General features: G+C 35.3%; 62 protein-coding genes (1 of these 62 running past the window's edge). 33 read left to right on the forward strand and 29 right to left on the reverse strand.

Annotated elements, in window-relative coordinates; translation table 11 throughout:
* Together C237_RS13200 and C237_RS0108405 are read left to right on the forward strand one after the other, a co-directional pair.
* A partial coding sequence (locus tag C237_RS13200) for a fibrobacter succinogenes major paralogous domain-containing protein (RefSeq protein WP_018676052.1) occupies positions 1 to 1088 on the forward strand: 1088 nt, incomplete at its 5' end.
* 710 nt (positions 1089 to 1798) lie between these two features.
* Positions 1799 to 2308 (forward strand): hypothetical protein, encoded by a 510-nt coding sequence (locus tag C237_RS0108405; RefSeq protein ID WP_018676053.1) that lies wholly within the window; start codon positions 1799 to 1801, stop codon positions 2306 to 2308.
* Between the two features lie 384 nt (positions 2309 to 2692).
* Here C237_RS0108405 and speB read toward each other — a convergent pair whose 3' ends face one another.
* The 7 genes from speB to gyrA all read right to left on the reverse strand — a co-directional run bounded on the left by speB (position 2693) and on the right by gyrA (position 10405).
* Positions 2693 to 3550: an agmatinase gene (gene speB / locus C237_RS0108410; RefSeq protein ID WP_018676054.1), complete on the reverse strand. Its 858-nt coding sequence runs from the start codon at positions 3548 to 3550 to the stop codon at positions 2693 to 2695.
* A 23-nt stretch (positions 3551 to 3573) separates the two neighbouring features.
* Positions 3574 to 4965: a type III PLP-dependent enzyme domain-containing protein gene (locus C237_RS0108415; RefSeq protein ID WP_018676055.1), complete on the reverse strand. Its 1392-nt coding sequence runs from the start codon at positions 4963 to 4965 to the stop codon at positions 3574 to 3576.
* Positions 4966 to 5093: 128 nt separating this feature from the next.
* Positions 5094 to 5567 carry a hypothetical protein gene (locus C237_RS0108420; RefSeq protein WP_018676056.1) on the reverse strand — a complete coding sequence of 158 codons (474 nt, stop codon included), beginning with the start codon at positions 5565 to 5567 and terminating at the stop codon, positions 5094 to 5096.
* A gap of 3 nt (positions 5568 to 5570) precedes the next feature.
* The gene (locus C237_RS0108425; protein ID WP_018676057.1) at positions 5571 to 5879 is read right to left on the reverse strand and encodes a phage holin family protein; all 309 of its coding nucleotides are present in this window, start codon (positions 5877 to 5879) and stop codon (positions 5571 to 5573) included.
* A gap of 84 nt (positions 5880 to 5963) precedes the next feature.
* Entirely contained in the window at positions 5964 to 6311 is a 348-nt protein-coding gene (locus C237_RS0108430) for a YtxH domain-containing protein (RefSeq protein ID WP_018676058.1), read from the reverse strand.
* A gap of 78 nt (positions 6312 to 6389) precedes the next feature.
* Positions 6390 to 7775, reverse strand: a complete 1386-nt coding sequence (locus C237_RS0108435) for a tetratricopeptide repeat protein (RefSeq protein WP_018676059.1) — start codon at positions 7773 to 7775, stop codon at positions 6390 to 6392.
* Positions 7776 to 7795: 20 nt separating this feature from the next.
* The gene (gene gyrA / locus C237_RS0108440) at positions 7796 to 10405 is read right to left on the reverse strand and encodes a DNA gyrase subunit A (RefSeq protein ID WP_018676060.1); all 2610 of its coding nucleotides are present in this window, start codon (positions 10403 to 10405) and stop codon (positions 7796 to 7798) included.
* A gap of 393 nt (positions 10406 to 10798) precedes the next feature.
* Between gyrA and C237_RS14580 the strand changes: the two genes are divergently transcribed.
* On the forward strand, positions 10799 to 10960 hold the full coding sequence (locus C237_RS14580; protein WP_018676061.1) for a hypothetical protein: 162 nt from the start codon (positions 10799 to 10801) through the stop codon (positions 10958 to 10960).
* A gap of 48 nt (positions 10961 to 11008) precedes the next feature.
* Here C237_RS14580 and eptA read toward each other — a convergent pair whose 3' ends face one another.
* The 12 genes from eptA to C237_RS0108505 form a co-directional block, all read right to left on the reverse strand.
* Positions 11009 to 12547: a phosphoethanolamine--lipid A transferase EptA gene (eptA, locus tag C237_RS0108450; protein ID WP_018676062.1), complete on the reverse strand. Its 1539-nt coding sequence runs from the start codon at positions 12545 to 12547 to the stop codon at positions 11009 to 11011.
* Positions 12516 to 13343: a phosphatase PAP2 family protein gene (locus C237_RS0108455; RefSeq protein ID WP_026315593.1), complete on the reverse strand. Its 828-nt coding sequence runs from the start codon at positions 13341 to 13343 to the stop codon at positions 12516 to 12518. Before C237_RS0108455 ends, eptA begins: the two co-directional genes overlap by 32 nt.
* A 29-nt stretch (positions 13344 to 13372) precedes the next feature.
* On the reverse strand, positions 13373 to 14305 hold the full coding sequence (locus C237_RS0108460; RefSeq protein WP_018676064.1) for a pseudouridine synthase: 933 nt from the start codon (positions 14303 to 14305) through the stop codon (positions 13373 to 13375).
* A 77-nt stretch (positions 14306 to 14382) separates the two neighbouring features.
* Positions 14383 to 15327, reverse strand: a complete 945-nt coding sequence (gene rsgA, locus C237_RS0108465) for a ribosome small subunit-dependent GTPase A (RefSeq protein WP_018676065.1) — start codon at positions 15325 to 15327, stop codon at positions 14383 to 14385.
* Entirely contained in the window at positions 15320 to 16480 is a 1161-nt protein-coding gene (locus tag C237_RS0108470) for a methylmalonyl-CoA mutase family protein (RefSeq protein ID WP_018676066.1), read from the reverse strand. The genes rsgA and C237_RS0108470 overlap by 8 nt, the downstream gene beginning before the upstream one ends.
* 9 nt (positions 16481 to 16489) lie before the next feature.
* Positions 16490 to 16834 (reverse strand): FtsB family cell division protein, encoded by a 345-nt coding sequence (locus C237_RS0108475; RefSeq protein ID WP_018676067.1) that lies wholly within the window; start codon positions 16832 to 16834, stop codon positions 16490 to 16492.
* Positions 16835 to 16856: 22 nt separating this feature from the next.
* The gene (gene udk, locus C237_RS0108480; RefSeq protein ID WP_018676068.1) at positions 16857 to 17477 is read right to left on the reverse strand and encodes a uridine kinase; all 621 of its coding nucleotides are present in this window, start codon (positions 17475 to 17477) and stop codon (positions 16857 to 16859) included.
* Between the two features lie 101 nt (positions 17478 to 17578).
* A complete protein-coding gene (locus C237_RS0108485; RefSeq protein WP_018676069.1) occupies positions 17579 to 18526 on the reverse strand; it encodes an electron transfer flavoprotein subunit alpha/FixB family protein in 948 nt (315 codons plus the stop codon).
* 48 nt (positions 18527 to 18574) lie between these two features.
* The gene (locus C237_RS0108490) at positions 18575 to 19321 is read right to left on the reverse strand and encodes an electron transfer flavoprotein subunit beta/FixA family protein (RefSeq protein ID WP_018676070.1); all 747 of its coding nucleotides are present in this window, start codon (positions 19319 to 19321) and stop codon (positions 18575 to 18577) included.
* A 96-nt stretch (positions 19322 to 19417) separates the two neighbouring features.
* Complete coding sequence (locus C237_RS0108495) at positions 19418 to 20119, reverse strand: SDR family oxidoreductase (protein ID WP_018676071.1); 702 nt, start codon at positions 20117 to 20119, stop codon at positions 19418 to 19420.
* Between the two features lie 6 nt (positions 20120 to 20125).
* Positions 20126 to 20542, reverse strand: a complete 417-nt coding sequence (locus C237_RS0108500; protein WP_018676072.1) for a hypothetical protein — start codon at positions 20540 to 20542, stop codon at positions 20126 to 20128.
* Positions 20543 to 20567: 25 nt separating this feature from the next.
* A complete protein-coding gene (locus C237_RS0108505) occupies positions 20568 to 21839 on the reverse strand; it encodes a replication-associated recombination protein A (RefSeq protein ID WP_018676073.1) in 1272 nt (423 codons plus the stop codon).
* A gap of 76 nt (positions 21840 to 21915) precedes the next feature.
* Here C237_RS0108505 and yidD point away from each other — a divergent pair, with 76 nt between their 5' ends.
* From yidD to C237_RS0108520, 3 genes are all read left to right on the forward strand, one after another.
* Complete coding sequence (yidD, locus tag C237_RS0108510) at positions 21916 to 22170, forward strand: membrane protein insertion efficiency factor YidD (protein WP_018676074.1); 255 nt, start codon at positions 21916 to 21918, stop codon at positions 22168 to 22170.
* Between the two features lie 6 nt (positions 22171 to 22176).
* Complete coding sequence (gene lgt, locus C237_RS0108515; protein ID WP_026315594.1) at positions 22177 to 23043, forward strand: prolipoprotein diacylglyceryl transferase; 867 nt, start codon at positions 22177 to 22179, stop codon at positions 23041 to 23043.
* Between the two features lie 108 nt (positions 23044 to 23151).
* Positions 23152 to 24357 carry an RsmB/NOP family class I SAM-dependent RNA methyltransferase gene (locus C237_RS0108520; RefSeq protein WP_018676076.1) on the forward strand — a complete coding sequence of 402 codons (1206 nt, stop codon included), beginning with the start codon at positions 23152 to 23154 and terminating at the stop codon, positions 24355 to 24357.
* Positions 24358 to 24396: 39 nt separating this feature from the next.
* On the opposite strand, the gene C237_RS0108525 is transcribed toward C237_RS0108520, so the two are convergent.
* Positions 24397 to 25899: an APC family permease gene (locus tag C237_RS0108525; RefSeq protein WP_018676077.1), complete on the reverse strand. Its 1503-nt coding sequence runs from the start codon at positions 25897 to 25899 to the stop codon at positions 24397 to 24399.
* 207 nt (positions 25900 to 26106) lie between these two features.
* Here C237_RS0108525 and pnuC point away from each other — a divergent pair, with 207 nt between their 5' ends.
* Positions 26107 to 26775, forward strand: coding sequence for a nicotinamide riboside transporter PnuC (gene pnuC / locus C237_RS0108530; protein ID WP_018676078.1), 669 nt, complete (start codon positions 26107 to 26109; stop codon positions 26773 to 26775).
* A 194-nt stretch (positions 26776 to 26969) separates the two neighbouring features.
* Positions 26970 to 27536, forward strand: coding sequence for a hypothetical protein (locus tag C237_RS0108535; RefSeq protein WP_018676079.1), 567 nt, complete (start codon positions 26970 to 26972; stop codon positions 27534 to 27536).
* Positions 27537 to 27707: 171 nt separating this feature from the next.
* Here the strand turns inward: C237_RS0108535 and rclC are convergent, their stop codons facing one another.
* Both rclC and C237_RS0108545 read right to left on the reverse strand, forming a co-directional pair.
* Entirely contained in the window at positions 27708 to 28316 is a 609-nt protein-coding gene (gene rclC, locus C237_RS0108540; protein WP_018676080.1) for a reactive chlorine resistance membrane protein RclC, read from the reverse strand.
* A gap of 84 nt (positions 28317 to 28400) precedes the next feature.
* A complete protein-coding gene (locus tag C237_RS0108545; RefSeq protein ID WP_018676081.1) occupies positions 28401 to 29207 on the reverse strand; it encodes an AraC family transcriptional regulator in 807 nt (268 codons plus the stop codon).
* Positions 29208 to 29487: 280 nt separating this feature from the next.
* Between C237_RS0108545 and C237_RS0108550 the strand changes: the two genes are divergently transcribed.
* From C237_RS0108550 to prmC, 3 genes are read left to right on the forward strand one after another with little or no spacing between them, the layout of a single operon-like run.
* Positions 29488 to 30099 (forward strand): L-threonylcarbamoyladenylate synthase, encoded by a 612-nt coding sequence (locus tag C237_RS0108550; RefSeq protein ID WP_018676082.1) that lies wholly within the window; start codon positions 29488 to 29490, stop codon positions 30097 to 30099.
* Between the two features lie 16 nt (positions 30100 to 30115).
* The gene (yaaA, locus tag C237_RS0108555) at positions 30116 to 30877 is read left to right on the forward strand and encodes a peroxide stress protein YaaA (RefSeq protein ID WP_018676083.1); all 762 of its coding nucleotides are present in this window, start codon (positions 30116 to 30118) and stop codon (positions 30875 to 30877) included.
* Positions 30878 to 31720: a peptide chain release factor N(5)-glutamine methyltransferase gene (gene prmC, locus C237_RS0108560; RefSeq protein ID WP_018676084.1), complete on the forward strand. Its 843-nt coding sequence runs from the start codon at positions 30878 to 30880 to the stop codon at positions 31718 to 31720.
* Positions 31721 to 31723: 3 nt separating this feature from the next.
* Here prmC and recO read toward each other — a convergent pair whose 3' ends face one another.
* From recO to C237_RS0108595, 7 genes are all read right to left on the reverse strand, one after another.
* The gene (recO, locus tag C237_RS0108565) at positions 31724 to 32401 is read right to left on the reverse strand and encodes a DNA repair protein RecO (protein ID WP_018676085.1); all 678 of its coding nucleotides are present in this window, start codon (positions 32399 to 32401) and stop codon (positions 31724 to 31726) included.
* A complete protein-coding gene (gene porZ / locus C237_RS0108570; RefSeq protein ID WP_018676086.1) occupies positions 32401 to 34650 on the reverse strand; it encodes a type IX secretion system anionic LPS delivery protein PorZ in 2250 nt (749 codons plus the stop codon). The genes recO and porZ overlap by 1 nt, the downstream gene beginning before the upstream one ends.
* A 21-nt stretch (positions 34651 to 34671) precedes the next feature.
* On the reverse strand, positions 34672 to 35619 hold the full coding sequence (locus C237_RS0108575; protein WP_018676087.1) for a bifunctional metallophosphatase/5'-nucleotidase: 948 nt from the start codon (positions 35617 to 35619) through the stop codon (positions 34672 to 34674).
* A 6-nt stretch (positions 35620 to 35625) separates the two neighbouring features.
* Positions 35626 to 36375: a 5'-nucleotidase C-terminal domain-containing protein gene (locus C237_RS0108580; protein ID WP_018676088.1), complete on the reverse strand. Its 750-nt coding sequence runs from the start codon at positions 36373 to 36375 to the stop codon at positions 35626 to 35628.
* 15 nt (positions 36376 to 36390) lie between these two features.
* A complete protein-coding gene (metG, locus tag C237_RS0108585; RefSeq protein WP_018676089.1) occupies positions 36391 to 38424 on the reverse strand; it encodes a methionine--tRNA ligase in 2034 nt (677 codons plus the stop codon).
* 279 nt (positions 38425 to 38703) lie between these two features.
* Complete coding sequence (locus C237_RS0108590; RefSeq protein WP_018676090.1) at positions 38704 to 40899, reverse strand: hypothetical protein; 2196 nt, start codon at positions 40897 to 40899, stop codon at positions 38704 to 38706.
* Positions 40900 to 41304: 405 nt separating this feature from the next.
* On the reverse strand, positions 41305 to 41616 hold the full coding sequence (locus tag C237_RS0108595) for a helix-turn-helix domain-containing protein (protein ID WP_018676091.1): 312 nt from the start codon (positions 41614 to 41616) through the stop codon (positions 41305 to 41307).
* Between the two features lie 102 nt (positions 41617 to 41718).
* Between C237_RS0108595 and C237_RS0108600 the strand changes: the two genes are divergently transcribed.
* The 22 genes from C237_RS0108600 to C237_RS0108705 form a co-directional block, all read left to right on the forward strand.
* Positions 41719 to 41952 carry a hypothetical protein gene (locus C237_RS0108600; RefSeq protein ID WP_018676092.1) on the forward strand — a complete coding sequence of 78 codons (234 nt, stop codon included), beginning with the start codon at positions 41719 to 41721 and terminating at the stop codon, positions 41950 to 41952.
* Between the two features lie 6 nt (positions 41953 to 41958).
* Positions 41959 to 42525 (forward strand): LuxR C-terminal-related transcriptional regulator, encoded by a 567-nt coding sequence (locus C237_RS0108605; RefSeq protein WP_018676093.1) that lies wholly within the window; start codon positions 41959 to 41961, stop codon positions 42523 to 42525.
* A gap of 60 nt (positions 42526 to 42585) precedes the next feature.
* Entirely contained in the window at positions 42586 to 42924 is a 339-nt protein-coding gene (locus C237_RS0108610; protein ID WP_018676094.1) for a hypothetical protein, read from the forward strand.
* Positions 42917 to 43096, forward strand: a complete 180-nt coding sequence (locus C237_RS14735; RefSeq protein ID WP_018676095.1) for a hypothetical protein — start codon at positions 42917 to 42919, stop codon at positions 43094 to 43096. The genes C237_RS0108610 and C237_RS14735 overlap by 8 nt, the downstream gene beginning before the upstream one ends.
* Entirely contained in the window at positions 43093 to 43227 is a 135-nt protein-coding gene (locus C237_RS15100) for a hypothetical protein (protein ID WP_018676096.1), read from the forward strand. The genes C237_RS14735 and C237_RS15100 overlap by 4 nt, the downstream gene beginning before the upstream one ends.
* A gap of 24 nt (positions 43228 to 43251) precedes the next feature.
* Complete coding sequence (gene dnaG, locus C237_RS0108625) at positions 43252 to 46449, forward strand: DNA primase (protein WP_018676097.1); 3198 nt, start codon at positions 43252 to 43254, stop codon at positions 46447 to 46449.
* A 281-nt stretch (positions 46450 to 46730) separates the two neighbouring features.
* Positions 46731 to 47108 carry a hypothetical protein gene (locus C237_RS0108630; RefSeq protein ID WP_018676098.1) on the forward strand — a complete coding sequence of 126 codons (378 nt, stop codon included), beginning with the start codon at positions 46731 to 46733 and terminating at the stop codon, positions 47106 to 47108.
* Between the two features lie 4 nt (positions 47109 to 47112).
* A complete protein-coding gene (locus C237_RS0108635) occupies positions 47113 to 47460 on the forward strand; it encodes a DUF2528 family protein (RefSeq protein WP_018676099.1) in 348 nt (115 codons plus the stop codon).
* A 4-nt stretch (positions 47461 to 47464) separates the two neighbouring features.
* A complete protein-coding gene (locus C237_RS0108640; RefSeq protein WP_018676100.1) occupies positions 47465 to 47722 on the forward strand; it encodes a hypothetical protein in 258 nt (85 codons plus the stop codon).
* Positions 47723 to 47727: 5 nt separating this feature from the next.
* The gene (locus C237_RS14585) at positions 47728 to 47835 is read left to right on the forward strand and encodes a DUF3850 domain-containing protein (RefSeq protein WP_156809739.1); all 108 of its coding nucleotides are present in this window, start codon (positions 47728 to 47730) and stop codon (positions 47833 to 47835) included.
* Between the two features lie 49 nt (positions 47836 to 47884).
* A complete protein-coding gene (locus C237_RS0108650) occupies positions 47885 to 48274 on the forward strand; it encodes a hypothetical protein (protein WP_018676101.1) in 390 nt (129 codons plus the stop codon).
* Positions 48271 to 48819 carry a hypothetical protein gene (locus C237_RS0108655; protein WP_018676102.1) on the forward strand — a complete coding sequence of 183 codons (549 nt, stop codon included), beginning with the start codon at positions 48271 to 48273 and terminating at the stop codon, positions 48817 to 48819. The genes C237_RS0108650 and C237_RS0108655 overlap by 4 nt, the downstream gene beginning before the upstream one ends.
* 54 nt (positions 48820 to 48873) lie before the next feature.
* Complete coding sequence (locus C237_RS13980; protein WP_018676103.1) at positions 48874 to 51252, forward strand: hypothetical protein; 2379 nt, start codon at positions 48874 to 48876, stop codon at positions 51250 to 51252.
* Positions 51253 to 51264: 12 nt separating this feature from the next.
* A complete protein-coding gene (locus tag C237_RS0108665) occupies positions 51265 to 51708 on the forward strand; it encodes a hypothetical protein (protein WP_018676104.1) in 444 nt (147 codons plus the stop codon).
* Positions 51709 to 51719: 11 nt separating this feature from the next.
* On the forward strand, positions 51720 to 52157 hold the full coding sequence (locus C237_RS0108670) for a DUF1353 domain-containing protein (protein ID WP_026315595.1): 438 nt from the start codon (positions 51720 to 51722) through the stop codon (positions 52155 to 52157).
* 1 nt (position 52158) lies between these two features.
* A complete protein-coding gene (locus C237_RS0108675) occupies positions 52159 to 52653 on the forward strand; it encodes a phage holin family protein (RefSeq protein WP_018676106.1) in 495 nt (164 codons plus the stop codon).
* Complete coding sequence (locus C237_RS0108680) at positions 52625 to 53143, forward strand: hypothetical protein (RefSeq protein WP_018676107.1); 519 nt, start codon at positions 52625 to 52627, stop codon at positions 53141 to 53143. Before C237_RS0108675 ends, C237_RS0108680 begins: the two co-directional genes overlap by 29 nt.
* Positions 53131 to 53625 carry a M15 family metallopeptidase gene (locus C237_RS13215; protein ID WP_018676108.1) on the forward strand — a complete coding sequence of 165 codons (495 nt, stop codon included), beginning with the start codon at positions 53131 to 53133 and terminating at the stop codon, positions 53623 to 53625. Before C237_RS0108680 ends, C237_RS13215 begins: the two co-directional genes overlap by 13 nt.
* Positions 53626 to 53725: 100 nt before the next feature.
* A complete protein-coding gene (locus C237_RS0108690; RefSeq protein WP_018676109.1) occupies positions 53726 to 54544 on the forward strand; it encodes a S49 family peptidase in 819 nt (272 codons plus the stop codon).
* Positions 54545 to 54551: 7 nt separating this feature from the next.
* On the forward strand, positions 54552 to 56627 hold the full coding sequence (locus C237_RS0108695) for a coiled-coil domain-containing protein (RefSeq protein ID WP_018676110.1): 2076 nt from the start codon (positions 54552 to 54554) through the stop codon (positions 56625 to 56627).
* Positions 56628 to 56689: 62 nt separating this feature from the next.
* Positions 56690 to 57496 carry a hypothetical protein gene (locus C237_RS0108700; protein WP_018676111.1) on the forward strand — a complete coding sequence of 269 codons (807 nt, stop codon included), beginning with the start codon at positions 56690 to 56692 and terminating at the stop codon, positions 57494 to 57496.
* A gap of 83 nt (positions 57497 to 57579) precedes the next feature.
* Positions 57580 to 57671, forward strand: the 5' portion of a protein-coding gene (locus C237_RS0108705) for a hypothetical protein (RefSeq protein WP_018676112.1). It continues 742 nt past the right edge of the window; the window shows 92 of its 834 coding nt (coding positions 1–92); its start codon is at positions 57580 to 57582; its stop codon lies off the right edge, out of view.

Genomic DNA, 57671 nt, shown 5'->3' on the forward strand with positions numbered 1-57671 from the left:
AAGGTAAGATCAATAATACCTCCAATAAACTCATTGTAAAAATTCCTTACACCAATGGTAGTGGTTCTTATACCAAGGTAACCTCTCAAGCAGTAACCACCGCTGCAGGGCAGGGTGATGATACCAATACTCTTACGCTAAATATTCCTCAGGGTAATTTTGGGGTGAATGGTTATTTAGATGCGACCATTACCGTAGGCGGTTCGGATAATGAATATCTTGTAAAAATGTTACCACCGGGGCAAGAGTACGAAATTGCGACCATTCCATACACACTCAATGGGCAACCGTATCAAGTGGTCTTAAAAGGTATAGGTGGGGTTCCAGATCGTTGTTTTGGTAAGACCACATTTGATTGTGTAGGCTATGGCGCGAAAGTAAAAGAGCATGAGTTTATCTACATCCCTATCAAAGGACCTGATGGAAGAACATGGTTAAATAATAATTTGGGGGCAGAATATGCCAGAGTAGGTTCTCGATATTTTAATCCAGTTCAGCAAGCCACCAGCAAAACGGACTGGAAAGCATATGGTTCACTTTTCCAGTGGCAGCGTAATCCAGATGGACATGAACTCATCAATTGGTCTAACGCAACTAGTGGTACGCCGAAATATAATAGCCCTACATCAACTTTATCCAGCTCTTGGACAAATCCAAATACTAACCAGTTTATAAATAGTACTTCTTCGTCTAACTATAGTTGGGTAAACAATACCGTTAACCAAAATAGTGAAAAGACTTTATGGCAAACGGGTGGTGCTACCAACCCGTGTCCGTCTGGTTATCATGTTCCTACGCATACGGAGCAGATGGCGTTGCATGATGCTATTACAGGTAGGTCTAATGGTACAAATTCCTCAAATAGCTCTGCAATGTGGAACGAGACTGGTCTTCGTCTGCCTGCTAGTGGTGACCGTAACAGCAGCTATGGGACGCTCTACTTTCACAGCAGCTACGGCAACTTCTGGAGCAGTGAGCAGGGCAATAGCAACTACTCGTGGAACCTGTGGTTCAACAGCAGCAATAGCGACGCGGGCGACAACGACAGTCGTGCAGTCGGCTTTAGCGTCCGCTGCCTCAAGGATTAAGCGTGCGTTCACATCTGTTTTCCGCCAGCCCGCTTAAGCTTGTAAGTAAAAAACAGGTGGGTAAGGCTAAGTATGGCGGTAACCCTATAGGGTAACATAATGTAACCCTATGGGTTCGCTAAAAAAGGTACAAACTAACCACCATACCCCCAAAAGCCTGCAAAGGCTTATCTATAAAGACTTTGTAGGCTTTTATAATTAATAAAATAATCTAACTAATATTTTAAAAATAGTAAAAAAACTAAGACATTATGCCTAAAATCTTCCGCAAACCCGCTCCCTATATGGTGTTGCAAGATAGTAACCCTATAAGCAATAAGCCTAACCCCTTTGGCTTACCATGACAAATTCGACCTCTAAGTCTGTGGCGTAAAGAAGTTTGAAACGAAAGGCGTTAAAAAAGTTTTACTGTTTGAGCGAGGTACGAGCGAGTTCTAAAACTTTTAGCCTTTAGTGAAAAACTTTAGCCTAAAGACTTACAGTCTTGATTTTTGGTTCTTTTTATCAAGAAAAAGAACAATAAATAATCATGGTATGGAGTAATTTATAATAAAGCAATATAAAAATAGGCTTAAAGGCACGAGCGTCGTGCTCACACCAGTAAAGGGGCTTCTACCAAGTGTTAATATAACAATACATAAATATAATATACGGTATAAGCCGAAAGCCCTCTGCCTACGGCTTACAGCTAACTAAAAACATATAAAATTATGGCATTAGACAATTTAATCAGTATCCGCTTTACGGATCAAGAATTGCAAACACTAAACACTGCAATTCAGCAAATCAATCAAGTATTGCAGGGCAAGGTCATCAACCTAAGCCCAGAAGAACGCCAACAATACGGTAGCATTGCCGACCGCAACAAAGTCTTAGTAGACAAGTGCAAACACTATATGGAGCAAGACACCGAAACCTTGCCCCGTACCATAGACAAAACCGAGTTTGACGCGGACTACCACGCCAGGCAGCAATTAGATATCCCGCTAAAAGCATTGTCTCGTATTGTAGAAAAAATGAGTGATACCAAAATCTTGTTAGACCATGATAACTTCCATAGTGCCATTGCGTATTATAGATACATTAAATACCTGTCCTCTCAAAACGAGCCAGGGACTACCAGTATCTATCAAGATCTTAAGAAGCATTATCAAAGCGCTAGTTCTAAGGTAAAAGACGAGGCATCAGGTGGTTCAGAAGCACCTTCGGGTACTTCTTAATAAGGTGTAGGGTATTTGTAAACCGCCCAATAGGTGGTTATTTAATAGTTCTCGGGTGGTCTTTGACCACCCGAGAACTCGTTTTTTAGGGGATGTAGATACTTATGATAGTGCTTGTAGGTGGTTCAGAACCACCCTATCCCACCTTAATAACCACCCCTCGTTACCTTTTATAATAGGTGTAGGTAATTTATTAATGTATTGATGTAGAATGTACTAATGTAAGATGTACTAATTTAGAGATTAGAGGCTAGAAATTAGACAAGAACAGCAATAAGCAGTAGGCTTTAAGCTGTAAGCTACTCAAAACTTTTAACTCAAAACTTTTAACTCTTCACTTTTAATTTAAAATCTATCATTTAGCATTTATAATTTATTTACCCCTCAATCTTTATTTTGATGATAATACGCTAACATTTTGTAATACAATTTCGCGGCAAGGAATGCCGTAGGTTTGGGCATTGGGCTATCCATCAATTCTACAATATCAAAAGCCACTACATTGCACTTTTCAAATACTTTTCTAAGCAATTCCAAAGTAGGATACCATTGCAAACCGCCTGGTTCTGGCGTCCCTGTTGAGGGTGCTATCGAAGGGTCAAAAGCATCTAAATCAATCGTTATATAGACATTGCCTTCCACTTTGTTCAGCACCTCCTCTATCCAATTGGGGTTGTTATGGATTTCGTGAGCCCAAAAACAACGCCCTTCGGGTACATATTGCATTTCCTCCACATCGCAAGAGCGGATACCTACTTGCACCAAAGTGTGCTTTTCGTTTGCCTCAAACACCGCACAAGCGTGATTGGAAGTAGAGCCGTGATATTCAGGTCGCAAATCGGTATGAGCATCGAGTTGCAGAACGGTCAAATTCTCGTACTTCTCCCCCACCGCACGAATCGAACCAATAGAAACTGAATGTTCTCCACCAAATAAGGTAAAGAGTTTTCCCTCATTCTTTAGTAATTCTTTGGTCTTTTGATAGACTGCTTCGGTCATCGCTTCGGGTGAACTATTTTCGGATACTTCCCCTGCCAAATACACTCCTTCCAAATAAGGCTCAGTTCCCGTTTCGATATCGTACAATTCCATATTTTCAGAAGCATCAAGGAACAATTCAGGTCCTTTGTCAGCACCTTTTCCCCAAGTGGAAGTCCCATCGTAAGGAACGGTTACCAACATCACTTTTGAATTTTCTAAACTTGCGTATTCCTCAGGAATCCCTGCGTAAGTATTTTCCATTTTATTTATTTTTCTTTTAAAAATTAATACCCTACCAGTTTTAAAACTTCTTCTGGATTTTGTTTTTCTCGGAAGAGTTCGTAGGTAAAGTTGCCTTCGTCGTCTTTGGTAATTAAAATATGTCTCGGTTGTGGAATTAAACAATGGTGCGCACCGCCATAACCACTGATACTTTCCTGATAAGCTCCCGTATTGAAAAATCCAATATAAAGCGGTTTGGTATCACTAAAGACGGGTAAATAGATGGCATTGGTATGCTGCTCCGAGTTATAATAATCATCCGAATCACAAGTTAAACCGCCGAGGAATACCCTTTCGTAGCTGTCTTCCCATCGGTTAATCGGTAGCATAATGAAGTGTCTAGAAATCGCCCAAGAATCGGGGAGCGTCGTCATAAAACTGCTGTCTATCATATTCCATTTTTCTCGGTCGTTTTGGCGTTTCTGGCTGATAATTTGGTAGATATTAGCTCCACTTTCCCCTACGGTAAACGAACCAAATTCTGTATAGATATTTGGTTCTTCCACGCCTTCTTCTTCACAGAATTTTTTAATTTGAGAAACGATTTCATTCACCATATACTCATAATCGTAGTCGAAATTGAGTGAGGTTTTGATAGGAAATCCTCCGCCAATATTTAATGAATCTACTTCTGGGGCAATTTTTTTCAAACGCGCATAGACTCTTAAACATTTAAACAATTCGTTCCAATAATAAGCGGTGTCTTTAATCCCTGTATTGATAAAGAAGTGTAGCATTTTAAGCCTTGCATTAGGATGCTCTGCTATTTTTTGGCTATAATAAGGGATAATATCCTTATACCCAATACCGAGTCTTGAGGTATAAAACTCAAACTTTGGCTCTTCCTCAGATGCAATTCTAATCCCGATATTAAAAGTAGAGTCTATGCTCTCCGTTAATTTATCTAATTCTCTATAATTATCTAGAATAGGCGTAATATTTTCAAAACCATCATTGATGAGTGCTGAAATTTTTTCTAAATAGTCATCGGTTTTAAAGCCATTACAAATCACCTCAATGTTTTTTTGAACACTTCCCCTTTCGTATAGTTTTTTCACGATATCCATATCAAATGCCGAAGAAGTTTCTAGACTGATATCATTCTTCAAAGCCTCATCTAAAACGAATGAAAAATGGCTAGATTTAGTACAATAACAATAGCGGTAAGTGTTTTTATACTCGTTTTTCTCTATGGCATCGGCAAACCATTTCTTTGCTCTTTGGATGTTTTGAGAGATTTTTGGTAGATAGCTAATTTTAAGTGGCGTCCCAAACTTTTCTATCACCTCCATTAAGTTAATCCCATGAAAATGCAGACTTTCCGCATCATAAGAAAATTCTTCTTGAGGGAAATACAAAGTTTGGTCTATCAGTTCCGAATATTTTATTTTCATTAATAAAGTTTAATTTTTTTACTATGCAAAAATGCTAAAAAAAGTTGAAGTTTTATTGTGTTAAATAGAAAAACTTCTACATTCACTAATATAGAAGTTTCTCAACTTATTTATTTAGGATTAAAACCTTACTTTGCTTGTAAGTCTTCAATTTTTTCTCTTACATATCTAATGGCTACTGGTGCTACATAGACCAATAATATACCAATCAATTTGTTTTTCCAACTGCTATTATAGAGTTTTTTTCTGGCATAACTGCCCACAAAAGTGACAACTCCTAGCCTTAGTGCATTTTCTACTACACTTTGCTTTAAGTTATCGTTATCTAACCTTAGTACAGGCGTTCTATTTTTATCCGATATTTTCTTTTGTAATCCTCTAGAAACTTGAGACACAATGCTTCCCGTCTTCAATGCCAGATGTTTTTCGCCATCATCCCCAGGTTTTAAGGTAAGAAATTCATCGGTAAATCCTCCCGTCAATTGACTAAAAGAAGTTTTAGGATTTTTAAAAGTAATCAAGTCTTGCAAATCTTGCACTTCATTTTTCAAAAGTGCTTTTTGCTGTCTTAGTTCTGCTAGATTTTTATATTTGGCACCCATAATTTATTTGTTTAATGATTTGATGATGATATTAGCAATACCTTCCTTTACAGAAGTTCTAAAAACTAAAAACAAAATAACAAAGAGGAGGTAGATACCCGCCATAATTAAAAATCCATAGACAATATTCTCTAAACATTGACCGATAAGAATGGCTAATCCTATATTAAGCAAAACAAGAAAAAACAAAGCAAATACCGCCAACGATACACCAAAAACGATAGCACCAGCAGATAAGGATGCTTTTTCAGTAGCCTCCATCTTTAACAAATCTAATCGGCTTTGGGCATAATTTTTTAAAATTTCAATCATAATTAATATTTTAGAGTGTTCTAATTTAAACAAAAAGGAACTATTTTACAAGTTCCTTTTTGTTTTATAAGTTGTAAGAACTGCTTATTTTAAAGCATCTAGTTCAGACTCTACATCTTTAGCAATTTCGCTAACTTTATCCGATGCTTGTTCTTTATATTTTTCATAAGTATCTTTTACATTAGATACCACATTGTCTAAAGTATCTTTAGTTTTTTCAGAAAGATCTTCATATTTTTCTTTGACTTTTTTGCTAGTTTTTTCGTACTTTTTCTTAGCTTCGTCTTTAAGGTCTTCTGATTTTTCCTTAATTTTCTTTCTAGTTTTTTTACCTTCTTCTGGTGCGTAAAGCATTCCAAGAGCAACGCCTACAGCAGCACCTGCTAATAAACCAACTAAAACTCCTACTGAATTGTTATTTCTTTTTGACATAATGTTATTTTTTTGTGTTAATATTAATCTAATCTTCTATGATACATCAATAAGTATACCATAATTTAATTCTTATCATTATTTTTTTAGAGACTCTTCAACGGCTTTCATCTCTTTAAATTTATCTTCTTTTCTTACCGTTTGATAAACACCTTTTAATAGACTTACGATTTCTAAATTTTTAGGTTCTAGTGAATACCATTTTTCTAAGTATGGTAACCCTTTAGCGAATCGCTCTCTTCTTTTTTGAAGGATTTCATTAAACTTATCTAAGTTTTTCGCTTTTCTTGCCGCTTCCGCTTCTTCAATAACTTTACCATCATCTCCTAGCATATAAACATTGTAGAAAATACCTTGTAGTGCAGGGATATAGTTAGGGTCTATTTCTAAAGCTTTTTTAAACGCATTTTCCGCATCAGTCATGGTGGATAGATCTTTACTCAACAATACCCCAAGGTTATACCACCCCACTTTATCATTAGGATTAGTGGCTAATTGTTGCTTTAGGCTTTGTACAAATTGTTCTGTTTTACCAGATTTATAATAAGCCGTACCTTGCAATTCTGATAACTTAGTCGATCTAGGGAATTTCACTAATCCTTTTTCAATAAGTTGAAGAGCTTGGTCGTAGTCTCCCTTATCTATATATAGAGCACCCAGCGTTTCATATAGTTCTTTTTCAACACTTGGGGTTTGCTCTGTTTTGAAGTCGGTAAAATCTGATGCCGCCCCCATTTTCTTAAGCATTTCAAAACTATTTTGGTCTAGATTTTCAACTTGACCTGTCTTTTTGTTTTTAGCCTTATAGACCGTAGTTACACCAGTATAGCCACTATTAATTAAGTTGCTATATACTTCAACAGCTTTGTCTTTATTATCTGCCAAAGCATAGTTAAGACCAGCATAGTACATATATAATTTATCATCAGAACCTGCAGCTTTTAATAAGTTGTAAACCTCTTCGTACTTACTTGCCGCTTGTCCGTAATCTTTTGCTTGATAGGCTTTATAGGCCTGGTCGCCAGCCGTTTTTAATAACGGATTAATGTGATTTCTAGCCTCATTTGATAATTTCGGGGTATATACTTCTTCTTTTAGTTTAGCAACCCCACTTTTATCTGCCGCTGCTTTTCCTACGAAGTAAACTCTATCACGGTTTTCATTTTTGCCCGTATAGATTTTCTCTTTACCTAAATCTGTAATTTTTGCCAAATAAGCCGCACCATTTTTTACATCTCCAGATTTCAATAAAGCTAAACCTTTAGCATAATAATACTGTTCCAAAACAGCAGGTTCCAAAAGGTAAGTTTTATCCCCCATTGCAGCCTCTGCCTGAGCAATTTCTGATTTTGCTTTGGCAATATCTCCAGATTCTATCGCTTTATAAGCATTTTGAACTTCTTTCTTTTGTGCTAAAGCCCAAGTCGCAGAAATAACTGCTAGGCTTAAAAATATTTTTTTCATAATATCCTTTTGTTTTTATATTATTGATTAAACTCTTCCGACTCTTCGTCTTCAATTTGTTTTTTTACTTCTTCATCTCCAAGGTTAATGACATTATCCCCTGTTTGAGGCGTTTCAGAAAACTCAGCATTTTTTACCTCGTCTGCTATGGCTTCTAAGCTTTCCTCGTCTTCTACTTCTTTTTCTGCCTCAATTTTTGCTACCGCAGCAATTTCATCGCTACCTTTAAGGTTGATTAATCTCACCCCTTGGGTATTTCTACCCATCACACGCATATTATCTACGGACATTCTAATGGCAACACCAGATTTATTGATAATCATTAAATCGTTACCATCAACCACCGATTGAATGGCAATAAGGTTACCCGTTTTTTCAGTGATATTTAAGGTAATTACCCCTTTACCACCACGGTTAGTAATTCGATAATCTTCAACCGCAGTTCTCTTACCGTAGCCCTTTTCAGAGACTACCAATACAGACTCGTGTTCTATATCGTTTACAACTATCATACCAATTACCTCATCGCTGTCCTCTAAGGAAATCCCTCTCACCCCGATAGAATTTCTACCTACGGCACGGGCTTTTTCCTCTGGGAAACGGATACATTTACCATTTTTAGTGGCAATCATAATTTCCGAGTTACCATTGGTTAATCTTGCTCCTAATAATTGGTCATCTTCTCTAATTTCTATCGCATTAATCCCATTAGTTCTCGGTCTGGAATAAGCTTCTAGCGAGGTTTTCTTAATGGTACCATTCTTCGTAATCATTACCACATACATTTGCTGTACATAGTCTGCATCTTTTAGGTCGTTGGTACGGATATAGGCTTTAATTTTATCATCTGCTTCGATGTTAATTAAGTTTTGAATCGCTCTACCTTTAGCCGTTTTAGACCCTTCTGGAATTTCAAACACTCTTAACCAATAGCATTTTCCTTTTTCCGTAAAGAATAGCATATATTGGTGGTTGGTAGCCGAAACAATGTATTCTAAGAAGTCCTCATCTCTAGTCGATGCCGCACGGTTTCCTACTCCACCTCTACTCTGAGTTTTGTATTCTGATAATAAAGTTCTTTTGATATATCCAGCGTGAGAAATAGTTAATACCACATCTTCATTCGGGATAAAGTCTTCAATAGACATCTCGCCACCAGAATAGTCAATAGCAGTTCTTCTTTCGTCGCCGTATTTTTCTTTAATTTCTAATAATTCATCTTTGATGATTTCGTAGCGTCTTGCTTCATTATTTAAGATGTCTTCTAAATTGGCAATTAAATCCATAATGGCTTTGTACTCATCACGAATTTTATCCAACTCCATTCCCGTTAGTCGGGCAAGTCTTAAATCTAATATCGCTTGGGCTTGGATTTCTGAAAGTTCAAATTCTTCCATTAAACCTTGCTTAGCTGCTTGAGGGTTTGCCGAGTGACGAATGATAGCAATCGCTTTATCCAAAGTATCTTGGGTGGCAATTACCTTCATAAATCCTTCTAAAATATGTGCACGCTCTTGGGCTTTTCTCAATTCATATTGAGTTCTGCGAATCACCACTTCGTGACGGTGTTCTACGAAATGAACAATAATATCCTTTAAGTTCAGTTGTTGCGGTCTACCCTTCACCAATGCAATATTATTAACACTAAATGAAGTTTGAAGCGCTGTATATTTATAAAGTAGATTCAATACCACATTTGGAATAGCATCATTTTTAAGTTCAAAAACAATACGCATTCCTCTTCTATCGGACTCATCACGAATTTCGTAGATGCCTGGGATTTTATCTTCTTTCACCAATTCCGAAGTTCTAGAAATCATATCTGCCTTATTTACTAAATAAGGTACTTCGGTAACGATAATGGCATTTCTATTACCTACTTCTTCAAAATTGACTTTACCTCTTAGCACAATACGCCCACGCCCAGTATGGAAGGCATCTCTTACGCCATCATAACCATAGATAATCCCCCCTGTTGGGAAATCTGGTGCGATGATGTGTTTCATCAACTCATCTATGGTAATTTCTTTGTTGTCGATATACGCACAGATAGCATCTACCGCTTCCGATAGATTATGTGGCGCCATATTGGTTGCCATACCTACTGCAATCCCCGATGCTCCATTCACGAGTAGATTAGGAATTTTAGTTGGTAAAACCGTAGGTTCTTTTAAACTATCATCAAAGTTATTTTGAAAATCTACCGTTTCTTTATCTAAATCGGCAAGGATTTCATCGGATATTTTTTGAAGTCTTGCTTCGGTATATCTCATGGCTGCTGGTGGATCGCCGTCCATAGAACCAAAGTTACCTTGCCCATCTACTTGCATATAGCGTAAACTCCAAGGCTGTGCCATACGCACCATAGCATCATATACCGAACTATCGCCGTGTGGGTGGTACTTACCAAGTACATCCCCTACAATTCTGGCAGATTTTAAATATTTTTTATTGGAAAAAACTCCTAATCCATACATCCCGTAGAGTACTCTTCTATGTACAGGTTTTAGTCCATCCCTTACATCTGGTAACGCACGAGAGACAATAACCGACATCGAGTAATCGATATAGGAAGATTTCATTTCATCAACAATGTTGATCGGTATCAACCTTTCTCCTTCTTTTTGCATAATTTGTTTATTATCTGAATATCAGTTAACTATTTAATTTGAAAATTCAATTTTATTAAAGGGCTAATTTACAAAAAAATACCGAGTAAATTCATAAAAAATCGTTAAAATATTAGTTAATTAGAATAGCTTCTAACTCAAAATTCTATGATTAAAATTGATAGTTATGGATATATAACCCCTAATCTGACCTTTATATGATACAATTTTTGAATATATTAATAAAAAAAATAAATTATGAATGTAAATGATATTTACCATTACAAATCAGCTTCTGTAGCATTAGAATAACTCGAAAAAGCAGGATTTTCTAAAGACTATAACGAGCATGAAGAAGACATCATCGAGTCCAAAGATGCGTTTAAAATCCTACAAGTTTATAGATACGAAGGTATGACCAACCCGGGTGATGAAAGTACGGTATACGGGATTGAAAACACTACAACCCATGAAAAAGGATTTTATATGGCGGGCAATAGTGCATTTGAAGATAATGAAGCCGCTAAAGTATTATTAGATTTAGAAATCGCTTTAAAACAGCAATTGAATAAGTAAGACAATCCACTTAAACATAAAAGAGAGCAATTAGCTTGCTCTCTTTTTTTATTTATAAATATTCATCTCTTCCTTATAAATAGGGCTATCAATACCTAAAAAATGTAAAATACTATGAAACACATAGTTTTGAGTCAGCGTTTTTTCTGATTTTAATTGTTGGGCAGGGTCGGATACCCATACGATAAACGGAATTTCGTATTGCTCTTTGGGGGCAAGGCTCATCGGCAATCCGTGCATATAGAGGTTTTTCTCGCCGAGGGATTCGCCGTGGTCAGACACAAAAAGCATCGTGCTTTTATAGTCTTTGAGTTGCTTTAAATCTTCAATCAAAGTATGCAAAATATAGTCGGTATAGACAATGGTATTATCATACGCATTGATGAGTTCTTGCTGGGTACAATTGCTCAACTCCACACTGGTACAAACAGGCTGAAAGGTTTCGAACTTCGGTGGGTATTTCTGATTGTAAGCCGGTCCGTGACTGGTGCTGGTGTGGATAATGACTAAAATTTTATTCTTATCACTCGCCTCGATTTGTTCTTTGAGTCCTCTGAGTAAAACTTCGTCATATTCACAACCTTCGCCCTCACAATCCTTTGTTAAATCGCCTTTTTTGATGTATTTCTCGATATGAACAGGTGGCTCGCCCCAGTTGGAAGTTCGCCAAATGACTTCTACGCCCGTACGATTGAGGTAATTGGGTAGAATTTCGTACAAATCGCCCGTATTTTCGTGTTCCAAAATACACTTAACCCCTGCGGTGGTATAGGTAGCACACGATTCGGCATCGAAATGATAGAGGTTTTCTGTTTTAGAAAGTAGCGGATTGGTATTTTTCTCATAGCCATAGAGCGAGAAATTTTGTTTTCGAGCCGATTCGCCAATAACCAACACCACTACCGATTTCTCTTGATTTTTGATGGTGGCATCGGGCAATGGTATCTCTTCTTGATTTTCTTGACTTTTATGGATATAAAACAAAGCGGTATTTACCGAATACGACCACGGCATCGCCAATCCGCCCAATTGTTTGGAGTTTTTATCAATCCAAAGCCAATTGGTAGCGTTTGCAAAGGCTAAAATCAGCATAAATAATACGGATAATGAAGTGGTAATTGCAAACTTTTTGAAAGTAGGTTTGTTAATCTTCGCTCTAAAAATATAAATGCTCGGCAAAATCCCCAAAAACAGCACATATAGTATCAATTTAAAAGAGAAAAAACTACTCGATTCCTCATAATTGGTATTGAATACATTGCCGATCATACTCTCATCGATAATCACTCCGAAAGTATTAACAAAATAGACCGATAGCGCACTAATAATAAAGGTAAGCGACAGCAAAACTTTGCTGACTCTTCGTGAGATATAGAAAAACAGATAGAATATGAAAAAGTTGGCAACCAACATCACGACCACCAAACTGATGATGAGTAACACACCGCTAAAACTATTGTATTCTAAATTTTTAAATACAAATTTGAAAAACAGATAGTGAAAGAATAGAAAATTCAACACACTCATCAAAGCGGCGAATTGCCACAATGAAAACTTATTTTTGGATATAAACTTTGGTAATTGCATACAATGAATAGATTATACTTGCTATTGATAAATAAAAAATAAAGAGCGGTTCTTTTGTGATTTTGATGATTAAAACTACGATACTCCCTGCAAAAAGCGCCATAAAAATGGGGTGGTATTTCTTTTGCCCTACCCAATGCCATAATCGGTATTTTTGGGCTAAGATAATCCCTGATACCCCTGAAAAAAAACCGATAGAACTCCCTATCAACACATCTAATGGATAATGAGCGCCTACGGCAACTCTGGTAAGTGTTCCCTTAAATGCAAGTATAGGAATTAAAAGAAACCATATGATGCGGTACTTCTTTTTTTGGGGCGCAAAGGCAAACAACAGCACCGTAATGATTGTAAAAGTGGTAATAGAATGTCCTGAAGGTAAACTGGCATAGCCGACAATAGTCTTCCCTGCAATATGAAAGGTCGTAGGATCGAACATTTGGGCGGGTCTGGGTACATCAATAAATTCTTTTAAGGGTACGGAAAACGCCACCGAAACCAACAAACCAAAAATCAAGGCTTCCCATACTTTTGGGGCATAAATTACCAGAAGCGATAGGAAACTTAGGAATATTAAAGCATCTCCTATTTGGGTTAAATTGTATTGAAAAACCTCTGAATAGGCTAATTCATCATTCAAATAGAAAAATAAATCCTTTTGAATTTCAACATAGCCCAAGGTACTTAATGCTCTATGACTCAGCAAAAAAACAACGATGAAAAGAACAATAAAAATTGGCAATAATAACCATTGCCAACTTAGTTTAGAAAAATTATTGATGACGCTATGGTTCATAGAATGATGACTATGGTTTACAATTTAAACTATAACATCTTAAGGTTGTTTACCTCTAATTCGGTAAGGATACGCCAATGTCCGCGTTTGATATTTTTTTTGGTTAATCCCGCGAACATCACGCGGTCTAGTGCTTCCACCTCGTAGCCTAAGCGTTGGAAAATTCTACGAATTACACGATTCCACCCAATATGAATCTCTATCCCAATTTCGTTTTTTGGACGCCCCTCGATATAAGAAATGCTATCCACTTGGGCAATGCCTTCTTCCAAACGGATGCCTTCTGCTATGGTCTCCATATCTTCTCTAGATAATTTTTTATCTAAAGTTACTTGGTAAATTTTCTTAATATTGAACGATGGGTGCGTTAGTTTTTTCGTCATATGCCCATCATTTGTTAGTAAAATAACACCTGTGGTTTGCCTATCCAATCGTCCCACAGGGAAAATCCTATAAGGCGACGCATTTGCCGTAAGATCGGTTACGGTTTTTCTGGCTTTGTCGTCTTTAGTAGTAGAAATATAGCCTTTAGGTTTATTTAGTAAAACATAAACGGGTTTTTCTGGTGTTAAATTTTGATTATCAAAAGTTACTTTATCCGTTTTCTGAACTTGATAACCCATTTCGGTAATAACTTTTCCATTAACTTCTACCAAACCTTGTGCAATGAGTTCATCTGCCTCTCTCCTACTACAAATTCCAGAGTTGGCGATATATTTATTAAGCCTAATGGTATCTTTAGGTTGCTGCACCAGCTTGTTAATTCTTCGTTTCTGAACAAATGATTTCACTCTATCTTCCGAAGAAGCATCAAAGGTTCTACCGCGGCGGTCGCCCTTCACATACTTTTCTCTAGAGTCAAAATCTTTGCCCCCAAACTTTGAGCCACGCGTATTGCCTTTTCCTCCTCTTTTTTGATTTGACCTTCCTCTGTCTGAAAAATTTTTGCGATGTCTGCTCATATTTTATTATTTTTTTGCAAAGGTACGATTTTTAAATCTTAAAGTTTGTTTAGCGTTTACTTAAATGAAATAAAAGATTAGAACATCTTATTTTCCTCTGCTTCTTCCATTAATTTAAGATAAGTCATATAACGACTTTCCAAAATATCGCCCTCTTCTACTGCCTTTATCACGGCGCATTTAGGCTCATTAAGGTGCATACAATTATGAAATTTACATTCTGTTTTAGTTCTAAATATTTCAGGGAAATAATGCTGAATTTCTTCTCGGCTTACCTCTATCATCGCAAATTCCCTTACCCCAGGTGTGTCTATCACACTACCGCCGAAATTCCAAAAATGCATCTGTGCAAAAGTAGTGGTATGTTTACCTTTTAAATGAACTTCCGATACCTCCCCCGTTCTTAGGTTAAGTCCAGGTTGTAACGCATTTACCAATGTCGATTTTCCACTACCCGAATGTCCAAAAAATACCGATATTTTATCTTTTAAAATAGATTTTAATTCATCTAAATTCAATTCAGAATAGGCAGAAATCATTAAAGTATCATAACCGATGGCTTCGTATAGCGTGGCTAAGGCTTGAATGTATTCTATATCCTCATCGGAAAGGAGGTCGGCTTTATTAAATAAAATTAATGGCTTGATGTTATACGCTTCACAACACGCTAAAAAGCGGTCTAGAAATCCCAATGAAGTTTCTGGATTTTTGAGGGTAAATAGAAAGCACGCCAAATCAATATTAGACGCGATGATATGGGCTTCTTTGGATAAATTAACCGACTTTCTAATTAAATAATTTTTTCTTGGTTTTATTTTGGTAATCCACGCAATATCATCTGTTTCCAGCTGAAATTCCACCCAATCACCCACTGCCAAAGGGTTGGTTAAGCGTGTTTTTTGAAGTTTAAATTTTCCACGAATCCGAGCCTCATAAAAAGTTCCACTCTGCTTTTCTTGAACCTGATACCAACTTCCCGTAGATTTTGTAATTAACCCTTGTAAAATAGCCTTGTTACTCATAGATTTCAGAAAGTCTAACCGGTTGAATTTTAGATTTTGAGTAGAGCGATTCTACCGATTGGGTTGGTTCTAATTTTGGATATAGATTAGCGCCAATTAATTGGATATCGCCACGCTCCACCGCTAAATGTTCTTCTATAGCGTGTTCGTAAATCTCATTTTGTAGCTCGCCAGATTTCATCATTTCGATATATCCACCCTTCTCTTCCATTTCCATAAACAATTGCCAAGCGTTGGACGCCAATTGTTCAGTCACAGATTCTACAAAATAACTACCGCCCATAGCATCTTCAAATACATTAATGATACTTTCATAGGCCAATACCACATTCTGTTTAAAGGCGATTTCTTGGGATAGTGGTGTACTTTGCTGAACATCATAATCATTGGCAAATACCGCATCGGCACCGCCAATCATTGCGGAAGTCAATTCTAAAGTCGAACGAATCAGATTATTTTCTTTATCGTGAATGGTTTTATTTCGCATAGAAGTTTCCGCAAAAATATAAGGGACTAAATCCTGCTGATATTCTTTAGAAAACTGGTTGAATAATAGTTTAAACGCTCTAATTTTGGCAATTTCAAAAAAATAGTTGCTTCCAACTGCCATTCTAAAAATGATTTTCGGTAAAATATCTTTATCAAAAACCTCCACTAATTCTTTAGCCTTAGCTAGTGCAATTGCTAATTGCTGAACCAAACTTGCTCCAGAATTTTGATGCCATGCCACATCAATTCCTAAAGTTCTTTTAAAATTTTTATTTAATAATTGTTTGCCCGCCTCAATATCTATCTCTCCATCTTCATTAAAAATATCAACCAATGAGATATATTGATTATCCTCTTGAACAGCAATAGACAGAGCCAATGCTAAATCATCAAAAAAAAGCGTTTTCTCACTTAAGACGACTGGGTTTTCAATAAAGAATGCATAAGCGTAGTCCTCTAAACTATCTTGGAATGCGGCAACTAAATGCGTGCTCTCTTCCACTTTGGATAATGGTGCAACCGATGGCGTCTGCGTACTATCATAATAAGGTTTTACCTCTATCCCTTCTAAGTTGGTATTTTCTAAAACCGAATAGATATCCTCGGTTTTGAATTGTTTTTTTACGATGGATTCCCAATCCTCTAAACTGATTTTTTTAAACATAGTCCATACCTATTTTGCTGATGTACTGTCCACTACCAAAATAAAAATTTCTTCGTTTGGGCGTTTCATAAAGTAGTTTTCTCTAGCGAATTTTTCTTTTTCGCCTTTATTGTCCATCAGCTTTTTGTAGAAATCGTTGTTTTTTTCGTACTCTTGTTTATAATACACCAACTGACTTTCATATTTTTTGATTTCTCCATTCAATTCATTAATGACTAGAAAGGAATTATTATCAAAGAAAGTCATCCACACAAAGAAAAATAAAATGGTAATCACATAGCGGTTAAGCACATAAGTCCTAAACCATTTTACTTTTGGGCGGTCTTTTTCGATATTTTTTATTAGGTTTTTCATAATGGCTATGCTAAATCTCTCCCTATTCTTTATGCTTTTTCAATGAATTATTAATCACCGTCGTGAGGAAATCTATCGCCACAGGATTTTGCTTCATATTAGGAATAATGATATCCGCATGATTTTTAGACGGTTCTATAAATTCTTGATGCATCGGCTTAAGTGTAGTTTGATAGCGATATAAAACTTCTTCTAAATCCCTACCCCGCTCTTGGGTATCTCTTTTAATTCGGCGAATGAGACGCTCATCAGAATCTGCATGAACAAAGAGTTTAACATCAAATTCTTTTAACAGCTCTTTATCTGTAAGTACCAAAATTCCCTCAACAATTAAAACCCTTTTAGGCTCTACGGTTACAAAATCGCCTGTTCTGGAATGGGTGACAAAAGAGTAAATTGGTTGTTCTATACTTTCGTTATTTTTAAGGGCTTTTACATGTTTTCTCAGCAAATCAAAATCGATGGACTTGGGATGGTCATAATTTAGCCCTTCTCGTTCTGCCATTGTAAGGTTTTGATTATCATGATAGTAATTATCTTGGGACAATACATTTACTCCCTTATCACTAAGATTTTTAAGAATTTTGTTAACGACAGTGGTCTTACCAGAACCCGTACCACCTGCAATACCAATAACAAGCATAAGTATAGTTTTTACAAAGATAAACAATCTGAAAGAAAAAACAACAAAAAAGCCGTTTCAAAACTTATTGAAACAGCTTTTTTTAATAAGGACAATAATAATTAGCCTTTCAATGCTTTAATTTTTTCTGTAAGTGCAGGAACTACTTGGAAAGCGTCGCCTACCACCCCATAATCTGCTGACTTAAAGAATGGTGCTTCTGGGTCATTATTGATAACAACAATCGTTTTAGAAGAGTTAACTCCTGCTAAATGCTGAATGGCTCCAGAAATACCCACCGCCACATATAGGTTGGGTGCAATAGCCTTACCCGTTTGTCCTACATGCTCAGAATGTGGTCTCCAGCCAATATCAGATACCGGTTTAGAACATGCCGTTGCCGCACCTAGAGTTTGTGCTAAGTCTTCAATCATATCCCAGTTTTCAGGACCTTTCATTCCTCTGCCGGCAGATACTACAATTTCGGCTTCTTTAAGGTCTAGTTTTCCTGAAGATTGTTCGTGGCTGACTACTTTTACATCATCATTCGCAACGCTCATATCTTTCACTTCTTCTGTTCCAGATACTGGATTTTCTTTTGCTCCAAATGCGTTTTGAGATACAGTAACAATTACGCCATTACCTTCCGCTTTCGCCACCATAAAGGCTTTCCCTGAAAAGGCTTTTCTCTTCACCTCAAATGGTGAAACATTTGTAGGCGCCTCTACAGCATTAGTAATTAGTGAATAGTTCTTTACTACTGCTAACATCGGTGCGATAGAAGCGGCGTCTGTAGTATGTGGAAATACAATCACTTGACCGTCTGCCACTTCTGAAAGTGCTTGTGCATAAGCCTTAGCACTAAAAGATTTTAAACCTTCATCTTTAATATTAATTACTTTGTCTGCACCATACTTATAAAGTAAATCCGATGCGTCTGTAGGGTTAATGCTCACTGCGGTTACGCTATCCCCTGATTGTTCTGCTACGGCTTTAGCATAAGCCACTGCCTCGAATGCGGCTTTTTTATATGCTCCGTTAATATTTTCTGTATATACAAATACTGCCATTTTTTTTATTTTTTTAAGTTAGAAATTAATTGATTTAGAAATAGGAAATTAGATGACTTTAGCCTCTTCGTGTAAGGCTTTTACTAATCCATCTAAATCATCTGGTGAGAATAACTTAACTGCGGCTCTCGGTGGTACGCTATCAAACGATACTGCTTCTACCTTCACCTCTGTTGCTACGGGTTCTTGTACATTTAGAGGTTTTGTTCTCGCCGACATAATTCCTCTCATATTAGGAATGATGAGTTCTTTTTCATCCACCATACCTTTCTGACCTGCCACAACTGCTGGTAGAGCCACTTCTACAGTTTCTTTACCACCATCAATTTCTCTAGCCGCTTGTACTTTTCCATCATTTACTTCAAGACCTACGCAAGCGTTTACAAAAGACTTATCTAATAATTGTGCCACCATTCCTGGTACAGCACCACCATTATAGTCAATAGATTCTTTACCACAAAGGACTAAATCGTAGCCACCATTTTGTGCCACATTAGCAATTTCTTTAGCTACAGAAAAACTGTCTTTAGGCTCTGCATTGACTCTAATCGCTTCATCTGCCCCAATGGCTAAAGCCTTACGAATTACCGCCTCAGTTGCGGCATCGCCTACGGTTACTACAGTTACTTTAGCGCCTTGAGATTGCTGAAGTTTTACGGCTTTAGTTAATGCAAATTCATCCAAAGGATTAATTACCCATTGGATTCCATTTTTATCGAATTCTGATTTATCTGCTGTAAAATTGATTTTAGAAGTAGTATCGGGTACACTACTAATACAAACTAATATTTTCATATAGATTTAACTTTTAATAGATTAATTGGTCGCTAATATACTAAAAAAATACTATGCACGCATAACATTTTTAAGATAAATATATTTAAAGCATAATTATTTTGTTTGAGCTGGTCTTACTTCAATTTTGCTAGGTAGAGTTCTTGGATTCATCTTTAAAATATCCAAAACCAAATGACCAATATCTTCTGGTTGAATTTTCCAAGCATCTTTTTCAGAAGGGGTATTATTATTGAAATGACTCGCCACAGAACCTGGCATAATGGTAGATACCTTAATATTATAAGGCCTTAAATCCAACATTGCGGCTTGTGTAAACCCTACTACCCCAAATTTAGAAGCATTGTACCCCGTACCTTTAGCAAAGAAATTAGTTCCCGCCAGACTCGCAATACTTATAAAATACCCTTCTTGCTTTTTAAGAGCTTCCACAGAAGCTTTTAAACTATGAAATACTCCCGTAAGGTTGGTATCTATCATATCTTGCCACTCTTCTAAACTTAGCTCATCTACGGGTTTAAAATATCCTAACCCTGCATTAGCCACCATCACATCTAACTGACCGAAATGCTTGGTGATTTTCTCTACTGCTTCCAATTCGTCTTGATAATTTCTAACATTAGAAGCTACGCCAAGAACGCGTTTTGGATCATCACAAAGCTCTTTTGATGCTTTTTCGGCATCTTCTAAATTTCTACCGCTAATGGCAACTCTCATGCCTGCATCTAGCAATACTTTAGCAATTCCAAAACCAATGCCTTTGGTTCCTCCCGTAATATAAACGACTTTATTATTCATTGTATTTTATTTTTGTGTTAATAAATTTTCAAATTGTTTTCTGTCCTTAAAAGATATAAATAATGAGCCAAATATCAAAATAGGCGTCAGAACAACCCAAGCCCCCAACATATTATGTATTATTACTTGTATTTCAATCATGATATTAAAATAGCTACTTATCAATAATATCAGAAAAGGAATGACTACATAACTGGCAAGAACCAAATACACTATTCTATACCAATACATTTTATTTTTAAATAAAGGATTGCAAAATTTAACCCAATTGATAGTATATTGATAAACGGCTAAACTGAAAAAAGTTATAATTGAGAACACATTAAATATTTCGCCAAAATAACTAGCAAGTATCCATAATAAAGGTATAAGACCGATAAGAACTTGCTGAATTTGATTGTCGTATCGAAGTATTTTTTTCATCGTAATTAATACTTGGAGTTACAATTTATTTCTTCCATTTTTTCTGTTGTTCCGCTTTTATTTTTTGTTCGGTGGCGTTATTTCCTGCTTTGTAAAATTGGGTGCCTTGTAGTTCTTTAGGTAAAAAATCTTGTGCCACAAAATTACCCTCATAAGCGTGGGCATAGCGATAGTCTTTGCCATAATCCATTTCTTTCATAAGTTTGGTTGGAGCATTTCTTAAATGAAGTGGTACAGGCAGATGCGAGGTCTTTTTAGCCACTGCCATAGCTTCATTAATAGCCGCATAGGTAGAATTACTTTTAGGTGACACCGCAAGATAAACCGCACATTCACTTAAAATGATTCGGGCTTCGGGTAAGCCAATCACATTTACCGCTTGGAAACAGCTATTTGCCATGGTTAGTGCTTGAGGGTTTGCCAATCCAATATCTTCTGACGCCAAAATCAATAAGCGCCTGGCAATGAATTTAATATCCTCACCACCATTGAGCATTCTCGCAAGCCAATACACCGCAGCATCAGGGTCGCTACCTCGTATAGATTTGATAAATGCGGAAATAATATCATAATGTTGTTCGCCATTTTTATCATAAACCGCCATATTTTCTTGGAGCACTTGCAATACTTTTTGATTGCTAATATCCCAATGGTTTGAATTTTTATATTGATTAAGCACCCATTCCACCGCATTAATAAGTTTTCTAGCATCGCCGCCAGAATATTGGATAAAGGCTTCTTTTTCTTTAATGCTAAATTGCGTCTGCTCATCTTGGTTAAATCGTTCGAGGGCAATATCAATTAACACTTCCAATTTATCATAGGCTAAGGATTTTAACACTAAAACTTGCGAACGCGAAAGCAATGCCGAAACCACCTCGAAACTTGGATTTTCCGTAGTTGCTCCAATCAGAACAATCCAACCTTTTTCTACCGCATGAAGCAGAGAATCTTGCTGAGATTTATTAAACCGATGAATTTCATCAATAAATAATATAGGGGATTTTCCAGAAAATAAATGTTGTTTTTTAGCATCTTCTATCACTTCTCTCACATCTTTAACCCCGCTAGAAACTGCCGAAAGTTTATAAAATCGCCTATCGGATTGTTCGGAAATGATTTCTGCTAAAGTGGTTTTACCCGTACCTGGCGGTCCCCAAAATATCAATGAATTAAGCGTATCATTCGCAAGCATATTTCTTATAGGACCATTTTTTCCAGTAAGATGCTCTTGTCCAATGACTTCATCAAGGTTTTTGGGTCTAAGGCGTTCAGCTAAAGGGGTGTTTGAATTCAATCTGAAAGGGTTTTAAAATTAAACTTCAAACAAATTTAAACTATTTTTCAATTTTTTAGACTATTTTTGCCTTGTTTTGAAAGCCACTTTAAATAAAATTCTAATTTTTCCATTGGTTATAGGGATTAAATTCTATCAATATGCTCTATCGCCATGGCTTGGAAAAAATTGTAGATTTCAGCCGACTTGCTCACATTATATGTTGCAAGCTCTGAAAACGCATGGATTATTTAAAGGGCTTGGGCTTGGAATCAAACGCATTTTGAGATGCCACCCTTGGGGTGGACAAGGCTATGATCCCGTGCCCCCAAAACATCAAAAAGAAAAATAATTAATTATGAATACATTATTATACATCACTTGGGACCCGCCTAAAGGTATAGATTTAGGATTTTTTACCCTGCATTTTTATAGTTTAATGTTTGTGATTGCCTTTAGTTTAGGCTATTTATTGATGAAAAAAATGTTTGAACTCGATGGTGTGGACGAAAAATACTTAGAACCCCTCCTAACTTGGACGATTGTAGGGACTATTTTCGGTGCGAGGTTAGGCCATGTTATTTTCTATCAACCCGAATTGTTCAAAGAAGATTTTTGGTCGGTATTTTTACCCATCAGAACTAAGCCTCAATTAGAATTTACGGGATTTTCAGGATTGGCGAGCCATGGAGCGACCATCGCTTTAATTTTTACTACGCTATATTACAGCTATAAAATCATTAAGAAAAATCCATTTTGGGTTTACGATAGACTTGGAATTGTAGTGGCTTTGGGTGGTGGTTTTGTAAGGATTGGTAATTTCCTTAATTCTGAAATTGTAGGGAAACCTGCACCAGACCATTCGCCATTTGCTATTCTATTTCCTCAGCAAAGTTTTGAATATGGAGCCATTGTACCACGCTATCCTGCCCAATTATTCGAGGCATTCGGCTACTTCTGTTTGTTTGTATTATTATGGTATTTGTATAGAACAACTAAAAAGAAATATCAGCAAGGCTGGTTATTCGGTTTATTTTTCTTGATACTTTGGGCAATACGCTTTACGGTAGAATTTTGGAAAGAACCCCAAGGTGATGAGTTTATCCACTTTGCGGGATTGAATACAGGACAAATCCTTTCCATTCCGTTTATGATTTCGGGTGCCGTGATTATGTATCTGTCGAAAAACTTTAAACTTCCAGAGCCACAACCTCAATCGAAATAACTTTATAAAATCCTTGCTTCTAGAGTGAGGATTTTTTATTCACCTTAATTTTAAAATCCCTACTTTTGCACCAGAGTATTTCTATCTCTATTAAAGCAAAATATACTTATGGAACTCATACATCGTAATTTACTCATAGGCATCCACGATGCACTACAAGAAACTTTTTTTGAAAACAACAAATACGCCGATAAAGTTATAGAACGGCTGTTAAAAGCCAATAAAAAATGGGGCAGCCAAGACCGCGCCGTAGTTTCAGAGATTTTTTATAATATCATCCGCTGGAAAAAGCGTTTAGAATACTATATGGGCGAAGGCGTAAAACCGAATAATGTTTATAAACTCATCATCGCCTATTTACTATGGAGTGAAACCCATTATAAAAAATTTGAAGAGTTTGAAGGCATTAAAGTTGCCGATATCATCAAAAAATTAAAAAAAGGTACGCTACCCACCAAAGCTATTGAATATTCTATCCCCGAATGGCTAGCCGAAACTTTAGAGAAGGAACTGGGAAACCATTGGAAAAAAGAAATGAAGGCACTTAATGAGCAAGCCGCCACGGTACTCCGTACCAATACCCTAAAAACCACTCCTAAAGAATTGGTAGCAGATTTAAAAGACGAAGGCGTAAAATGTTTTACCATAAAAGGCTATCCTGATGCCGTTCAACTGCAAGAAAAAAAGAATGTATTCCTCACTTCAGCTTTTAAAGATGGGCTTTTTGAAGTGCAAGATGCGGGCTCTCAAAAAATAGGTGAGTTTTTAGAAGTAGAAGAAGGCTTACGCGTGGTAGATGCTTGTGCAGGTGCAGGTGGTAAAACGCTACACTTAGCGGCTCAAATGAACAACAAAGGACAAATTATTGCTTTAGATATCCACGCTTGGAAATTGGCAGAACTTAAACGCAGAGGAAAAAGAGCAGGCGCTCATAATATAGAAACGCGATTAATTTCTGATAATAAAGTTATTAAAAGACTTCACAACAAAGCCGACCGCTTACTTTTAGATGTGCCTTGTTCAGGATTAGGCGTTTTAAAAAGAAATCCAGACAGCAAATGGAAAATTGACGAAGACTTTATCCAACGCATTAGAAAAGAGCAAGAAACTATCCTTAGAGAGTATTCTAAAATCCTTAAAAAAGGCGGTAAAATGGTCTACGCCACTTGCTCTATCTTACCCTCAGAAAATAAACATCAAGTAGCTAAATTCCTCAATGAGCATCCTAATTTTAAACTCATAAAAGAACATCATCAGCTCCCCAGCGATGGCTATGATGGCTTCTATATGGCAAAATTGGAAAGAATGGAATAAAACAATCGGTTACTAAAATTTTAGTAACCGATTTTGTATTTATTTATACTCATCATAGCCGCCTCGGTTGAGTACGGAGTGGTTCTTACCATATAAAAAGTAGAGTAAAATACCAAAAGTCAGCCAGCCAATCGCCATATAAATGGCCGTTACTTCAAGGTTAAAGATTAAATAGACATTGGTTAAAATCCCTAAACTTGCTATAAGTGGCAAAGCTGGAGTCCTAAAATCTCTCTTTAGTTCAGGTCGTTTTACACGAAGTAACCACACCGCAAAACATACCATGGTAAAGGCAAATAAGGTTTCAAAACTCGTCATATGTACCAAAGTGCTAATTGGTGTGGTTGCTGCTACAATTGCTACAATTAAACCAATGATAATGGTATTTTTATACGGGGTTTTTCTAGTAGGATGGATTTCTTTAAACACGCCTGGTAATAACCCATCTTTCGACATTCCTAAAAATATTCTCGACTGTCCCAACATTAAAACCATTAACACAGAAATTAATCCAACTGTGGCTGCAACTGTAATCATAATTACTGCCCAATTCATTCCTGTGGCTTTTTCAAATGCGACTGCTACTGGTGCTGTAAGAGCATCTGGAACCACACCAAAATCTTTATAATTCATCATCCCAGTAAGGACAACCGACATCAAGATATATAATAAAGTACAAATCAGTAAAGAGGCAATAATGGCAAATGGAATATCTTTTTTAGGATTTTTTGCCTCTGCGGCTTGGGTAGACACGGCATCAAAACCGATATAAGCAAAGAATACTGCCGACGCTCCAGCAATAATTCCGTGAATACCATAGGCTTCTCCCATACTTCCATCTGATTGCTTAATTAAAGTTGCCTCAGGAATAAACGGTGTCAAATTATCCATATTGATATAAAACGCCCCTACGATAATCACAAAAATAACAACAGAAGTTTTCATCATCACAATAAAATTATTAGCACCAGCCGCTTCTTTAGTTCCTCTAACTAATACTGCCGTCACCAATAACACGATACATAATGCAGGTAAGTTTATCGCAAAAGACGGCTCTGCTAAGCCATGTAGTAAAGCGTATTTTTTTGCAGAAGCAATATCATTGGTAAGATAATAGGGAATTTCTAATCCGAACAATTTTAGCATTTTATTAAAATACCCTGACCAAGATACGGCTACCGTCATAGAACCCATAGCATATTCTAATACCAATCCCCAGCCAATTAACCAAGCGAAAACCTCCCCTACTGTACCGTAAGCATAGGCATAAGCGGAACCTTCTACAGGGAGCAATGAGGCAAATTCTGCATAACATAACGCTGCAAAAATACATGCAATTCCTGCAATAACAAATGATAACGCTAAGGCAGGACCTGCATGAAAATAAGCACCCGTTCCCGTTAGCACGAAAATACCGCCGCCAATAATAGCTCCAATACCAATGGCTGTAAGGCTCCATTTACCTAAAACTCTTTTAAGCTCACTCTTGTTCATATCTGCTTCATAGGCAGCGAGAGGTTTTTTCTTCCAAATACTCGACATAAGTGTTTTTTATTTTATTAAATTATATTTTTCAAACGATTTTACGAAAATAGAATAATTTTTTGAAAAATTAACATTTAACATACTAAATTTTAAGATTAATTTTACTTTAAATTAAAAATTAAGACTATTAAATCATCAATTATTTAAATTTATTTTAACAAATATTCATCTCTATTTTCAGGATTTTATAGTATCTTTGGCTACATGAATTTATATGACCTATTCCTATTGCCTTACGAGGGCTATGCTGCTTATCAAATTATTTTAGAAGCCATCGCTTGTCTATTCGGATTGATGAGTGTTTACTTCTCAATGAAGAAGAATATATGGGTTTATCCAACGGGCATTGTCAGCACTATAATTTATGTTTATTTACTGTTCAAATTTGGACTTCTAGGTGATATGATGATTAATTTTTACTATACCGTGATGAGTATCTACGGCTGGGCACTTTGGTCTAAAAGTTCTACTGATAACATTCATATAGAGGTTTCAAAAACAACAAAAAAGGAATGGTTAATTAGTTTAGGATTATTTATTTTAAGCATTGTTTTAGTAGGAATAATATATTACTTTAAACCTTATATAGACCAAGGTTTTTCTATGAAAGGCGTCAGTTTAGGTTGGCATCACCTCGATTGGATGAACTATACCGATATTATGACCACGGCTATTTTCCTAGTCGGGATGTGGCTAATGGCAAAAAGAAAAATTGAAAACTGGCTCTTTTGGATTCTTGGGGATTGCATCAGCGTTCCTATGTATCTTTATAAAGGCTTAGGCATCACTTCATTTCAATATGCTGTGTTTACCGTTCTTGCCATTATGGGCTATAGAGCATGGCAGAAGAATACTTCGGCTAAGAAATTATAAATGAAGGTGGAAGTTTTGAGGGATGAGTTTTGAGTTACCTTTTGTTTTGCTTAAAGCTTATAGTTTACCGCTAATTATATGTGGCTTATTGCCTATGGTCTTCGGTAAAAGTTAGTAAGCGCCACCCTAAAACAAGTTCAGGGTCTATTGTTTAGAACGATATGAATTTTGAATTATAGACTATCAATAATGTTATGAAACTTTACAATTTAACTATTATCAGTTGTAGTGTCCAACAGAAAAAATTATCATTAGAACATGAAATTGAAAAATGGAAGAAAGAATTAATTTTAACAGGAGAATTAGGTTCCCCATGCTATGATGACTTCACAAAATGGATAAATGATAATCCAGGAAAATCTTATGGTATTTCAGATGATATAAAGATTTACAAAAAAGACTTTAATAATGATAGAATAGTTGATGCATTTGTTAATATGAAAATTGGAGATCCATGTAATGGGGGCAATCATCTTTCGTCAGACCGTTCTGTATTAATATTTTCAAATAATGGAGAGTACTATCATGATGTAAAATTAACTGATAGAATTGAAAACAAAATAATCAATCAATTAGCAGATAAAAATATTTATTCAGTTACAAATCTTTTAACTTTTTGTGATACATTTGACAAAACTATAAATGGTAATGTTACAATATGGGTTGAGGAAGACGCTCATTGCTGCCCCTCCTATTCCGGTTCATTTAAATATGATCCAAATACACAAGAGTTAAAACTAGAAGTTAGTAAAAGCCAATAAGACTATACTATATAAGTTAGGTACTACTCTTTTTTTTATTTTAGAAAAAAACTATTAAGCCCCTCATACGAGAGGCTTTTAGCATTAAAAAAATAACAAATTAAAAATCGACATCATCGGCGATATTGCCTCCTTGTTCGGCGGCGAATTTTTAATTAGTTATTTTTTAATTTATTTTTGGTTATGTAATATTCTTCTTGCGGCATCGGAAGCTACTAATAGTCCACCTGCCATCATAATGATATCTTTTAACACCAAGCGTCCTGCTCCCGAAAGATAAGGAAAACCATAATTAGGGGTAGGAAAATCGCCGCCTAAATTCGGAACATAAGCCTCTGGCGTGGTAATAAGAAATGAAAGTGTAACGAAGGACATCCCTACAGTGAGAATGCCTCCCCATAGTCCTATTTTGGGATACCAAATTCCTAGTAAAACTAATATTCCAATACTTACGATAACCGTTCCCAAAGCATATGAGAATATATAAGTTCCATTTTCTTGATGCCATTGAATATTTTTGGCAACCATTTGTCCTTCTTTATTTTTGTGTAAGGTGTACTCTGCTACCATTTCCCCTTTTTCATTAGGTTGTTTTTTATCTGCATTATGATAAAAAAACTTCATCAATGGGCTATTAGTAACAAATGGAACTATACCGTCTGCCTCATACTGAAAGGCTTTAAGTCCACCAATCCATGCCATAACGATGAATATGGCAATACGCATAAAATTGAATCCTTGCGATTGTCTTGTAGCTAATAATTTAATGATTTGTTTCATTTTATTAAATATTTAAATTGTTGAGATGCAAAATTACACCAACTTACTTGCAAATAAAATGGACAAAAGAGGAATTATGATGGATTATTTTGCTACTATAGAAACACCTACTTCCGTTCTGTATTTACTTGGTGAAACCCCAGTATGCTTTTTAAAATAGCGACTAAAGTAATGCTCATCATCAAAATTAAGGGCGTGGGCAATTTCTTTAACTGATGAATGGGTAAGGTGCAACTGCCTTTTAGCTTCTAAAATCATACGCTCTTGGATAAGTTGCGAAGGCGTTTTGCCCAACTGTTGCTTGGTCTTTCTGCTAAGGGTGTTGAGTGGAACCAATAGTGTATCAGCATAAAAAGAAGGTGATTTTTCTTGTATAAAATTTTGCTCGATAAGTTCTTGAAAATCGAAAACTGTGTTGTCAATCTTTTTTTTGAGTAAACGCTCATCTATTTGTAATGCTTTTTCTTTGCTAGAAAGGGCTAAAATAAGTTGCAAATAGGTTTTCAATATGGCATCCGAATAATCAGATAGATTCTGTTGCTCGGCTTCCATATGATTTAAAATGGAAATGATGTCTTGATATTTGGATTCTGCAACTTCTATATATGGTGTTTCATAAATGGTGTTAAACAACAATCCATTGCAGGCTACAGCCTCTTTGTGGTACTCTATACAGTAGAAATCCCCATGGAATTGTAATAATTTTTCTGCTTTTAATGGATTTTGAATCGATAGCCTTTGGTAAGGTGAAAGAAACAAAAAAGTATAAGATTGGGTGTTATAATTAGTAAAATCAACTGAAAATGAAGTATTTTCATTTAATAGAAGTAAAGTGTATAGATGGGAGTGATAATCTTCGGTAAGGACACTATTGGTCTGGATATTGAGCATGGTATATTTCTTTCGTATGGATTAAGCAAAGGTTTTGAAACAATTTTCATTCCTCTTAATAAATTATAAGGTACAAATATAGTAGTTTTGGATTATCGGTTTCAACTTTATTAATTTGTCTTACTAATTTTTTATACTTGAATTCTATATTTATTTTAGAAATGTAAAATGACTTTTAAACATAGTTAGATAGTAAGTTGCCCCCTCTATTTAATGTATTTTAGTATAATATTGCCATTTACTTTTAAATCAGTATTTTTGCAACCATTAATTTTAGATTATGGCAAAAGTTCTAAAAATCTACCCCAACAATCCTCAAGAAAAGGCCATTGAAGAAGTAGTAAAAGTATTGAAAAAAGGGGGGCTCATCATCTACCCTTCGGATACGGTGTATGCCTTAGGTTGCGATATTAATAATATCCGAGCGATGGAACAACTGGCTAATATTAAAAAAGTGAAGTTGGATAAGGCTCATTTTTCCATTATTTGTAATGACCTTAGCCATTTGTCTTCATTTACAAAACCGATAGATAATAGTGTCTTCAGATTACTTAAAAGCCATATTCCAGGACCATTTACCTTTATTTTAGAAGCGAACAAAAACCTACCTTTAGCCTATAAAGGACATAAAACAGTGGGCATTAGAGTGCCCGACCATTCTATTCCTCAGTTGATTGTAGAGCAACTCGGTAATCCTATTGCCTCTACTTCTATAAAAGATGAAGACGAGGTTTTAGAATATTCTACCGACCCAGAGCTTATCGCAGAAAAATATGCCCATTTGGTGGATATCGTCATCGATGCAGGCTATGGGGATAATGTAGCATCTACTATTGTAGACTTAAGTTCGGGAACGCCAGAAGTCCTTAGACAAGGCAAAGGTCAACTTTAATCCATAAAAAATTATCATGCTAAAAATAGTATCTTCACCAGCGAAATTGATGACCGTAGAACATCAATCCAAAGATTTAAAACCTACAACACCTCAGTTTATTAAAGAGGCTGAACTGATACAATCTCACCTCAAACAAAAGTCGCCAGAATTTTTATCAGAATTAATGAATATTTCCACAAAACTAGCCGATGAAAACTGGGAACGCAACCAAAATTGGAATGCCCACCCCTCTAAAGATGAATCTGCACCTGCCTTATTCGCCTTTACTGGGGAAGTTTATCGTGGTTTAGATGCGCTAAGTTTAGATGCCAAAGCCATTGATTACCTTCAAAGGCATTTCAGAATGCTATCGGGACTTTATGGATTGCTAAAACCTTCTGACCAAGTGATGCTCTATCGTTTGGAAATGGGGCGTCCATTCAAATTTGAAGATTATAAAAATCTTTATTCATTTTGGAAAGATAGAATCGTAAATGCATTAAATGAAGATTGCAACGAGGATGATATACTTCTAAACCTTGCGAGTAACGAATACTTTAAAGCAGTAGATCAAAAACAGCTGAAGGCTAAAGTCATTAATTTTAAATTTTATGAACTAAAAGATGGTAAACTGAAAACAATTGTAGTGTATACCAAACACGCCAGAGGTTTATTGATTCGTTACTGTGCCGAGCAACAAGTGAAAACTTTAGAGGATGTAAAAGCCTTTAACTATGACGGTTATCTTATTGACGAAGCACAATCTGATGATAACACCTTAGTTTTTGTAAGGTAGATGATTATTGACGCACTGCATCATAAATTTATTTCTGAGCTTAAGGGCTATTCTTCAACGGAAGCCCATGAGCTTTGGAAGATTTTCGGTAAGGAGTATTTAGGTTTAAATGCGATTGAGCTATCTTTAAATAAAAATAAAATTTACCCTCAAGAAGTTGAACAGAGTTTTGACCAATACCTCTCACGGCTGAATCAGGGCGAGCCTTATCAGCATATTATAGGAAAGGTAGCTTTTTTTGGTTTAGACTTTAAAGTCAGTGCCCATACGCTAATTCCCCGACCTGAAACTGAAGAGTTGCTAGAACTTGCTATTGAAAAAATTCGCCAAAAATTCAACCATCAAGGAATCCATATTTTAGATATTGGTTCGGGGAGTGGTGTTATTCCTATTATATTAAAACGCTATTTTCCAAAGGCTCATATTTCTAGTATTGATATTTCTGCCGACGCTCAAAAAATAGCAAAGCAAAATGCTCAGCAACACAAAACGAGTATTCAATGGATTTGTGAGGATTATTTAAACTATACTTTAGATAAAACTTATGATGTTATTATTTCTAACCCACCTTATATTGGTTTAGATGAAGAAAAAGAAATAGAGTCTAGCGTAAAAGATTTTGAACCTAAGATTGCCTTATTTTCACCTACGCAAGATGCCTTAATATTTTATCGAAAAATTGCCCAAGACGCAAAGAATTATCTTAATTCCAAAGGTTTAATTTTCCTTGAAATCAATCAGAAATTAGGGGCAGAAACATTGGCTTTATTTCAAAACTTTTCACATGCTGAACTTATCAAAGATTTATCACAAAATGATAGGTTTGTGGTAGTGGAACAATAGATGTTACCAAATATCTCTAAAGATGTCTAAAGATTTAGGTTCAGAAAATTCAGGAATATGGATTTTACAATATTTCATCAAAATATCTAATAGGCTACGGCGCTGTTGAGTAGAAAGTGGTACTTTCAAAAATGAGTTATCCTCTAAAGTTTTTAAAATTTCAGATAGTTCAATACCAATGCTATTAGGCAGTTCTAAATTGCTAAAATGCCCTTCCATTAAATTAAAATAAATCCCTTCGGAAATAGAAAATCCGTATCCAGATTGCTTGATGATTTTATAGATATAATAGACTAAGGCGTTTTTATTTTCGATATCTAAACAAAAGGCTACCAAATAATTATACAGGCTACTGTCGACTTCTTCGTATGGGTAAACTTTTAATATTAATTCTGCCATTACACTCATCTGAGCATGGTTTATCAAGTGGTGTTCTAACTGTTTGCTAACTTCCGATAGGTTTATATTTTTAATAAATGGCAATGGACTTTTACTAGATTCTGAAATGCTAAAATCTATACCCACCAGTGGATTGAGGTAGCCTTTTTTTTTATTTTTTGATAAATAAATATTTTTGATGAAATAAGAAGTTAAGCCATCTTCACGCTCAAGTATTTTTACAATACAACTGGTTTCGCTGTACCTTACATATGACAGAATAAAGCCTTGCTTGGTTTTCATTAATTGACTACGGCTATTTTTGCAGTGGCTTTATCTGTACCGTCAGCATTAGTCATCAGCACAAAGTAAATTCCAGATGCCACTCTAGACCCGTTATAGTTTTTCAAATTCCATTCGTAGAAGCCATTTCTAGAAACTGCTTGATGAACTAAATTCCCTGCAGCATCGGTAATTCTAATATTTGTTTTTTCTGCCAAGCCTTTAATTTTAACATTACCTTTGTATTGACTATACACCACAGGGTTAGGATAAACCAATACCTCGCCGAAGTTTTCAGTTACATTACTCACATCACCTTTGTAATAGACGATACCTTTCCTTGTTGCAAAATAGACTTTGCCATTTCTATCATCTATTGCAATATGGTAAACCTCATCAGTAGGCAATGGTGAATTGGCTTTAGTAAAATGTTGATAGACTTTTTGTCCATCTTGACTTAGAAAATAGACGCCTCCTCCTTTTATAGACACCCATTTATTATTCCCAGAATCCACAGCAATACTCAGCACCTCAGAATCCTTAAATAATTCTTCTGGAATTCCATTTTGAGTAATCACAATAGGATTTGCCTTAGCATTGGTGATATCCCCAGTGGCATTAGACAACACTCTAAGTCCATAGATATTGCCAATCCATAAGTCGTTATATTTATCCAAAGCTACAGAAGTCACCCCAATAGGCGTTGGTAAGCCTTCATTCTCTCTTAAAATAACATATTGGTCGTCACTAAAGTTGGATAATGTCCCTTTGGTATCATATATCATCAATCCACCATCTGGGTTTCTAGGACCCCCTATAAATAATTTATTTCCACTCGATAAGATACAAGAGGAATGCTGCCTAAAAGGTCCTACCTTAGTAGAAAAAGCGGACGAAGAACCCGATGGAATTGTGTAAATACTAATATATTCAGGATTTTCATCATTCCATGCAACCGTAGAAATAATATTTTCTTTATTATCTACAATAATGTGTTCTGGTGCATTAAACCACTTATCACTTCCCAAATTAAAAATTGAAACTGGTACATCGTTCTTAAATTTATAAGCACCTCGTTCTATTTTTCTCACAAAATTGGTAAAATAAACTTCTTCATTTGAAGGTTTCACTGCTATATCCAGAATATTAAAAGTTTCCTTTGCAGTCTTAAAATAATCTGGATACTGCCATGACTGTCCATCAAAATAGTAAAATCCAATATTATTAGTTGTTACAGGCTCATGATAGTCAGCTTCTTTCATGCCTGAAGCTACCCAAATTTTATCATCTAAAAGCACAATTTTATTAGAAATATTATTGTAGGGACCATCGGGCTTTATCTGTTCTGAAGTACCACCAAAGCTATCATATTTTAAAACTCCTTCTTTATCCGTACCAATAAAAACTTTACCCTGTTGAAGCACCCCTGTTGTATTGATAAAACTAGAATCTGTATCTTGCACTTGAACTAGCGTACCATTGGATGAAAATTCATAGACTTTGTGTACATCTACAACCAGAAATCCACTATCGGTAATTACTAAGTCTGTTATATATTGAAATGGATTAGATAAGGGTTGCAGGTTACTACCCATATACACCTTATTAGCACTTGCTATTAGCATTTGATTGTCATCCGCATCTGCTTGCAATAGATTATTGATATTATGAGATTGCCAGCTGCTATATACTGGAAATTGAATATCCATTGTGTGGTATTTCAGCCCTTCTTTTGTGGTGGCATAGACCATATTATCTTTTATAATGGACTCTTTAACATCCACAAAGGCTCCACCCGATTGAAAAAACGCAGTTTCACCAAATTCTCTTTTATCCAGGTTAAATATTGAAACACCATAGCCCGTGGATATAACCGCCTGATTATCTTTAATAAAGATATGGTTAATTTTTTTATCCCCTTGATAGCTTGCGGCAATAGGAATATCCACTGTTAAAAATACACCTTCTGGCGTTACCACATCCATAGCACCTGTTTCATAGCCTATCAATCCTATTTTTGTAGTAGGATTATAATCAAATGCAGAAATGCCTACTTCGTGAAGCCCATTGACTTTGGATAACTTTTTAATAGCCCCAGAGACATGATCATAAAAAAACAGACCACTCTTAGTCGCAGCGATGATTTGACTACCATCTTGTTTTATTTTAATAATCTGATTGTACGAGAAAATATCTTCCCATTTGCTTTTATGCTGTGCTACCAAGGATAAAGAGGCAAGTATTGCTACTGAGGTGATCCATTTTTTCATGAGAAGAGTTTTTATAATGGGTTATGCTAGAATTTTATCATCTATCACTTGATTATTCCAAGCAATAGATTTTATAGTGTTCTTATGGTCAAAGGTAAAGTCTATTCTTCCCAATAGCAATCCTGCCCAGCCAACTTGATTCACCAAAACTTGCTTTCCTTTTCTATTAGTAAATCGCTGAGGTTCAACTAAAAAGGTATGGGTATGTCCTCCCAAAATCAGGTCGATATTATCGGTTTTTTGGGCTAAATCTATATCGCAGATTTTTTCTTTTTCACCTTTGTAACTGTACCCAATATGCGATAGGCAAATAACCAAATCACACTTTTTATCATTTCGTAAAAAATCAGCGTACTGCTGAGCGACATCTACGGGATGATGCCATACCGTTTCTTTATATTGTTTCTTTCCTACCAAGCCTTCTAGCTCTATACCCACACCAAATAATCCTACACGGATACCCTCTTTATTAAAGATTTTATAAGGCATGGTTTTGCCATCTAAAATGGTATTTTTAAAATCATAATTTGAGCAAATGAAAGGAAATTTTGCATTAGGCAACACATTTAAAAATCCTTCTAAGCCATTATCAAAATCATGATTCCCCATGGTTGAGGCATCATAGCCCATCATCGACATGAGTTTAAATTCCAATTCGCCACCAAACATATTGAAATAAGGGGTACCTTGGAAAATATCTCCACAGTCTAGTAGTAATACATTTTTTTCTTCACTCCTAATTTGCTTTACCAAACTGGCACGCCTAGCAAACCCTCCTTGATTAGGATTTCTAGTATAGTTTTCATCAAAAGGTTCTATACGGCTGTGTTGGTCGTTGGTATGAAGAATGGTTAATTTCTTATCCGAAGATGTCCAAATATCGTTAGTCTTCGCCGATAGCAAATTGGGTGCTAATGTACACGCCACCGCACTACCGCCTAATGTTTTTATAAATTCTTTACGATTCATATTATCTTATTTATTGAAAATCAACCTTACATCATTAGGTGCTGTGATTTCTGGATTTTGTTTAAATTTTGAAATAAATACATCTCTCAATTTTAGCCCTGTGGCAATCAGTTCACCTTTACTAAAAAACTTCATATTATCCCCTCCTAAAGCTAAATAATCCGAAGTGGCAATATAGTAATCTTTATGGCTATCAATAGGTTGGTTGTTAATAAGTCCTCTTGAAATTTTACCTTGAGTGGTCTCAATGACTAAATGCGAAACGGGATTATTCTTTTGGGTTTCGGCATAATAATTAAATAGCCCATCCATATCTTTACCCTTGATTTTCACAATCACCAATTCATTCTCAAAAGGCATCACTTCAAAAATATGTTTAAGCAAAATATCACCTTTTCCAATATTGGTTCTGATTCCTCCAATGTTGATAACAGATGCATCTACCGAAGGAAAACCATTAGCTTTCGCCCAATCATTTCCACCTTCGTAGGTATAGTCTGCTAACAAAGCTCCTAGTGTACTATTATCGCCTTGTTTCGTCAGTTCTGCATTGGTATGCGAGATTTTGGTGTTCATCTGGCGTTCCATTTCCATTTTGTATGGTGCAATAGTCGCCGCCATCACTTCATTATCTTTAAGACTAGAATTGATGCTGATATTCTTCTTAGGGCTTACCTCGGAAACCACCATTGGGGCTTTACAACCTACAAGTAAAGTGGCTAAGACAAACGCATAAGGTTTTAGTTGGTAATTCATAATGTTCTATTAAATTTATCCTATCTCGATACCATTTTCCACTTTGTCGTCTGGGGTGACAAACGATAATTTCCCATCGGGTTTGGTCGTTAGAAGTAACATCCCTTGGCTTTCAATTCCACGAATTTTTCTCGGTGCTAGGTTAAGCAAAATCATCACTTGTTTGCCCACGCATTCTTCTGGAGTAAAACTTTCCGCCACACCAGACACTACGGTACGAACATCTACCCCCGTATCTACCTTAAATTTTAATAATTTGTCGGCTTTTTCTACTTTTTCAGCCTCTAAAATGGTAGCCGTTCTAAGGTCTATTTTGGTAAAATCATCAAATGAAATTTCTTCTTTCATAGGGTTAGCTTTAGGATTTGTTTTTTTATTATTGATTTTCGTTTGTTCTAATTTGGTGATTTGTGCATCTATTACCTCATCTTCAATTTTTGAGAATAATAAAGTGGCTTTGCCAATTCGATGTCCTTTAGAAATCAGTACTGATTCTGTTTCCAATGTATTCCAATCTACTGGTTTTATTTGGAACATTTGCAATAGTTTTTCTGAACTAAATGGCATAAATGGTTCGCATAACTGAGCCAGTGCAACAGCAATTTGAGCGCCGATAAATAAAGTTTGTGCTGTCTTGGTTTCATCGATTTTGATGGTTTTCCAAGGCTCTTCTGTTTGAAGGTATTGGTTACCAAATCTCGCTAAGTTCATCAAAGCAGATAAGGCATTTCTAAACTCAAAATTCTCGAGGTATTGATGAATTTCTTTAGCGGTTTTTTGGATTTCTTTAAGTTCTGGCGCATTGATATTTCCTTCTGGAACAGCACCCTCATAATATTTATGGATAAGGACGGCTACACGATTGATAAAGTTTCCAAAAATCCCTACTAATTCTGAATTGTTTTTGGTCTGAAATTCTTTCCAAGTAAAGTTGTTATCCTTAGTTTCTGGTGCAGAAGACAATAAAGCATAGCGCAATACATCTTGCTGACCTGGGAAATCTTCAATATATTCATGTGCCCAAACTGCCCAATTTCTAGAGGTAGAAATTTTATCATTTTCTAAATTTAAAAATTCAAAAGCAGGAACATTTTGAGGTAGAATATAGTCGCCGTGTGCTTTTAGCATAGACGGGAAAATAATGCAATGGAATACGATATTATCCTTACCGATAAAATGAATTAAGTCAGAATTTTCACTTTGCCAATAGTCTTTCCAGTCTTTACCGTTCTTTTTTGCCCATTCTTTAGTAAATGAAATATAGCCAATCGGTGCATCAAACCAAACATAAAGCACTTTACCTTCTGCATCTGGCACAGGAACAGGCACACCCCAGTTAAGATCTCTCGTCATCGCTCTAGGCTTCAATCCGTCGTTTAACCAAGATTTGACTTGACCATACACATTCGGTTTCCAATCGTCTTTATGCCCTTCGATAATCCAATCGTTTAGGAAACTTTCGTAATCATTCAATGGTAAATACCAGTTTTTAGTTGGCTTTAATATGGGACTATTTCCGCTCAACATAGATTTTGGATTCAGCAATTCCGTAGGCGAAAGTGTAGAGCCACATTTCTCGCATTGGTCGCCATAGGCATTGTCATTACCACAATTAGGACAAGTTCCTACGATATAGCGATCGGCTAAAAATTCGCCAGCTTGTTCATCGTAAAACTGTTCCGAAACCTCTTCGGTAAATTTACCATTAGCATACATGGTAGAGAAAAAATCAGAAGCAGTTTTATAATGTTCTGGACTAGTGGTACGCGAATATTCATCAAAAGAAATCTCTAAATCTTCAAAAGATTTTTTAATGATGGTATGGTATCTGTCCACAATATCCTGAGGGGTAACCCCTTCCTTCTTGGCTCTAATGGTGATGGGAATCCCATGCTCATCGGAACCACAAATAAACGCCACATCTTTTCCAAGTCTTCTTTGAAATCTTGCATATACATCCGCAGGAATATAAACCCCTGCCAAGTGTCCAATATGGACAGGGCCGTTAGCGTAAGGCAATGCTGCGGTAATTAATTTTCTCTCTGCCATTGTTTTAATTTCTATTTAAAGGCAAAGATAAGAATTTTGAAGTTGTTAAGTAGGTAGATTTTACAAAATGTCTTGATGGGTTCAGTGTACTGGTGTAATAGTGTATCAATGTTATAATGTAGGTTGAAGCCGTAGGTTATAGGCAAAAGGCAACGCATCACTTTTAATTCATCCCTCTATTAATAAACATTAGTGTTTTAAGCACTCAGTAACTCAACCCTTATCACTTAAAACTTTTAACTTCCGCCTTAATCTATAATTTAACATTTATAATTAACTTTAAAATCCGAGAAACTTCAACTTTAATTGGATAGCAAAATTATCTTTGAAACTAGCCGTATTATAATGTCCTACGCGATAGAAAAATCCTAAATTAAAGGAAGTGGACAGGAAATTATTCCATTCTACACCAACTTCTTGATAAAGATGATTCAGGGTTTCAAAATCAAAATGATGGTATTCTGGATGCTTCATATCCCCAATAGCGGCGCGATAAACTACATCAAAATTAGAAATATTACGCCCAAAACTTTTAAAATTCCAAGGGATTCCATGGGTGATATAAGCACTGATAAAGCGGTCGGCATAATACTTTCTGCTATCCATCGTGGCAAATCCTAAATAGGAAGTGAGGTTAAAATTAGTACCTCCTTTGGATGCGTTAAGCCCAGGAATTTCAAATTGATGCCAAATCGGCGCCTCACCAAATAGCCATCCACCATTTACTCTAGCGCCAGTTTTTCCCCAAGCATTGTTGAAATAATGGGTATATAGCATATCTAATTTTAAATAATTAAACGCACTTAGTCCCTGTTCAAAGTTTAGGTACAATGCTTTATTACCTTCGTTATAAGTGAATCGACCATTAGGTGTCATCACATTTTTTGCCTCCGGAGCATATTTTAGGCTGAGCATTGCACTTTGATTATTAAATTGATATCCTAAATTCTTGTAATCGTAAGGAAATAAAGCCTCTTCTTTTTGGGTACTCCAAGTGATTCGGGTGCTGATACTGTTACCGAAGTCGGTTTCGTAGCCTACTTTAAACCCATTAAAGCCGAAAAATCTATCGTTATTCATATCTACACCGCTATTCATAATTTTCATTTTGAAGTTCCAAAAGCTCTCATTAAAACGCCCAGCCGAAGTAACATCGTCGTAATACGCCAGTCTGAAAATACTGTTTTTTTGTAAAGAAGTTTTAAAGTCTACACCAATACCATATTTAATAGCTTGGTCTTTAAAACCATATGCAAAATAGACGTCAGGTGAAATATAACGGTTGAATTTTTCATTCAGCTTTGCGCTGGCACCGATGCGAATACCCTCATAGAGATTGTATTTTCCGAATTCAGCGGCATCAAAATCTACCTTTCCCCAGCGAATTTTACCATGTAGCAAAGTGGTAAGAAACTTTAATTTTTTATCTACCTTGTATTTTTGTCCCAGACTATCAATTTTTTCATACGCCATTTGCTCTCGCTCGGAAAGGTTTTCTTTTCTATATTCTTCTATTTTTGAGCCATCCGCGTGGTCTATATCCAAAGTATAACCTTTAAAATCATCGGGATTAATTTGGGGTATGGGAACTTTAAAATCAAAATAATAGGAATCTACAAAAAGATAGTTCCCAAATTTTTTATAATGTTTCTCATCTTTATTCACAAGAAATTTCATATTCCCTGCTTTTATTTTAGCATGTTCTCTTTGTAGAAACCACTTACCATCTCTTAAAGTCCATGTGCTTGTCAGTTGACTGGCACCTTCTTTTTGGCGTTCACTATGGATTTTTTTTATACCAAAAGTTTGCTGGTCTATATAGATATAACCATTGTATTTTCTAGGAGTTTTCTTTTTTCCAGCGGTTCTAAAACGAATAACATAAGTCGGTCGACCCTCGATTTGAATACTATCGGCAAGAAAAAATCGATACAAGGCTCTATTTTCTTTCTTAATTTCTCTAGGTTCACGGTTTCTATTACTGCTGGTAAGTGCCAAAATTTCGTAAGGAATTTCTTTCAACCCCGAAATTCTGTGGTCTAACACTTTTACTTTCTCTCCATATTTTTCGGAATAAAGAAAATTTTGGGCGCGTTCCCAAAGGAAAAACTTACTTTCTGTAATAGTGGTATAAATATCTTCTTCTATTAGTGAGTCTTTAACCTTCTTTTTAGACATCTCAACTTTCGGCAATTGCTTTAACGAATCTTGACGCTGTGCTATAAAATCCTTATAAACTTGGATGCTATCTTTATCAAAATCCAATGAATATTTTTCATAAGACTTAAACGCATAAGACGATAACGACTGTGGACTATTTTGTTTAAAATGTTCATTTACTTGGTCTAAGAGCTTTAACGCTTTAGGGTCACTTTGGTCTATAATGGTAACCGCTTCAATTTCTTTGGTTGGCCTTTCCTGTGCACACAATCCTAAACTAAGGTATAAAGCACATAGCGTAATATATAATCGCATAGATACAATAATTAATCGTCGGACAAATTTATAAAAATAAAATGGACTAATATTAATGTAAAGGTGTACTTTTAGAGTAAGTGTATCGATGGTTTAAGGTAAAATGCACTTGTCTATTGATAGAGTTAATGTATGTAAATACGAATTAAGAATTCATAGATATTGAAAAGATCATATGAGTTATTAGAAAGTTGCAAAACACTAGAAATTAAAGACTTGACCACCAAACCCGTTGAATAAAAAGTTCTTGTTATATTATATAAGGAACCTTAATCTCAGAATAAATCTGTTTACATAATAAAAAAAACCGCCAATATCTTGACGGTTTCTTAATGGTGGTGCCTCCAGGAATCGAACATACTCCGTATCGTATTGAAAATCAATTTTTATTATTTATTATTGGGTCTATTTTGGGTCAAAGTTGAATCTATTAGTTATTCTATGAATTTTTTTAAGTGCTAAAAAAAATTCATTATCCTCACTACATTTAAACTCATCATTACTCATTATATTATCATTATCATTATCGAAGAGTGCATCAAAACTAATTCTTGGGTAGGCTTGTTTAATACTCAAAAAATCATCTTCATTAAACTTCCTTTTACCAGTAATTTTATTGGAAAAAGTAGCCTTACTCATTCCAATTTTATCCGCAAATTCTTGTTGTTCAATACGGTTAATTTTACAAAATTGCAAAATTTTATCTCTGATAATCATACAAGTATGTGATTTTACGCAAAAAACATTAATATTCATTATGTTGATTAGTAAACATTATGTATATTTGCAATGTTAATAAATTAATTTAAACGCTCTGCAATGGCAAAAATAGTTAAAAAAATAAAACAAAAAAGTATTGATTTGAATATTAAAGAAAAATTCAAATTAATAGACGAGTATCTTCCTCAAAACTACACTCCTGAAGTTCTTAAAATTGTGCCTACAGCGAAAGTAGATACAATTCGCTCTGTAAGAAATAGGAAAAGAGGAAATATAGAGATCATAAAAGCTCTATACGAAGTTGCACTAAAAACGAAACAAACTTTAAACTAAAATAATATGAACTCAACAAAACTTTATCCAGGAATGTGTGACGGCAAACTGGAATTTTTCTTTAATCAAAAGGAAAATAAAATGATGGCCATACACAATGGTCAAATTAAAAACTTTGAAGATTTAAAAGAATCTGAAACTGATTTTCTCCTAGAAATTATCGAAAGTGAAGAAGAATTAAAAAATCTCCTCAATAGGCTATACCCTACAAATTTTAAACAACAAAAAGAAAGGTTGGCTAAATGCCGTTTTGGTGGATTGAACTTTGAAGCAGACTTCTGTAATACCACAAAACAAATTAGTTGCGATATGATTGATTGTCCTATTAGAAATTCTTGTGAAGGAAACGGAATTATATGTAAACCTTTGAATTACGATGGCAATAGACTTTCTAATAAAGAAATTGACGCTATAAGGCTATTGGCTACAATTGATAAAAACACAACAATTGCTGAGAAACTTGAAATGCCAATAGGAACTTTTAATGTATTTAGAACCAACCTATATGGGAAACTAAAAATACAAACTAAACAAGAAGCTACCAGAGTAGGTGTTTACTTAGGCATTGTCTAGGTCGGTGGCTTATTTACTATCCCGTAGCCTCTTAGGAGGCTACATTTAAAAATAAAGTTTATGAAAAACATTCCTTACATAATCGACCATAGAGCTGAATTTAAAAGACTAAAACAGGCTAATATTACGACTGCACTGAATAAATTATCTAATCTTTTCAAATATAATGAAGATCAAATAATATCAACCAGCGGACTTATAGAGCTAGGTAAACTTTATAAGGTTTCGTCTTCAGATTTAAAGGAGACTATCCGCAATACAAATACTGAGGAAGATTTATTTCGATTAGCGAAAATCATAGCAAATATGAATAAGTTCAAAATGATTATTGATAAACATGATGTTAGTTGGATTTTAAACAAGAGACTAGACATTATTTATAGAGAAAAATATGGATAAGAAATGGATAAAGCGAAAATACAACGCCTGCTATAGACTCAAGCAAAAAGGAGTTAAGATAAAAACACCTTCTAAAACTATTTATGGAGATAGTTGTATCGCAAAGTACAAAGCTGCACAAATATTACTAAAGGATTTTCATTTTGTAATTCAAACAGAACTATTCATATGAAACCAGAAATTAAAGTATTTGTTGATGCTTATGCTAAAACTAGAATCAAACGAAATATTAAGGTATTTAACTTTAATCCAATCAAAAATGAAAAAACTAATCCTAAAGTTAGCTCTAAAACTAACAAATAAAACAATTCTAAAAAAACACTGGTAATGCCATATATTAGCAAAGAATTTATCGACCGCTTACTGTTCAATACGGATATACTCCATGTGTTCCAGCACCTTGGTATTAAACTAGAAAAAAAGGGAGCGCACTATTGGTGCTTATCCCCTTTCAAAGATGAAAAAACACCAAGTTGCCAAATAAAAGTTTCCACACAGAAGTTTATAGATTATTCTTCGGGCATTTCTGGAAATGCTGTTAGCCTTCTGATGGAAGTCAAAAAAATGACTTACCCTGAAGCCATTGAGGAACTTGCAAGAATGCAAGGGGTTCAACTAGAGTATGAAAGTCAAGCAGATACAGAACAGCACAAAGCAAAACGAGCTAAAGAAAAAAATCTAAGGAAATATTTAATTTCTCTTAACAAAAAATTTATAGAGAATTTAAAGAAACTTTCTAAAGATCATCCAGCGTGGAAAGAAATAGCCAAAAGGGGCTATACAGATGAAGAAGTACAAGAATGGCAAATAGGCTATGCTCCTGGTAACAATTTTATTTATGACTTATTTTCCGCTGCTGGTAATGTCGCAGCAGGAAAACAACTAGGACTAATAAACGATAAGAACAATGATAAAATATGGGATAGACTGACCTATCCTATTTTCGATAAACAAGATCATATTATCGGGTTTGCTCATAGGGATTTATCTGGAGATGGCAAACACGCCAAATGGATGAATCCTCCAGAAACGGATCTATACAAAAAAGATAAAACTCTGTATGGACTAAATGTAGCGAAAACCGCCATTGTTAAGGAAAAGAGAGTATGGCTAATGGAAGGCTATAATGATGTTATTGCCTGGCATAAATATGATATTACAAATACTATTGGGATATGTGGCACCGCATTAACTAAAAATCATATTAGAGAACTTAAAAAGTTAACTAATAAAATTACGCTTTGCTTAGACCCTGATTCCGCAGGTAGAAAGGCTACCCTAAAATATATTCCAGACCTCATAGCTGAAGGCTTTTCGGTAGAAGTCTGCCAACTCCCAAAGGGGGAAGACCCAGACGATTATAGCAGAAAACATTTAGAAAAAATAAACGATGTGGGGTTACTGCACTCCCTGCAACCCTACCTTATTCCAGGGTTTAAAGTGCTATGCCTTGAAAAACTTGAGGGCGACGAACTCGACCGTGCGAACGGAATTAAGGAACTGGCAGAAATGATTTCTAAAATTCCAGACAATACTTTAAAAAACATCTATACGGACCAGCTAATTAAAGAGTCTAAACAAAAACCAGCATTCATCAGAAACTTGATGAAAGAAAAAGAAGCGGAAATTATTAATACAAGTAATGACCTTTATGAATTATATGATTTTCCAAAAGGGCTTACAACACCTCCTGAACAACTGGTTCCTATTATAGAAAAATATCAATTATTTATATCAAACAATCAAATTTATATACAAAACACTTTCGATCTTCCCCCTGCAAAATTTAAAAGTATCAGTAATTTTTCTATTGAGATTCTGCAACATATGAATGATGAAAAGTTTGCTGCCAAACTTTTAAGAATTACTAATATACACGGCGATGAACGGATTTTTGATGTTCGTGCAGACGCTCTTACCACTCCTTTAGATTTTAAAAAACAATGTGCCAATCAAGGGAATTTTCAATGGAATGGCAATCAAAAAGAATTGGATAAATTAACCGCCTACTTATATGACAACATGGGCGTTGGTAGGCGTGTAGATGTATTAGGTTGGAATGCCGAGGGCTTTTACGCCTGGAATAATTCCATCACAATCCCTGGCCAACCTAGTGTGCCAATAGACAAAAATGGAATTTTTCATTACGATGGCCACTCTTATTATGTGCCATCGGCAAATGAAATATATAGAGCTAACCCATATAAGTTTGCACAGCAGAAAAGAATACAGCTGAAATCATGGTCAATTCCAATGGTAGACTATTTAGCCCAATTGAAAAAAGTCCACAGAGACTATGGAATTATAGGAATGCTTTTCGCTTTTGCGTCAGCCCATCAGGATATTATTGTAGATGCAGCCAAAGGCTTTCCGCTGATGTTTCTCTATGGACCGCCGTCCACAGGAAAAGATGAACTCTATGGCTGTATAAAGAAGATGTTTGGCATCGCCAAAACAGACTTCATCAACTTAGAAAACAAACAATCCACAGGAAAAGCGAAACTGCGTTCCTTTGGTGAATTCTCCAATATGGTTGTACACCTTTCCGAGTTCGTAAACGGTGATAAAGAAATTGATGGTATGCTAAAAGGAATTTGGGATAGAGGATCCTACAAAAGAGCTACATTAGATTCCATGGTAAGCACAGACTCCTCCCCTATTCTATGTTCCGCTATCGTTACGGGGAACCAATCTCCAACCGACGATGCAGTTCTTACGAGACTTTTGTATGGGGAGATGACAAAAAACCAGTTTACCAAAGAAGAAAAGCAGAATTTTGAACTATTAGAACAAATGACCACAGACAATATAACCGCATATATGGAAAAATGTATCTGGCACCGTCCTTTGTTTGAGAATAAATTTGCTGAGAAGTTTAATATGTACAAAAAAATCATTTCAGCTCGACCAGCATTCAAAGGAATGATTGATCGTATCATAACGAATTACTCTATTTTGGGGGCTACACACGAGTTATTAAAAGACACAAACGATTTTGTATTTCCATTTTCTACACAGGAAATGCTAGAGGTCTTTGATAATTGGGCTATGAACTTAAAACAAAAACTGGATAACGCCAATGTCCTTTCCAAATTTTGGGATGTTTTTGTGGCATGTTTGTACGGTACAGAACTCAATAGGTTGCAGCGTGGCGTACACTTCGATGTAAAAGGAAACGAATTGTATATAAGATTTACAGAAGTCTATAATAGAATACAAACAGAATGGTTCCCGCGTTTCTCAGAATCGTGTCCAGCAAAAGGCACACTTAGGGAAAAGATGAAGGAATCTAATTGTTTTGTAGATGATATTAAATCATATCGATTTGGAAATAACATAAACACATCAGCTTATATGATAGATTTAGACAAGGTTGAAAACAAAGACTCAATACTTTTTGCCTTAAATATACAGCAAGAAGAACTTGAGAGAAAGGAAACAGGCATGGGCAGTATCTTTTCTCCCCCTGCAACCCCCAATTCTGATGAATCTATAGAAGATAGTTCCAGCGGAGTAAAATTTTGATTTTTTTTACTCTTTTTAAAGGAGGTGTTGCCGAAACAGAAAAAATATTTTCCAACATTTCCAACAAGAGTTAAAATATTATAAAAGAGTAATTTAATTATAAAAAGTATGTTGGAAAGTTGTTGGAAACTGTTGGAAACTGTTGGAAATGATTTTAAACTTCCAACAGTTTCCAACAAAATACAAAGGATAATACAGTTTAATTAATTGAAAATCAACAATGTGGATTTGTTGGAAAAATTTCGCTCAAAAACTACCCACCAAATTTTAAAATAAAAAAAATGTTTCCTAAGCACGATATAGTAAAAGATAGCAATGTGGCCAAAAAAAATATTTTAGGATACGCTCCGAAAATGATTGGGTTAGTACCATTATCAATTTGTGAGTTCTTCTCAGAAATGTATGTAATACAGTTACAGAGCCGTGAAACTAAAGAATATATATATGGAATATATCTCAATAATAAACTGGTTGGGCATTGCTATTTTGGTACAAAATATACTTATACTCATCAATTAAAAATAATCAATGAGTATATGCCTCCAGAATATGACCAAGCAAAAGAATATAGTTTGAAACATTCAAACATATGGTACTCCTATTTTGCACCAGAGCAATATGCCTGGATTTATCAAAAAGTAATAACTAAAATAAATTAAAATTATGTCAATAAAAATTTACGAATACATTTATGATTGCCGCGAAGCCTATGTGAAATTCAAAGTCGATACTAAAAAAATAACACCAGATAAAGCACAAGCCTTATTAGATTTTTTCATTTGGAGTTATGATTTGGATGCTCCACCTTTAGACGAAATTATGAAAAAATATGCTATAAAAGCTATTGAGATAGCCACATTTGAATCATACAATGAGTATGGTGTTAAATGTTGGTTTGAAGAGACTGAAGGCTTTATACCTCTAGATGGAAGTCACGGTATTGAATTAATTAGTGTTACCCCATATGAATTCGACGAAAACAGTTTAAATATTAACATTAAAAATTTTTGATAAAATGAAAATTAATCAACGACTAAAACATGTAGAAGGTGTATTTAACACCTTAGAAGATCAGCTTATCGCTGTTAAATTAGATAAATATAAGCAAGTGGTTATATGTGTAAAATCAAATATGAATATTCCTTTAATGACTGTAAAATTACATTCCGAAGACACCTTTGGAGAAGCCCAAATCGTGTTAGATGATGCATACAATTTAGCAAAAGAAATATGCAGACGATTCAACGAATTTCCAAAAATATTAAAAAAATAAACTCTATGAAGCTTCATAAACTAAAACTAAAGCAGCCCTATTTTGATGATGTTTTTTATGGAAGAAAAAATTTTGAAGTTAGAAAAAATGATAGAAATTTTAAGGAAAATTAGTTTTCAAAATGAAAACTAATCATTAAATTTGTACAATAATTTTTTTATAATGAAATATCCAATCCAGCACCTGTGTGAAATTAAACTTATAAATCAAGATCTACTTTATCCTGGCATTGTTAAAAATGAAATATTAAGTATAGCTTCTGAAGTAGAGGCTATTTATTTTACACCAGGTTCTGGACAATTTGCTTACAAAAGAAAGCAAAACAATAGTGGAGTTTATTATGAATCAGAATTTAGATTTTCGTTTCCTGGAAAACCTGTAATTTCTGAAATAAATAATATTGTTGCAGCTGTTTTAAAAACAAACCAAAATGAATCTATTGTATTTTGTAACAACGATATTTTTCAAAATACACCTCTAAATTTTGAACTATCTGGAGACCTTAAAAAAACAGCAATAAAATACTCTATATTAACCCTACAACCTTTATGATACAACTTTATCCAATTGAAGTACCAGGTTATCTTATACCTTTTCTAATAAAAGAAATGGGTGGTTGTGAAGTGATTTCTAAAGATGAAGAATTCACAAGGTTAATTGTAAAACCAAATTCTGTATTAGGAATGTTTTTAAGGCGAAGAATACTACCAGATTATAAGATAAAGCACTACTGCCTTACAATATATTCAAAGAAAATAAGTAATAAAAAAGCATTTTCCACCGAAATAATGGAGTTTCAAACTTCAGCAGAATACAGAGTGGACCTATCTTTTGATGAGTTAGAGAGTTTTTATAAATTTTTAGATTCTAATTTTAAATCTTGCTTTTACTTTTTTGTAAAAGGCTATTGTACAGGGTCAAATTCCAACGCCAAAATAAAAGAAGCAATATGGAAATTCATAGAACATTACGAACTCTCGGAGTACGGTTACGATGAAAAGATTCTAAGACACTATTATTATTCTTTCAAGTCCAAAGGTGGGCTACATAAGATTTTTAACAATGAGAGGATTGGTGATTTATTCTATGGAAATTAGCTTGGCATGACAGACTAACAGTCTATGATACTTTTGTTTTTATAAAATTATCATATGTCTAACTTTAGATTAAACGCTAAAAAGCCGCATAAAAACGCTGGATTACCAACACCAAAGTCCGAAATGTATCTTCTTTATGTAGAAGATATTATTTCTATGCCACAATCTAATGCAAAAGGGATTGTAACCGAAGGTAATATTATGATTGCTGATGGGCGTAGGTTTCACATACTCTATCTAACGCCCTCCACACAAACACATAATAGAGATACAGAAGGAGATGTAGATAGTAGAGGCTGGAAGAAAAAAATAGTAGGTCACTACCCAGGCGACGAGATTGAGATTAATGAATTTTTAAAAAACAATACCAATCAAGGGTTTGTAATTATAGTAAAATCATGTGGCTCTAGCTATAAGAAAATATACGGCTCAAAGTGTAATCCTTTATTCTTTACTGGAGCCTTTGTAGATGATAGCGATAAAAAAGGCTATGATTTGACCTTTGAACAAGAGTTTGCGGATGCAGACCCAGTTCTATTCTATGATGGAAATATATTAGTTGATGAAGATGCTTTAGATCCTAACGACCCAGAATTTTCGACACTATTTGTAAAAATAGATGGCTCAAATATTTCAGGGGCAAATAAAGAGAAGTTAAAACAAGCATTAGATATTGGAGAATTACCTTCTAATATTGCTTTAGTTGATGAAGGTGATGATGAAGGTAACACCTATACCAAATTACAAGTAGACGATAAATTTCTAAAAAAAACCACTACGGCAATTGCAACCCCCACCTCGGAATTCAAATATATTTATCTAACCAATGAACAAAATGAGACCCGCAGGATGCCTGTTGGTAACATTGGAAGTAATATCGCTAATGCTACACTTACAACTACAGAAGATGCTGGGATAATACAAGCACACAATTATGATTGGCAGCTTGGGAATAATGTTTTTACAATGTATCGTGGAGAGAAACTTGGGCTTACTTATGAAGATTTAAGTATGAGCGTAGGAGGTGGTTTTTCTGTGTTGCAAGGCACTGGCGATAATAATGAAGGCTATGGTCGTACAGGTTTGGAAGTAACTAGTTTAAGCACAAAACTTACATTTTCACAAAATCAAGACGAAGATGACGAGATAAATTCAGCGGTAGAAGTTTCAAAATACGGTGTAAGTATAGACGGCTTTGTTGATGCAGATAACGACGATACTTTTGATAGACAAGTTGTAACAAAGCCTAACGGTATATTAGCGACTAAAAGCATCACACCAGATATCTTAGACACCGTGGCTGCTCGGGATAACTATACCTCGGTACCATTGAAATTTTACAAAGGAGACGGAACAAATACTAAGGATATTCTCTTAGGCGTGTACCCTGATAATACTAATTTATTTTTTGGCAGTATGCCCACCACTTCTGGTAGTTTTAATATTGGGATGGGCTATGGTGCTTTGCAAAAGAATTTTACTGGAGTCCAAAACACTGCAATAGGTGCATATGCATTAAGTAAAAACATGTCTGGGAATTATAACCTGGCCATTGGAACTTCTTCACTTCAAAATTTAGAAAATGATGATACCACTGATGATGAGTATAAAAACAACAATGTAGCTATAGGTGTACATAGTGGATATAGTTTATTAAAATCTGGTAGAAATACTCTATTAGGAAAAGACACTGCAAAAAATGTTAAAACACTATTTTGTTCTACATTTATAGGCTATGGCTCTGGATATGCATTAAATTATACTGGGAGTGAAGATAGGACAACCGTTGGATTTATAAAGTCTAAATCACCTGTATTAGGGAACTCTTGGTATATGGGCAAAAATGTAGGAGGTTTGCAGTACTTTGGAATTGATCCCAATACTTCGGAAACAGACTATTCTACAAGTATGGGAATGAATACCTTGGTAGGGTCTAATATAGCAGATAGTACAACTGCCCCAAGAAGAATGTATGCCTCTACAGTAATAGGAGTAAACCCCTTATGGAACTGTACTACAAACTTCTTTAATAATTTACTGATAGGTGCGGGGAATTATTTTAAATATACAGGACAAGAAATTAATAACTCTATTATAATAGGTAATTTCAATTATTTGCTAAATGCAGATAATATACTATGTATTCATAACTCTGTAAATACACAAGAAGATATCACAGATGGACTTATTTATGGTTCATTCAAAGAAAGGTGGCTTAAAATCAACGGACAGTTGAAATTAGACTTAAATAGAACCTATGATGCTGAAGGTGATGGTATGTTTCAAAAAATGCTCACGGTAAAGCCAGATGGAACTGTGGGGGTGAAAGATATAGAAGACTTTAGCAGTCTGAGCAGAAGTATATCACTTTTGTGGATGGAAATAAATAATTTAAAAAACAGAGTACAACAATTAGAAAATAACAACCCATAAAAATAAATAAAAATGAGCAAAATAGCAATTAAAAGCAACAAAGATTTAATGTTTCCGCCAATGCATCGCGGTGTGGTAACGATGGAAATTGACTTAATTCAAAATAAACCTAAAGAAGAACTTTACGAACTTAGGATTATTGACACCTGTACAATAAATGTCGAAGAAACGAAAGAGGTTAAGAATCCTATTAGTGGCGAAGTAGAGTCCACGGAAATCGTAAATGTAAAAAAAGTATTAGGCACTCCAGTAACAAGGTTAAAGTCCTATACTTATGAGGATTTAGGGCAACTGTCTGCTGTATTAAACCTCAATCACGAAGATTTTGAAACTCAAACGGATTACATTAATGAATTGTTTAGACAAGGTTTATTAATTACCACTCAGCAGGAATGTGAAGCAGGGAAAGGGATGTATTTTTCTGAAACTAAAGATTGGGAAATTGTAAGGGATTAAAAAATAACAATATGAAAGTCCGCTATTTACATAAGATAAAGGGAGTAAAATGGTTTGAGGCTCTGCCTAAATCCAAAGAATACCCACGCCACTATTGCACCCTAATAGATTTAGAAGTGCAGCTATCGGATGGATATATCCTAAAAATTCCACGAGGTTTTATTTGGGATGGTGCAAGTGTGCCGAGTTGGTTGCACTGGCTATCCCCCCCAATAGACGAGGGAGCGTTGGGCGACCTAATCCACGATAAACTCTGGACAGACAAGCAAGCCCAATTTGAATATTTTGGATATAACATCTACAAGGCTAGAAAATTCGCAGACGACGAAAGACTAAAATGGCGAAAAGCCTTAGCACCAAAACGAAAAATTTTTAACTGGATAAGCCATAGAGTTATTAGGCTAATTGGCGGCTTTTTTTATTCCAGACAACTTAAAATTCCAAAATGATATGTTAGCAGAAATTTTAAAAAATAATTATGATGGTTTATATGCCCAACTAATACAAATATCAATGATTTGGATGGCTGTATTGTTGGCTATTTTAGTGGATTTATACTTTGGTGTAAAAAAAGCAAAAGAAATGGGTGAGGCAACGCATTCGGAAGGCTACAGACGAACGATAAGTAAGTTTGTCTACTATTATGCAATGATGTTTTTTGCTCTTACTTTCGATTTCCTTGATGTAGTAACCCCTTTAATAGTACCATTTCCCTTATCTCTAACTCCTATGTTCTCTCTACTTTGTGCGATTGCATTAATATTTACAGAGGCAAAATCTGTTAGGGAAAAGGCAGAGGATAAAGTAAGAAGGCAAGCAGACCGAAGTTTTACAGAATTACTCGAGGTACTACAAAAACGAGAAGATGTAGTGTCAAAAATTTTTGAATATCTAAAAGATGAAAAAGCAAAACAAGATGAAAAGAATAATATTCCTGTTGATTAGTTTTTTAGTGTTGTCTTGTTCTGTGAGAAAGCATAAGACAGTTGATACAGTAGATATAAAACAAGAGACTGAGTTAAAAAGCGATGAAACGATAGAAAAAAAATCAATTTCATTACTTAATAATTTAACCGAGGTTCAAGACAAAAAATTAAACTTTAGCATTGAACCAATCTGCGGTCAACCTGCTGAGTTTGATTTCTGGAAAGATGGAGAGCGATACCAAGGAAAAACAAATAGTAAACTGACTTTTAACAGCGAAAGTTCCAAAAAAAAAGAGGAGAACAATGCTAGCATTAACGAAGACGAAAAGAAGCATACAGAAGACCAGTTTGGATATAAGTACATCTACAAAGACAAAATTGTTGAAATAGATGTTGAACGCAAAATTCCATTTGTCAATTGGCTATGTATAATAGCATTGACAATTGGTATTTGGGAGTTATTAAAATGGGTAATTAAATCAAAATTGAAATTTTTATGGATAAAATAACGCTACAACGGATAGAACTACTTCATCCAAAATTAAGAGAAGAAGCAAAAGCGATTTACAAAGAAATCTGCGAGGCTCTAACTGGAAAGGCGATTTGTAGATTTACACATACATTAAGAACCTTTGCAGAGCAAGATGCTCTATATGCTATTGGCCGAACAAAAAAAGGCAGCCGAGTAACTAATGCACGAGGTGGACAGTCGTACCATAATTATGGCTTAGCGGTCGATATTGTACTTTTAATAGATAAAGACAATAACGGTACACACGAAACAGCCGTATGGGATACCAAAGGCGACTACGACAACGATAGAGTAGCCGACTGGCAAGAAATCGTAGCTATATTTAAAAGATATGGCTGGACATGGGGTGGCGATTGGCGATTTAAAGATTACCCACACTTCCAGAAAACATTTGGAAAGTCTATTGTAGAGTTACAAAATCTACATAGGATTCAGAAAAAAGAATATGTTAATTTTTAAAGAATAAGCCCTCGATTTGAGGGCTTTTTTATTTCATTGCAACACTTCATTTAAAATTAGATTAGCACAACAACTCTTAAGAGTTGTTTTTTTTTGCAATATGAATATACTATCAGAAATCCTAAGAGACACTTGGCTGATGGAAGCCTCCTATCCTAACTACTATAAGCCCATAGTAGAAAATATTTTAGCAGGAAAAATTCCAGAACAAGAAAAACCGTTTGCATATTCCATTTTATCTAAGAAACAAACTTTATCTACTGGAGAAGTAATCGCAAAAGACAAAGTCGCGGTAATCAGCATGGTTGGACCTATGACCAAATATAACGCTGCTTGTAGTTATGGCGCTGAATATTTTGTAAAAGAAATCCAAAAGGCTGAAAATAACGAAGAAATAAAAGGTATAATCCTTTTTATGGATGGTCCTGGCGGAAATGCTAATGCCATTACCCTTTTCCAATCCATAAAAAATAAAATTACCAAACCTGTAATTTCTGTTGTGGATACGGCTTGTTCTCTACATTATTGGATAGCGGCTATGCTATCAGACCACATTATGTTGAACAATGATTTTATGGCAGAAGTCGGCAGTATCGGAGCAATGATAGTATTTGAGAAGCCAGAGAACGAAATTAAAATCATTAGACCTAAAGAAAGTAAGGATAAAAATCAGGCAATAGTAGATGCTTTGGAAGGTGATTTTTCTGCACTTGAGGACAAATTATCAATACTAGCCCAAAGATTTCAAAGAGAAGTTTTAGAATCAAGACCGCAAATCAAAAAAGAAGCCACATTTGGAAAGACCTACTTACCAAAAGAAGCTATAGAAGTGGGTCTAGCAGATAGTATAGGAACTGTTCAAGATGCTTATGAACTAATATTAGCAAAATCAGAATTAATCCGAATTAACCAAAATTAATAAATAAATGAAGTATTTAAAAATGTTAGCGACACTCTTAGGAGTTATGCAAGTCGCTCAAAAAGAAAACGCAGTTGATATTAGTAGTGATCAACAAACAAGACTTAACACTCTCTTAGGAGAAGAACACGCATCGCTATTAATTGAACAGGCGAATAAAGAGTTATCTGATGTCGCTACTGCTAAGCAGGAATTAGACACAGTTAAAAAAACGCTTCAAAAAACGACTCAAGAGGTTGAAAATAAAGAAGCCAACTTAACTGCACTTTCAGAAAAAGTGGAGACACTTATTTCTGAAAACAAGGATTTGAAAGAAAAAGTAGAAAAACTAAGCGGGGAACCTGAAACCAACATCCCTGAAATGGCTAAAAAAGTATTAGAGACAGGTATGGCAGAAAAAGTATTTGCACAAGGGGGACAAATATTCGGATTAGAAGGTAAATTCTGGGATGCTTCATCACCGTGGAATGCTAAGTTATTATCAGGTGCTAAAGGTTCTACAACGGATTTCAGAAGCTCCGTAGCGATTCAACGCATGAATGATGAATTCTTAGACTATGTGAGAACCTATCCAGAGAAGATAGAATCATTATTTAATTCTTACTTTAAATTGCCTGAACATTGGCCTAGAATCTATGGTGTGATGGACAGAATGATGTCTGCAACCATTTCTGTGGCTAATGTAACTCAACCGCGTAAAGCGAGATGGGCTCCGAAAGGAGATATTGTTTTCAAAGCTGAAGAAATGCAAGTGCGTCCTACGCAAATAGACTTGCAGTTCAACTATTGGGAAATGCAAAAAATTGAAACCAACTGGCTAAACGGATTTAATAAAGTTGGTAGTTATGCTTACAAGATGCCATTTATAGTTTTCTTATTGTCAGAATTTTTAAAGAAAGCCAGACAAGAAGATGCTGATGTATTAATACGAGGGGTTTGGGTGCCGACTCCAGAGGATAGAGAAAAAGACAAGCCTGGGCATTATCTACACAGAAATGATGGTTTATTAAAAATTATATTTGATGCCAGATTAGCAAACAAATACAGACCTTTCAATTTAGGCAAATGGACTTTTGCTAACTCGGTTGATTATGTAGATTCATTTATTAAGCAGCTTCCAGAAAACTTAAGAGCCACAGAGCAACTGCAAATGGTTATGTCGCCGTCTAAAATATTAGACTACAAGAGAAGAGCGGAGCAATTATTTGGTGGAAACAACGACTATAAAGGTTATCCAAAATCACCAAAAGATTATGACAATATCACTTTTGTCCCATTACAATGGTTAGAGGGGTCTGATGTTATTATCGTAACAACGATGGATAATATCAAAATTTTGGAATATAAACCAGAAGAAAAATCAATATTTACTATTGAAAAATTCCTTAGAGATGTTTATGCCTTTGCAGATTACAAAATAGGTATTGGTCTTAACCACATTGGTTTAGCGACTGTTCCAGGTGATAAATTAGCATTAGTTAAACAGGTGATTTGGACAAACAATACCCCTCTATTCCGAGCAGATTTCTTTGTAACTTCTTATGATAACAAAACAGGTATCTTAGAAGTGAGACACAACCGTGTGAAACCAGATATTGATTTTACAACTGATATTGTAGAAATTTCAGGCAATGTAGGAGATATATTAGTCATTAGAGGTGATATTTCTTTCGCTGGAGATGTTAAGGTTAAAAAAGGTGATAAATTAGACCTTACAAGAGATTTTAACCTTAAAACTGGTGGGGATTTAACCCTAATCAAAAAAGCTGATGGGACTTACAAAGAGGTTTCTAGGACAGAGTCTCCTGCTTTAGATTCTACTTATAAGGAGTTCGATACAACAACTTTAAACTACGAAGCAGACGAGTATGTATATACTGGTTCTGAAGATACACTTGCTAAAATTGAGGGTGGTACTGAAGGAAATCGATTGAGAATTCAAGCTGAAAATGGCTCTAAACTTACCATTTCTTCTATCGCAGGAAATATTAAGGTGGATTCTACCTATGCATTAGATAGTGCCGATAAGTTTATAGACCTAGTGTATGTAAATGATGTTTGGGTAGAAATTAATAGAGGGTAAAATAACACAATAGGCAGTAGCCCAATTACTGTCTATTTTTTTAAGTTTAAAATCAAGAAACAATGAGACAATTATTAAAAAAATCAAGTAATGCAGGACTACCAACCCCAAAGCGAGGAGAAGCAGTAGTCGCTTTAAATAAAGAAATTCTAAAACACCCCATTGTAGGTGCAGATCTAGTAACCTTAGAAGGGGCTTATGTATTTAAGCCTGGAGCCACTTTTATTAAGTTGTATATGACTCCATCTACTCAAGCTGCAACTTCTGAGGCAGGTGGAAATCCTGATGGAATGGGAAGTAAAAATAAATTTGTCGGAGAACACCCTGGCACAGAAAAAGAAGTAATGTCGTTCTTAAAGAAATATGCTAACGAAGGATTTATAATCTTCTACGGTGGTTGTGGAACTTCAGAATGGAAAGTAATGGGTTCGCAATGTCACCCAATGAAACTTTCCGCTTCTACTAAAGACGATAAGGATAGCAACATCACTACACTCACATTTGAACAGGAAATGCTAAATGATGATAGGGTAATGTTCTATAACGGTCCAATATCATTCACAGATCCTTATAATGCAACGGGTTCTACATTTGCTATCAACAAGGCAAATGGAAATATCATTCAATTAGCATCTGCTTCTACTACTGCTAATGTTACCATCTCTGCTTCAGATTTTGAACATAACGAAACCGTAACATTCCTAGGTGCCGGTGGCAGTGACCCTTATAAGATTAAAAACAGTCCAACTGGTGCGGTAGCAATATTAACTAAAGAGGCTACAGATTGGGTAGCACTCAAAGATGCTGCTATTGATTTCCGAGTGGTAAAGGCTGATAAAACTTACTTAGTAGAAGTGGCTAGAAGGTAGTTTTTTCATAACATTATTTTTAGTTTGGCACGGCAACTCATTTGGGTTGCCGTTTTTTGTATATAATTTCAAAAAATCCCAACATGAAAAATCAAGTCTTAACTATTTTAAAAACAGAGCATAATCCGCAAAAGAGATTTAACTCTCTTTTAGGTGCTTATATTAGCACAGAGGG

Origin of the sequence: Riemerella columbina DSM 16469 (assembly GCF_000374405.1) — a bacterium.
GTDB classification, from domain to species: Bacteria; Bacteroidota; Bacteroidia; order Flavobacteriales; family Weeksellaceae; genus Riemerella; species Riemerella columbina.

What these genes read in the sequence shown, in the direction of transcription:
- C237_RS0108405 (WP_018676053.1), top strand. Translation starts at nt 1,799, where the DNA reads ATGGCATTAGACAATTTAATCAGTATCCGCTTTACGGATCAAGAATTG.
- speB (WP_018676054.1), bottom strand. Translation starts at nt 3,550, where the DNA reads ATGGAAAATACTTACGCAGGGATTCCTGAGGAATACGCAAGTTTAGAA.
- C237_RS0108415 (WP_018676055.1), bottom strand. Translation starts at nt 4,965, where the DNA reads ATGAAAATAAAATATTCGGAACTGATAGACCAAACTTTGTATTTCCCT.
- C237_RS0108420 (WP_018676056.1), bottom strand. Translation starts at nt 5,567, where the DNA reads ATGGGTGCCAAATATAAAAATCTAGCAGAACTAAGACAGCAAAAAGCA.
- C237_RS0108425 (WP_018676057.1), bottom strand. Translation starts at nt 5,879, where the DNA reads ATGATTGAAATTTTAAAAAATTATGCCCAAAGCCGATTAGATTTGTTA.
- C237_RS0108430 (WP_018676058.1), bottom strand. Translation starts at nt 6,311, where the DNA reads ATGTCAAAAAGAAATAACAATTCAGTAGGAGTTTTAGTTGGTTTATTA.
- C237_RS0108435 (WP_018676059.1), bottom strand. Translation starts at nt 7,775, where the DNA reads ATGAAAAAAATATTTTTAAGCCTAGCAGTTATTTCTGCGACTTGGGCT.
- gyrA (WP_018676060.1), bottom strand. Translation starts at nt 10,405, where the DNA reads ATGCAAAAAGAAGGAGAAAGGTTGATACCGATCAACATTGTTGATGAA.
- C237_RS14580 (WP_018676061.1), top strand. Translation starts at nt 10,799, where the DNA reads ATGACCAACCCGGGTGATGAAAGTACGGTATACGGGATTGAAAACACT.
- eptA (WP_018676062.1), bottom strand. Translation starts at nt 12,547, where the DNA reads ATGCAATTACCAAAGTTTATATCCAAAAATAAGTTTTCATTGTGGCAA.
- C237_RS0108455 (WP_026315593.1), bottom strand. Translation starts at nt 13,343, where the DNA reads ATGAACCATAGCGTCATCAATAATTTTTCTAAACTAAGTTGGCAATGG.
- C237_RS0108460 (WP_018676064.1), bottom strand. Translation starts at nt 14,305, where the DNA reads ATGAGCAGACATCGCAAAAATTTTTCAGACAGAGGAAGGTCAAATCAA.
- rsgA (WP_018676065.1), bottom strand. Translation starts at nt 15,327, where the DNA reads ATGAGTAACAAGGCTATTTTACAAGGGTTAATTACAAAATCTACGGGA.
- C237_RS0108470 (WP_018676066.1), bottom strand. Translation starts at nt 16,480, where the DNA reads ATGTTTAAAAAAATCAGTTTAGAGGATTGGGAATCCATCGTAAAAAAA.
- C237_RS0108475 (WP_018676067.1), bottom strand. Translation starts at nt 16,834, where the DNA reads ATGAAAAACCTAATAAAAAATATCGAAAAAGACCGCCCAAAAGTAAAA.
- udk (WP_018676068.1), bottom strand. Translation starts at nt 17,477, where the DNA reads ATGCTTGTTATTGGTATTGCAGGTGGTACGGGTTCTGGTAAGACCACT.
- C237_RS0108485 (WP_018676069.1), bottom strand. Translation starts at nt 18,526, where the DNA reads ATGGCAGTATTTGTATATACAGAAAATATTAACGGAGCATATAAAAAA.
- C237_RS0108490 (WP_018676070.1), bottom strand. Translation starts at nt 19,321, where the DNA reads ATGAAAATATTAGTTTGTATTAGTAGTGTACCCGATACTACTTCTAAA.
- C237_RS0108495 (WP_018676071.1), bottom strand. Translation starts at nt 20,119, where the DNA reads ATGAATAATAAAGTCGTTTATATTACGGGAGGAACCAAAGGCATTGGT.
- C237_RS0108500 (WP_018676072.1), bottom strand. Translation starts at nt 20,542, where the DNA reads ATGAAAAAAATACTTCGATACGACAATCAAATTCAGCAAGTTCTTATC.
- lgt (WP_026315594.1), top strand. Translation starts at nt 22,177, where the DNA reads ATGAATACATTATTATACATCACTTGGGACCCGCCTAAAGGTATAGAT.
- C237_RS0108520 (WP_018676076.1), top strand. Translation starts at nt 23,152, where the DNA reads ATGGAACTCATACATCGTAATTTACTCATAGGCATCCACGATGCACTA.
- C237_RS0108525 (WP_018676077.1), bottom strand. Translation starts at nt 25,899, where the DNA reads ATGTCGAGTATTTGGAAGAAAAAACCTCTCGCTGCCTATGAAGCAGAT.
- pnuC (WP_018676078.1), top strand. Translation starts at nt 26,107, where the DNA reads ATGAATTTATATGACCTATTCCTATTGCCTTACGAGGGCTATGCTGCT.
- C237_RS0108535 (WP_018676079.1), top strand. Translation starts at nt 26,970, where the DNA reads ATGAAACTTTACAATTTAACTATTATCAGTTGTAGTGTCCAACAGAAA.
- rclC (WP_018676080.1), bottom strand. Translation starts at nt 28,316, where the DNA reads ATGAAACAAATCATTAAATTATTAGCTACAAGACAATCGCAAGGATTC.
- C237_RS0108545 (WP_018676081.1), bottom strand. Translation starts at nt 29,207, where the DNA reads ATGCTCAATATCCAGACCAATAGTGTCCTTACCGAAGATTATCACTCC.
- C237_RS0108550 (WP_018676082.1), top strand. Translation starts at nt 29,488, where the DNA reads ATGGCAAAAGTTCTAAAAATCTACCCCAACAATCCTCAAGAAAAGGCC.
- yaaA (WP_018676083.1), top strand. Translation starts at nt 30,116, where the DNA reads ATGCTAAAAATAGTATCTTCACCAGCGAAATTGATGACCGTAGAACAT.
- prmC (WP_018676084.1), top strand. Translation starts at nt 30,878, where the DNA reads ATGATTATTGACGCACTGCATCATAAATTTATTTCTGAGCTTAAGGGC.
- recO (WP_018676085.1), bottom strand. Translation starts at nt 32,401, where the DNA reads ATGAAAACCAAGCAAGGCTTTATTCTGTCATATGTAAGGTACAGCGAA.
- porZ (WP_018676086.1), bottom strand. Translation starts at nt 34,650, where the DNA reads ATGAAAAAATGGATCACCTCAGTAGCAATACTTGCCTCTTTATCCTTG.
- C237_RS0108575 (WP_018676087.1), bottom strand. Translation starts at nt 35,619, where the DNA reads ATGAATCGTAAAGAATTTATAAAAACATTAGGCGGTAGTGCGGTGGCG.
- C237_RS0108580 (WP_018676088.1), bottom strand. Translation starts at nt 36,375, where the DNA reads ATGAATTACCAACTAAAACCTTATGCGTTTGTCTTAGCCACTTTACTT.
- metG (WP_018676089.1), bottom strand. Translation starts at nt 38,424, where the DNA reads ATGGCAGAGAGAAAATTAATTACCGCAGCATTGCCTTACGCTAACGGC.
- C237_RS0108590 (WP_018676090.1), bottom strand. Translation starts at nt 40,899, where the DNA reads ATGCGATTATATATTACGCTATGTGCTTTATACCTTAGTTTAGGATTG.
- C237_RS0108595 (WP_018676091.1), bottom strand. Translation starts at nt 41,616, where the DNA reads ATGATTATCAGAGATAAAATTTTGCAATTTTGTAAAATTAACCGTATT.
- C237_RS0108600 (WP_018676092.1), top strand. Translation starts at nt 41,719, where the DNA reads ATGGCAAAAATAGTTAAAAAAATAAAACAAAAAAGTATTGATTTGAAT.
- C237_RS0108605 (WP_018676093.1), top strand. Translation starts at nt 41,959, where the DNA reads ATGAACTCAACAAAACTTTATCCAGGAATGTGTGACGGCAAACTGGAA.
- C237_RS0108610 (WP_018676094.1), top strand. Translation starts at nt 42,586, where the DNA reads ATGAAAAACATTCCTTACATAATCGACCATAGAGCTGAATTTAAAAGA.
- C237_RS14735 (WP_018676095.1), top strand. Translation starts at nt 42,917, where the DNA reads ATGGATAAGAAATGGATAAAGCGAAAATACAACGCCTGCTATAGACTC.
- C237_RS15100 (WP_018676096.1), top strand. Translation starts at nt 43,093, where the DNA reads ATGAAACCAGAAATTAAAGTATTTGTTGATGCTTATGCTAAAACTAGA.
- dnaG (WP_018676097.1), top strand. Translation starts at nt 43,252, where the DNA reads ATGCCATATATTAGCAAAGAATTTATCGACCGCTTACTGTTCAATACG.
- C237_RS0108630 (WP_018676098.1), top strand. Translation starts at nt 46,731, where the DNA reads ATGTTTCCTAAGCACGATATAGTAAAAGATAGCAATGTGGCCAAAAAA.
- C237_RS0108635 (WP_018676099.1), top strand. Translation starts at nt 47,113, where the DNA reads ATGTCAATAAAAATTTACGAATACATTTATGATTGCCGCGAAGCCTAT.
- C237_RS0108640 (WP_018676100.1), top strand. Translation starts at nt 47,465, where the DNA reads ATGAAAATTAATCAACGACTAAAACATGTAGAAGGTGTATTTAACACC.
- C237_RS14585 (WP_156809739.1), top strand. Translation starts at nt 47,728, where the DNA reads ATGAAGCTTCATAAACTAAAACTAAAGCAGCCCTATTTTGATGATGTT.
- C237_RS0108650 (WP_018676101.1), top strand. Translation starts at nt 47,885, where the DNA reads ATGAAATATCCAATCCAGCACCTGTGTGAAATTAAACTTATAAATCAA.
- C237_RS0108655 (WP_018676102.1), top strand. Translation starts at nt 48,271, where the DNA reads ATGATACAACTTTATCCAATTGAAGTACCAGGTTATCTTATACCTTTT.
- C237_RS13980 (WP_018676103.1), top strand. Translation starts at nt 48,874, where the DNA reads ATGTCTAACTTTAGATTAAACGCTAAAAAGCCGCATAAAAACGCTGGA.
- C237_RS0108665 (WP_018676104.1), top strand. Translation starts at nt 51,265, where the DNA reads ATGAGCAAAATAGCAATTAAAAGCAACAAAGATTTAATGTTTCCGCCA.
- C237_RS0108670 (WP_026315595.1), top strand. Translation starts at nt 51,720, where the DNA reads ATGAAAGTCCGCTATTTACATAAGATAAAGGGAGTAAAATGGTTTGAG.
- C237_RS0108675 (WP_018676106.1), top strand. Translation starts at nt 52,159, where the DNA reads ATGTTAGCAGAAATTTTAAAAAATAATTATGATGGTTTATATGCCCAA.
- C237_RS0108680 (WP_018676107.1), top strand. Translation starts at nt 52,625, where the DNA reads ATGAAAAGAATAATATTCCTGTTGATTAGTTTTTTAGTGTTGTCTTGT.
- C237_RS13215 (WP_018676108.1), top strand. Translation starts at nt 53,131, where the DNA reads ATGGATAAAATAACGCTACAACGGATAGAACTACTTCATCCAAAATTA.
- C237_RS0108690 (WP_018676109.1), top strand. Translation starts at nt 53,726, where the DNA reads ATGAATATACTATCAGAAATCCTAAGAGACACTTGGCTGATGGAAGCC.
- C237_RS0108695 (WP_018676110.1), top strand. Translation starts at nt 54,552, where the DNA reads ATGAAGTATTTAAAAATGTTAGCGACACTCTTAGGAGTTATGCAAGTC.
- C237_RS0108700 (WP_018676111.1), top strand. Translation starts at nt 56,690, where the DNA reads ATGAGACAATTATTAAAAAAATCAAGTAATGCAGGACTACCAACCCCA.